This window comes from Phycisphaerae bacterium (assembly GCA_018003015.1).
In the GTDB taxonomy this organism is placed as follows: Bacteria; Planctomycetota; Phycisphaerae; order UBA1845; family PWPN01; genus JAGNEZ01.
In genome coordinates this window covers 55,468-106,742 of the sequence record JAGNEZ010000018.1, presented here as the reverse complement: position 1 = coordinate 106,742, position 51,275 = coordinate 55,468, and the positions used below count along the sequence as shown (strand labels likewise).

The following is a 51,275-nucleotide window of genomic DNA, read 5'->3' as shown; positions in this document are numbered from 1 at the left end:
CCTTCATCGTCTGGCGCGAGAGCGTCGAGGCCTTGCTCGTCGTCGGCATTCTCTATTCCTGGCTGAGCCAGTCTGATGCCGGCCGCCGCGGCCTGCCCTGGCTTTGGGGTGGCGTTGCGGGCGGGCGTGTGGGTTTTTGGGCATACGTAAATTCTTTTATATCAATTAGTTAGAACAGTGTTTGGCAGGTGGAAAGCGAGGCCTGGCGGGTCGCCCGAAAAAAGCCCCCAAATCTCAAAAAAACTCTTGCAGCGAAAGGCGGTAGAGATACAATGAAGGTGTTAAGTCGCCTCAATCCCGGCGGAAGCGGCTCCTGTCTTGGAACGTACGGCCGCGAGTGCCGGACTGGGTAGAGCGAGGGCGTTGGGTTGTTGGGGTGACGAGCGGGTAGAGGAGTGAGAGAGACCGCGGGTCTACGGGTATAGAGGGGCCCAGCGGAGCGAGGAGAGGAGGCATGTTGATTCGCCTCCCGCCTGCAGGAATAATGAAATAGCGTCGTAACGGTCCCTGTGTACGTTGCCTACGAGCCGTTCGTGGCCGGCAGTCGATGAGCCGGTGTCGGTTTCTATGGGGGAAATCGGCGTGTGGCGTGCGATGGGGGCATGTCCCAATACTCTTTTTCAAGAGGAGGTCGGAATGAGAACTCTGATCACAGTAGCGGCGGCTCTGGCGGTGCTCGTCGGCAGCCAGGCCTACGGCGCCATCTCCATCGACTACAAGCTGGAGCTTGGCGGAAAGAACTTCGCGACGCAGTACCACACCAATGGTACGTTCCCGGCGTATGAGCGAGGTTCGGATGCCGACGGGAAGACTTTCGACAACGCCGCAAATCCAGATGGTGCGGTGGCCGACTGGGCGGTGGTCGTCGCGATGCCGGGTCTGGACGACGTCACTGGCACGTATGCTGCTGGTGCGGCCAACCTGGTGTTCGACCTGGAGCTGCATGAAGGCACCGCGGATGGTCCGCTGGTCGCGATCGGCCACGGTGGCCCGACGACGGCCGGCTTCTTCAGCACGATCAATGATGGCACGACTGATCCGCCGGATCGCGTCAACCCGGTTCAGGATGCCGCCTTCCCGTCAGTTTTCGACGTTGACGGTGCGGGTGCCAGCGGTGGTCGTCTGTTCGACGTGGCCGCCAGCGGTGGTCCTGGGATGACCTTCAAGACCTATCCGTCGGATGCCGGCCACCCGGCCGCTTCGACTGCTCCCCAGGGCATGCTGGTTGGCATGGGTGCCGGTTATGAGGAATTGGATCCGGTCGCGGGTCTGGGTGTTGCTGGCGTGGCGATTCCCGAGGGTGATCCGGGTGCGGGCTTCTGCACCGCTCTGGGTGTCAAGGCCCTGTTCGAAGGCCAGATCAACCTCAAGGGTCTGAATGGCACCTACGTGCTCGTTCTGAAGGCTGGGGTGGGCAACAACGTGGCCCGCACCTCGAGCACCGAGTTCCCGATTTGCGACAGTGAGATCGAAGGCAGCTTCGCGGTTGCCGCCCCCACGGTCAATGAAGACACCATTACCTTCAGCGTGACGGGTGGTGGCGAGCCGTGCCAGGCTCCGGTGATGACCGCTGCGGAGAGCGTCAAGACCCACACCGGGATCGGCGACTTTGTGGTCAGCCTGTTCCCGACCAAGCAGAACGAGTGCCGTCGGAATGGCCCGACGAAGGTTGTTGTGACGTTTGATCGTGACATCAAGCTGGTGACCGGGACTGCCGCCGACGTGGCCGTCAGCTCGGGTGCTGTGAGTGCGGTGGCCGCTGCCGGCAATCAGCTGACCGTGACCATGAGTGGTGCGGATAATGCTAAGTTGCTGACCATGACCTTCCCCGGCGTGGCTGATGGGACGGCGTGCATTGGCTCGGCGGTGAGTGCGAGCTCGCTGTGCGTTGGCGTCCAGGAAGGTGATGTTGGCAACAACGGCACCGTGAACACGCTGGACATGACCGTGGTTCGCAACAACACGGGTGCGGACATGAATCTGCCCACGACCAATTTCCGGGCGGACATCAACAGCGATGGCAAGATCAACACGCTGGACATGACCCGCGTCCGCAACAACATCGGCAACCCGGGCACCAAGTGCCCGTGATGTGGGTGGACTGGTTTTTAGGGTAGCCCCGCTGGGGCCGGGGTCAGAATCCACCCCAGCGGGCGTGACAAGTGAATAGAGTGTGCGTATAATGAGGTGTCTGGGTGTGTTCCCAGGGCCTCTGGACTAGAAATTGTTAATACCGAAGGCCAAAGGCCGACCGGGGAGAGAAGAGGGTGTTCCACTTCCAATGTCCCGGGAGGCGAGAGAGGAGGAATCAGACATGAAGTGGATGTTGGCAGCGATTCTTAGTGTGGCGCTGGTGACGCCGGCGTTGGCATCCGTCGACATTACGTTGACGGCGGCCGATGATAGTGACGCCGTGTTGATCCAGCTGGCGCCCGGCGCAACGACCGGGACTTTTGAGCTGAAGAGCGGCCTGTCAAGGGCCACCGGCGGCGCGGCGATGTTCGGGTATGATGCCGCGCTAAAGATGGAGTCGAGTGCTGGGGCGACTGGCGTGTTCACGATCACCGGCCGCGTGGCTGGCCCGATCGTCGCCGCCACCTCAGCGGCACCGAACGCGGTTATCCTGAACGCCGTGCTCGGCCCGGCTCCGACCAAGGATATCGGGTACTTTGCCAACGCCGGTCAGCTGGATGATGCCAATCTTCCCGCGGTGTTCGATGTTCTGACGATCAGCGCGACTGATCTGAAGGTTGGCGATGTGTACACGATTTCGGTCACCGCGATGTCGGATGGCAGCCTTGGCGCCAGCGACCCGAACGGCGACCTGATCGAGGCCGGCAAGCTCGGTGCTGTGACTGTGACGGTCACCCCCGAACCGGCCAGCTTGCTGCTCTTGGCTCTCGGTGGTCTGTTCCTCCGTCGTCGTCATGCCTGATCAGGGCGTGATGCGTCGCTGACCGATGGACAACACCGGTCGATGAGGTAAGCACAATGAAGGCGGGGTTGGTCTATCACCAGCCCCGCCTCTCTATGCGCATGAGGCATTCGCGAAACGCCCGGGGCGGTGATAGCTTGTGCGGTATCCCAGGCAGTGGGCGCGGGGTGGGCGGACAATTGGGTCAAGTGGGTGGTCTGGGATAGGTGGTCAGGGAATGCGGTTCCTAGGTGTCGATTGGGGTGGCAAGCGAATCGGGCTCGCGCTGGGTGAGTCTGAGTCCGGAGTAGCGTCTCCGCTTTGTACGATCGATGCTCGGGCGGACGTTGCCGGGGATGTCGGAGCCATTCTGGCGGTGGCCGAGGAATACGCGGCGGATGCGATTGTTCTGGGGCTGCCGCTGAACATGGACGACACGGAAGGGCCTCAGGCCAAGCTGTCGCGGGAGGTGGCGGCCGCGCTCGGGCGGACCGGGTCACTGCCGGTCCATCTGCACGACGAACGGCTGACCTCGCATGCGGCCGATGAGCGGCTGGTTGGGCGTGAGCTGACCCGCAAGGGGAAGAAGGCCCGGCAGGATGCGGTGGCGGCGCAGGTCTTGCTGGAGTCGTTCATGGCGAGAATGGGAGCTGATCGACCGGGGGTCACGGGGCAGCCTTCGGGGGATTGAGGAGGACCTGGGCTGCCTTGCATCTGGCGGGCGAGCACGCAGTGAGAGGGTGCCTGACGACGCGGGTTGGGGCCCATGATCAGAAAATGCTGGCGACGCCGTAGAACAGAGCTACGATGGCCATGATGAAGGCGTCCAGGACGCCGGAGACGATCTGGATGATGATTTCCCCGATGATCTGCCTGAACTCGTCGCCTTTGAGATAGCCTGGAATCTGGTCCAGGCTGGCTTCCATCAACGGCGGGATGAAGATCGCGGCCGGAAGGGTGAAGCTGTAGAGTCTGTTCTGCAGGAATCGCATGATCGCAGCTCCTTTGTGATGGTTGCCCATCGTGCGGCCATTATATCAGGTGCCGGTCGTGTGTACAGGAGTACCCGGACGGTCACACGCCGTTGAGGCGGCTCCGGTAGTATGCCAGTCGTTCCTGGGGGGTCATCCGCTTGAAGTCCGGTCCGGGCTTGGCTGTGGGTGTCGGCTCGGTGGGTCTGTGGGGGGTGTGGTCGGCCTGGGTGGCCTGCTTGGGCGTGTCCGGTCGAGCGGTGGCTCGGGCGGGTGGGGGTGTGCCGATCGAGGGGGGGACGGTGAGCTGGGTGGTGGTGCCGTAGCTCATGACCTGGGTGGTGAGCTTCATGTCGTCGTCGAGGGGTCGGAGGGGCTTGATTCCGAGTCCCTGGAGCACGCCGTGGTAGGCGCGGACGGCCTCCTCCGGGCTGATCTGAAGGTCGACGATTCTGCGGAGCATTTCGATGAAGGCGAGCTGGTGCTCGGCGTTGTTGATTTTGCGGCCGTAGAGGGCGACTTTGGCTCCGTGCTTCTGGGCCTCGGCGATGAGTTTGAAGGCATCGTAGGTTGTTCCTGAGGATCCGCCGAGGATGCCGACCACGAGGTTTGGATCGTAGCGGGCCAACTCCTCGGTATACTTAGGACCATGGTAGACCATTTTCAGGAACAGAGGCCGGCCGCGGTCGGGGACGCCGGCGAGAATGCGCACGATCATGTCGTTGATGAAGCCGCCCAGTTTGTCGGAAGGGATGGCGTTGACTGGGGCGTTGGGGTCGAAGACCTCGAGGAAATGGCGGAAGCCTTTCTGTTCGGCCTCGATCCGGAAGGCCTTGTAGGCCTCGATGGTCTGGTGATCAAGTTCGGTATCGTTGTTGAAGGTGACGCTGTAGAGGCCGAGGTTGGCGCCGTGGATGCGCTCGGCCTCGGTGCACTCGACCTTGCCGCACTGGATCTGGTCGATGGTTGCGGTGCGGAATGGGCGTGAGGGCTGGTGGATGAAGATTCCCTCGCGCATGACGTGGATATCGGTGGTGTCGTTGGCCCGGGCGGCGGGGGTGACGTGCGAATGGTCGAACAACCGTTCCTGGATGGTCAGGATGCCGCTGGTGTGAGCGGACATGAGCATGATATCGACGAGTCCCTGGCGAACGACGTCGCGGATGCACTGGCGGAACTCGGCCAGGGTGCGGAATTTGCCTTCCTGGGCATAGTGTTCGGGTGATTGGCCGGGAGCGGCGATGCCCCAGGCCATATCGGCGTCCTTGGCGTCCGCGATGATGAATTCGCGGCATGAGGGGTTGGCCTTGATCTTGGCGAGTTTGACGTCGAGGCTTTTCTGGGTCATGGCTAGCGTGGTCCGTGATGGGTTATTGGCTTGCGGTTCGTGACTATCGGATGTCGAGGCATCATTCCGGTTTTCTCGTTTTCGGGACGAGAGCCGGCCCGCCGTCCAGGGAGATACCATACAGATGGCTGGGGCCGGTGGTCTTGAATTCCCAGGGTCCCTCCATCCAGCGGGCCCGATCGCCGTAGCGGGCGCTCATGTTGCGGACCTCTACCCAGGCGGAGACGTCGCCGTCTTTCTCGATTGAGTAGATGTGGATGGTGCCGTCGAGTCCGATGAACGGCTGTCGGGCGGGCGACCAGGCGGTTGAGGCGATGAACCGGCCGTTCTCCGGGGTGACCTTGAACTTGCCTGTCTTGAGTGGCTGGTCAAGGACGATCACGAAGGTACGGAACCACTCGTCGTTGTACTCCTTGGGGTCGTCGTGCACGCGTGAGCCGACGAACATGACCTGGCTGCCGCCGGATCGGACCTGGAGGGGCTCGGCGGGTCCGGATCGGTTCAGGCCGATCCGTTCCTGGCCGGTGATTGGGGGCATGTCGACCTGCACGTCGTGAACCACGCGGAATTCCCACCAGTCGTTGGGGTCCTGGCATCCGGTGGTCAGGAGGGCGGTGGTGACCAGGGCTCCGGCGGCCATGCCGGCCAGGCACCGGGAGCAGGTTCTCCTGCTTCGATCAGGGGCCGTTCTCGATTCTCTGGTGTGCATGGTGTATCTCCTCGACGGTTACCGGAGGATGGCTTTCACTTTGCGGCGGCCATGATCCGATCGGTGATCTCCTGGACGATCTTTTCCATATCTGCATCGGACCAAGGGCCGGAGGCGGCCGCTTCCATCGTGGCGTCGGGTGGTTTTGAGCAGCAGCTCGCCTGGCCGTAACCTCGCCCGAAGTCGGTGTTCACGCACAGGTCGGCGTTTTGCAGCCGACGGGGATCGACGCCGATGCCGAACCGTTCTTTGAGGTCGAGGAGTTCTTCGACCTTGGGTTCGCTGATTCGCTCGACCCGGCCGATCTGTTTGGCCAGGAGGAGGATTCTGCAGTAGGCGTCGAGGATTTCGGTCCACCAGTAGGCCCGGTCGACGGTCTCGCCCCAGGATACCGTGCCGTGGTTCTTGAGGACAGCGATCTTGGATTTGGTGACGAAGGGGAGGATGGTGTTGGCGAAGTCTTGGGCCCCGGGTGTTTCGTAGGCGGTGGTCGGGATGGTGCCCAAGAAGACCTCGACTTCCGGGAGGATGCATGAAGGAATGGTCTCGCCGGCCACCGAGAAGGCGGTTGCGTGGGGGGGGTGGCAGTGGACGACGGCGTTGACCTCGGGGGCCTGCTTATAGATTTCCAGGTGCAGGAGTACCTCGCTGGTTCGCTTCTTGCGTCCGGCGATCTGTTTGCCGTCCATCTGGACGGTGCAGATATCATCCGGCTTGAGGAAGCCCTTGGAGACCATCGTCGGCGTGCACAGGACGGTGTTCTTATCGATTCGGCAGGAGATGTTGCCGTCGTTGGCCGCGGCGAAGCCCTTGGTGTAGATCTTGCGTCCGACCTCGCAGATTTCCTGTTTCAGTTTGAACTCGTTGACCATGATTGAAACCTCGAATAAGCGATCAGATCAGCTGTCGGCTTTGAGCCAGTACCGTCCGGGCGTGCTTGCCCGGGGGGGACCGAATTCTGTTTTACTGCTCCGTTTTCAACTCTGGTTTCCCTCGTACGTGATTTCGTCCAGCAGGCACGCCAAGTAGGCGTCGATGGCCACGGGATCGGGGTGGAACGGCATGGCTGCCTCGCGGCCCTCGCTGAAGCCGACCTTCTGTCCCAGGCCGGCGCCGAGCTGATCGTAGACGACCACGGGCTCGGCTCTGCTGGGTGCCCCGGTGGCGAGCACGTCGGGATCGTAGGGCTCGACGATCAGCAGTCGGCCGCCGATCAACTTCTTGTCGGCCACGCAGAGGGTGACCTTGCCGATGACCTCACCAATCCGCACGGCCGCCTCCTTGTTCAAGGTCGGAGATGATGGCGTCGATTTCCGCCTGGGCGGTCGTTGGGCCGGCCAGGAACCGTTCGATCATCTGCCGCATCTGGTAGGGGGTCTGGGCCGGGTATTCGAGTACCAGCACGTTGATTCCCAGTTCGCGGCAGGCCTCCTCGACCATCGGCACGTTGACGCCGAGGGCGGCGCGGATGCCGGTGTGTTTGTTGGCCACGCACACGGGTACGGCCCCGTCCTGGGCAAGGACGACGCCCTTGGCCACCTGCTGGCGGGAGACCATGGCGCACAATCGTCGCGTGGCGGCACTCAGTCCGCCGCGTCCGGCCGCCGGTTCGATGATCTCGGACAGGCCGCCGGCGCGATCGAGCATGGTTCGGACGGTCCGCATTTCGGGCAGCTTGGGCTCCATGACCACGCCCAGGCGGTGTTTTTCGTCTGGACGCTCGGTCCAGGTCACTGGGACGGGGTGGTCCTTGAGCCAGTCTCTGGCTGCCGGGGTGAGAAGCGACTCTCTCTGCAGCGTGATCGCTTTTCCCTCTTTAAGAAGGTCGGTAAGCATTGTTGCGGTGACCACCGGCCGTCGCATGTATTAGCCCTTCTTGCCCGCCAAGGTCAACACCTCGTTGGGACGGTCGCAGATGCACATGATCCACCAGCGAGCGGGCGAGGTCGGGTCGTTGACCATTTCCCGGCCATAGATGCCATCGCTGCTCAGCACGACGACGTCGCCTGCCCGGGCGCCCAGGGCATCCATGGCCAGCACCGGATCGGGTGAAGCCGCTCCCAGCGGATCGGCCACGAGCAGGCGGGTGCCATGAAGCGATTTGTGCTTCACGGTTGAGACGGCTTTGCCGACGACGCGAGCGAGAATCATGGTTTCGCTCCGATGTGTGGAAGTGAGAAGTGAGAGGTGAGAAGTGAGACCGAAGGAGTCATACCGCTCGTTCTCTCAGCTTTCTGGGTCACGGTCAGTATGTCCGCGATTTCGCCCCACGCACCTTTCAGAGGCAGTAATCGCTTCGCGGCCCAGAGGTCATTCCGCTCGATTCGTCTCATCCGGTACAAGGTCTCCCGAGCCTCCCGCAAGGATATGCTCACCTTGTGGGTGTAGCCGGTTTGGATCATCACAGTCTGAGCCTCCTTCAAGTTGGCTCCAACGCCTGCGGCACTGCGGATTACCTGATGGCCAGTCTCTCGTCCGGCCATGTTGCCTGGCGGGGCCAAGGCCATCTGAATCGTCCGGTCTCCCGCTGCCTCAATCCGCCGCCGCCGTTCGCACCACGCCGCTCCTACGGGACTCTGTCTCTCCGTTGACGTCACGCTATGGTTTCACTTCTCACTTCGCCCTTCTCAGTTCGCATCAGACGATGCGCAGGTTCTCGACCATGACGCACCGGCGTTGACGGGTGTATGTCAAGGGGCTGGTGATGCCTTCGCCGGTGGGGGAAGCGATGCTGTAGCTGCCGTAGCCTTCGCCGCCGGAACCCAATCCGGTCATGCAATGCCCGTTCTTGATGAAGATCGTGGTGTTGACCGCCTTGCCCATTCTGGTCATGTGGTCGACGTTCTTGGACCAGATCAGGGCGGTGTGGCCGAAGCCGTGCTCGAACTTAACCGCCAGGGCGATGGCCTCGTCCACGTTTCGGCAGCGGGTGACGGGCAGGAATGGCATCATCTGTTCGCAGGGCAGCCACGGGCTGCTGACGTCGACCTCTCCATACAGGGCCTGGGTACCAGTGGGCACGGACAGGCCGATCGCCTGGGCGAGCACCTGGGGGTCCTTGCCCACGAAGTCTTTTCTGGCGAGCCAGTGACCGCTCTTCCTGTCCTGGTGTAGGGCCGCTCTGGTCAGGGCGTCGATCTGCTGGCTGTTGAGGCGGTATCCGCCGTGTCGGCTGAAGGCTTCGAGCAGCTTGTCGGCCACGGGATCGACCACGAACACTTCCTTTTCGCCGATGCAGAGCACGTTGTTGTCGAACGCGCAGCCGTAGATGATGCCTGCGGCGGCCTTATCGATGTCGGCGGTTTCGTCGACGACGACGGGTGGGTTGCCCGGTCCGGCGACGATGGCTTTCTTGGAGCTAGCCATGGCTGCGGCCACGACGCCCGGGCCGCCGGTTACGCACAGGACCTTGACGTCGGGATGTTTGAAGATGTCGTTGGCGGTTTCGAGGGTGGGATGCTCGATGACGCAGATCAGGTTTTCGAGACCGGTTCGTTCCTTGATCAGCCGGTTGAATCGCTGGGTGCCGAGCACGGCTGACTTGGTGCCGGACGGGTGGGGGTTGACCACGAGGGTGTTTCCGGCGGCGATCATCATGATGGCGTTGCATGCCAGGGTGGGGATGGAGTGGGTTACCGGGGTGATCACGCCGAGCACGCCGTAGGGAGCATGTTCGACGAGGGTGATTCCGTAGTCGCCGCTGTAGGCGTCGGTCTCGAGCATCTCGATGCCTGGGACGCTCTTGCCCACGCCGATGAGTTTCGCGATTTTGTGGTCGAGTCGGCCGATTCCGGTTTCCTGCAGCTCGAACCTGGCGAGTTCCTCGGCCTGGCTGATGCAGATTTCGCGAATGCACTTAATGGCCTCGGCACGTGCGGCGATCTTGGCGGCGGAGAGTCGCTCGAATGCGGCCTTGGCGGCGGCAGTGGCGCTGTTCACGCACTGGAAGATTCCGTCCGTTCCGCCGGTGCGGCCGGTTGGTGCTGTGGTGGTTCCCGATCCGTTCGCTTGGAGGCGGCTCAGGACTTCGCTGACCACGTCACGAATCAGTGTTTCGTTGATTGCGGTGCTCATCGCTTACCGGTCCTTCTTGTAGAGTTCGTGTGATCCGACCTGGATGGCGTCGATGATTCCAACCACGACCGCGTCGGTTGGAACGCTCTTGGTTTCGTCGGTCAGCCGGGCGGAGCTGCCCTGGGTTACCAGGACCAGTTCGCCCTCGCCGGCCCCGAGCGTATCGATGGTTACGGCCACGCGTCCGGTTGGGGTCAGCTCGCCCGGCGATCCCTTGACGTTCATCGCCTCGACCAGCAGGAGCTTCTTTCCGGTCACGCTGGCGATCTTCTGGGTTGATACGACGCTTCCGGTCACCTTGCCGATGAACATGCCTGTCTCTCCGTTGGCCCGAGGGCGGTTCTTGGGACGCTGGGTCGCGTTTGCCGAGTGTCCTGGCTGATGGGGCGCCCGGTTTCACCGCCCGGGCTCCAGCCCTGGTGTCGGACCGGCTGTTGGCCGATCGTGCTTGGGGGCTGGGGCAGCCGCTCAGGTCTTGGGCAATACCTTTTCCACCTCGCCGTGTGGTCGGGCGATGACATCGACGCTGACGACCTCGCCGATCTTGGCGGCGGCGGCGGCCCCGGCATCGACGGCGGCCTTGACCGCGGCCACATCGCCGGTCAGGATCACGGTCACCAGGCCGGAACCGACCTGCTTCCAGCCCTTGTAGGCCACGTTGGCGGCCTTGAGGGCTGCGTCCGTCGCCTCGACCAGTGCGACCATGCCTCGCGTTTCGATCAATCCCAATGCTTCCTGGGCCATTGTTGTTGCTCCTGTGTACAAGTCGTTTCCATGGGTACCGGTGTCTGGCCGGTGTTCATTTCCGGCCGCCGGCGAGACGCCGGTGCCACGCTATTGGTATCACCCTGTTGATGCCCCACGGCTGGTGTTGCCGCCCTGGGCTCGCATCTTATGTTCTACTGTTTGCTCAACACCTCGCACGTCTGCCGGGCGACGATCAGTTCCTCGTTGGTTGGGATGGTCATGATGCGCACCCGCGAATCATCGGTGGAGACTGTCGTTTCCTGGCCTTGGGCCTTGTTTCGTTCGTTGTCCAGCTTGATGCCGGCGTAGTCCATTCGGTTGCAGACCATGGACCGGAACGTGGAGCCGTTCTCGCCGATGCCGCCGGTGAAGACCAGCACATCTGCCCCGTTGAGTACTGCGAGGTACGCTCCGATGTAGTGCCGAACCGCCTCGACGAGCACCTGGGTGGCGAGGGCGGCGCGGGGATTGCCTTCGGCGGCGGCCTTGTCGATGTCGCGCAGATCGTTGCTGACTCCGCTGATTCCGAGGAGGCCGCCGTTCCTGGCCATTTCGCCGAGGGCCTGGTCGAAGGTCAGTCCGAATCTGGGCAGGACTTTAGGCAGGGCGTACGGATCGAAGTCGCCGACGCGGTTGTTATGCGGGAGCCCGGACTGAGGGGTTGTGCCGAAGCTGTTGGCCACGCTGGAGCCGTGGTCGATGGCACAGACCGAGCTGCTTCCGCCGATGTGGCAGGAGATGATCCGCAGGTCATCGCGTTTGAGGAGTTCGGCGGTACGGACGGCGATGTACTTGTGGCTTGCGCCGTGGTAGCCGTAGCGTCGCACGCCGGCCTGGGTCCAGGGCCACGGAATGCCGTAGGTGGTCCGTGATGCGGGGATGGTTGTGTGGAAAGCGGTCTCGAACGCGGCGACCTGGGGCACGTCCGGCAGCCTGGCGGCGAAGGCTTTCATCGCGGCGACGTAGGGTGGGTTGTGGGCTGGGGCGATGTCGGCGAAGTCGGCCATGGTCTGGATGACCATGGGGTCGACCCGGACGGCGCCGGAGATCGGCCCGCCCAGTACCGCCTTGAAGCCGATGGCGTCGGGTCTGACATCCGGATCCGGCAGCATTTTCAGGCAGCGGTCGATGGCTTCGCCGTGATCGGCCACCCGGCCGGTCCAGGATTGCGGACCGACCTTGACCGAGGCATTGTCGCTCCCGATGCGTTCGACGCCTCCGCGGGCGAGCTCTCGCTCGCCGGTCATGTCGAACAAGCGGAACTTGAACGACGTGCTGCCGATATTGGCCACCAACACGAACATGCGATCAGGTCCTCGTCTGCTTCATCCTCTGACGGTGCCGTGGGGCACGGGTGTCTGGTCTGTGTTGTGTGGATGCCACACCGTTTTGGTCTGCAGCCAAGCTGGCGATCAGAAGAACACGCCGGCCAGGCCTTCGTGGGGCCGGGCGATCACGTGGGCGCTGACCAGTTCGCCGACGCGGTTGGCGGCCTCGGCGCCGGAGTCGACGGCGGCCTTCACGCTGCCGACGTCACCGCGCACGATGGTTGTGACCATGCCGCCGCCGATCTGGACGCTCTTGACCAGTTCGACGTTTGCCGCCTTGCACATGGCATCCGTCGCCTCGACCAAGCCGGTGAAGCCCATGGTTTCCACAAATCCCAATGCATCGCTCATTGCATTACTCCAAACTCATCCCGCCGAACCCGCGGGGCCGCAACGGGCCGCCGTGGCCGGCGAATGTCACCTGGTTTCGACTCCCGCCGTGTTTTGGCGGAAGGCTGTTACTTACCCACCTTCTTGCCGGCGCCGCCGGGCAGCATGTTGGCGAGGTCGTCGTGCGGCCGTGGAATCACGTGCACGCTGATGACCTCGCCGACCTTACTGGCGGCCGCCGAACCGGCGTCGGTGGCCTGCTTGACGGCGGCCACATCGCCCTTCACGTAGGCGGTCACATAGCCGCGGCCGACCTTCTCGTACCCGATGAGCCGGACGTTTGCCGACTTCAGCATCGCATCGGACGCCTCGATCAGCGTGACCAGGCCCTTGGTCTCGATCATTCCCAACGCCTCAAGTGTTGCCATCGATCGGCACTCCTGAAAAGAAGAAGCTATCAGCGATCCGCCACTCTTCTCGTCCTTGTGTTGAGGAGAGGCGAGTGGGCTGTCTCATTCGGCACTCTCAGCTCAGTGTTGTCCTGGTCGCTCGTCACTTGACAAGTTCCACCCGCTTCGCGCCCGTCAGATTGCAGGCGTTGCCCTCGTCGGTATCCAGATGGACTTCGAGCTTGAGTCCCTTGGCGATACGGGCGATCACGCCCTCAATAGTCATGCCGCAGTCGCCTTCGACGTGGAGCTTCATCATGTCGCCGTCCCTGACGTTGTAGTAAGCGGCCTCGTCCGGGTTCAGATGCACATGCCGCATTGCCCGGATCACACCTTCCTTCATCTCGATATAGCCTTTGGGGCCGAGCACGATGCAGCCTGGCGTATCCTTGACATTGCCGCTCATTCTCACCGGCAGGTCGATGCCCATGGCCACGCCGTCGGTGAAGGCGAGCTCGATCTGGTTTTCCGGCCGGCAGGGGCCGAGGATTCGCAGGTTGGTGATGGTTCGGTGCCGGGGTCCAATGATGGTGACCATCTGTTCGCTGGCGAAATAGCCGTCCTGGTACAGGGGGCGGAAGACGGTGAGCCTGGCCCCGGGCCCGAAGAGTGTCTCCAGGTCGTGCTGGGTAATATGCATGTGTCGTGCGGATATGTTGACCCGCAATTCCGGCCTGGCACCGGCGGGGGCTCTGCTGAGCGATGCGGCCGGGCCGAGTCTGCCCAATCGCTGCCGCACGACTTCTCGCACCACTTGCTCGACCGCGGCACGATCCATGCCGCGAGCCTGGGTGATCAGACTCATCCCTTACCTCCCGGTGTCGCTGCCACGGGGGCCACGATCAGTTCCACGTCGAAGCCCTTCACTCGGTCGCACCATGCGGGGTCGAGGCCGTCGTCGGTTACCAGCCGGTCTACCATATCCCAGCCGCCCAACCTGGCCAATGCCCGCCGGCCGAACTTGTCATGGTCCACGGTCACGATGACCTCGTCGGCGGACTGTACCATCTGTTGTTCGGCCTCGGCCATGAGTACGTTGGCGTTGTAGAGTCCTTCCTCGGTTACGCCCGCGAGTCCGACGATTGCCTTGCCCACGTTGAGCGAAGCCAGCGCCTGGCGGGTGAGAGGTCCGAGGGCGACGCCCGTTCGCGGGTAAATATAACCGCCCACGAGAATCAGCTCGATGTTGGTCGCGCTGCTCAGCAGGTTCGCAATGGGCAGGGAATTCGTAACCACTTGCAGTGACCGGGTCAACAGATGGCGAGCGACCTGGAAGGTGGTTGTTCCCCCGTCGAGGAGGATGGTTTCGTCGTCTTCGATGAGTGCGGCGGTCGCCCGCCCGATGGCAACCTTCTCGGCCACGGCCGCCGACTCGCGGGCGGCGTAATTCAAGGCGCTGAACCGATCGCTGACGAACACGGCGCCGCCGTGCGTTCGGCGGACGAGTCCCTCGTCTTCCAGCTGGGTGAGGTCGCGTCGCACGGTGGATTCGGACACGTCCAGTTCGGTTGCCAGCTGCGACAGATCGGCGAATCCGCGACGGGCGAGTACCTCCGATAACTGTTGTCGTCGCTCATCCGCGGTCATGTTTGCATCCTTTGCTGCCAGGATCTAACCGTATTATCGCCATATTCTGATCGAATGCAATCAAAATCTTCCAACTCGAGATTGAAGAAGGGGAGGCCGGCGGGCACTCACAGGGTCTTCCAATGACACTAAGATTATGATGTACAACAACTTATGATGGAATCGGTTTTCTTCTGGGCCTGTCAGTTATCCACAATCGAGTTGTGAGATTTCGTGAACAAACCGGTTGCTCACAGTTGGCGGTGTGGTTGAGGGAGGGGATGCTGGATGTTTGCGAGCTGCGATGATCAGGGCGAAGCGTGTTGCCTGCGAGAGAATATGGCCAGTGTAGCTTGAGACGACGCGATGGTGGGAGTAGGATAGAGTGGTGTCCTGTGGTGCAAGAGTGGGCGTGCGGGTCGCGTGAGCGCCGCAGGCATTCAGGATGGTCGAGCTGCCCTTCTTGGGTGGTTGTTCCTTTCTGTTGGGTTTTGGGTGGGGATTGGGCTGGTCGTGGGTGTGGGCCGTCAGTGGCCGGTGGATGGGAGGTTCCGCGGCCGAGGGGAAATCGAGCCTGACGGGATAGTGGCAGGGGGGCGGTTAGGTCGCCATGTGTCCCGGTGATCATTGCCGGGTTCGTCGAGTTGGGTAAGTGGCTGGGGGAGTCCATGTGGGGCGGAGTGAGGCGAGCCCGACGCCGCTGAGCAGGGCGATGGGCCATCTGGTCGGGTGGAAAGATGTCATCCGGGCCCTTTCCGGCATCGGACGCGAGTCATTTCTTTTCATCGTCCACACGTCCCTAGGTTGCTGGTCGTCGATGGGCGAATGGAGAAAGGAGCTCCCATGTCGCTTTTTACCTCTCGTATCACGGGCGTCCTTGTGGTGGCCGTGATGGCTCTTCTGACTCTGGTGGCGCGGCCGGCAGTTGGGCTGCACCCGAGGGTGGAGTTTGCCGAGCTTGCGCACAGCGCCGACCTCATCTTCATGGGTACGGTTCAGGGTGTGTCGTCCCGGGTCGTTGGGGATGGCCGGATGGTGATGACCGACGTTCATTTTGGGGATGTGCAGGTCATCCACAGGAAGGATCACGTGCCGGCGGATCTCTCTGGAGGGATCACGCTTGCCTTTGCGGGTGGTGAAGCGGGCGGTATGTCTGTCAGTGTGAGTGAAGTGCCGAGGTTTGCGGTGGGTGACCGGGTGGTTCTTTTTTCGCGGATGGACGGGACGGTATACGCGAACCCACTGGTGGCCGGGGTCCAAGGGCTTTTTCGGGTGAAGCGTGACACGGTCACGGGAGTCGAGTACCCGTTCACCAACGGCAGCGCGGTGGTGGCCTCGGTGGAAGGGGGGCGAATGACTTTGCTTCAGCGGGTTGAGCGCATGGAGAGCGGTCAGCCGGTTCGCCGTCCGGGTGTTATGCGGAAGGCGTGGTCGGTGCAGCCGATGGACGCGGCTCACTCGGTGAAGGCGAGTCAGATGGTGGAGCCCGCTGGGGTTTTAACGCTTTCGGAGTTCATCGTAGGGATTCGGGCGGTGCTGGCGGGGCCGGTGCCCGTTCGTCCTCGACTGACTCTCGCTACCGGAGGGGTAGCCTCGCTGGGGCGTCAGCCGCCGTCGCCCGGCATGCGTACGGCTGTGTCCGGCGGTGGCATACCCTTCGCACCGCCGGGGCTGGCTTCACTCGGCAGGAGCAAGCGGTCGGCTGCCGCGACGAGTCCGGGTATTGCCCGGACGGCCGCCGCGAGTGGGGTGGTGGAACTGTGTCATTGCGGCCACAAGAATTTGTTTGCGGACATGGAGATGGTGCCGACGTCCTTCTGGTGCTGGGCGCACGACAACTACGCGTTGTGGACGTACAACCAGTTCATGGACATCTACCGATGTTCCACCAGCGACGGGACTGTCTACCTGAACGGCTACAGTGAGTTCTGCGGTTTCCTTGACGATGACACGGTGCACACGGCCTACTGCTTTCATTGGGGTAGTTACGTCGGGATGTGTGTGTCCACGGGGGCGCCCTGTTTGGCCATTATCGAGTCGGACATCATGTTCAATCCGGCGTATTCGTGGTGGGAAGATGCGAGCGACACGATTGGCCACAGCGACCGCGTGCTCTATCGCCCCAACGTCATGCACGAGCTGGGTCACAGTTGGGGTCTGGAGCGCGGGAGCTGTGACGAGACGTATCTCTATCCTGACCCCAGTGTCATGCACGCGTACTACGACGACATTGTCGAGGACGGCTGGGGGATTCATCCCTATGACTCCGCCGCCATCCGCGACATCTACGACGATCAGACTTCCGTCATCGCGATCACGGATGTGGGGGTCGAGTCGTACTATGCGGCTGCTGACGGAAGTCTGACCAACTCGACCACGGACAAAACGGACTACCTGATCGGCGACCCGATCACCATCAGCGACTTTTCGGTGGAGAACATGTCGAGTGCGGACACCTCGGGGGTGCGGCTGCGGTTCTTCTTGTCCGAGGACACCAACATCACGGAGTCGGACTACGCCCTGGGAAGCTACGTGTCGTGGTGGAGCTTTGACAAGGAGAGCTACACGGTCAACGATTACGGTATGTGGATTCCCACGGTTCCTACGGGGACCTACTACATCGGCGCGATCGTGACCATCAACGGTGCCGACTATGACTTCGACGACTACAGCTATAACAATCGCACTTATCTTTACAGCACGATCAACGTGACCTGCCCGGAGCCGGGTGATCCGAGCGGTGTGACCGCGGGCGACGGAACCTCGACCCATCACGTGTACCTGGACTGGATCGGATCTGCGAATACCACCCGGTATGAAGTTTACCGAGGGACCACGTCGGATCCGGCGGCGGCGACGTGCCTGGCTTCCTCGGTGACCGACACATCCTATTATGATACGAGTGCCGATCTCGGCACGCGGTACTACTACTGGATCGTAGCCTGGAACGACGACTGTGGCAGTTGCACCGCCCGCTGCGGAGGAGCTTCGGGGTTCCGGGGTACTCCTGCTCCGACGGACGTGGTCGCCACCGACGGGACGCGAGCGACGGATATCCGCGTCACCTGGGCGGCGGTGGAGGGTGTGACCCACTATCGGGTCTTCCGGGCCACCTCGTCGACTGGCACTCCGACGCCGATCAGTTCGTGGCAGACGGGCACCAGTTACTACGACACCGCCGCAGTGCCGGGTAGCGACTATTACTACTGGGCTCGGGCGGCGATGAGTGCCAGTGGCGGTTATGAGAGTGCCTACAGCGCCCTGGACAAGGGGTGGCGGGTCATTCTGCCGCCGGAGGATCTTGACGCCACCAGCAGAACCTACACGGACTACATCCGGATCACATGGGACAGGTCACTGGGGGCGACCCACTACCGGCTGTTCCGCAGCGACGCGAGCGACGTTTCGACCGCGGTGCCGGTGACTGACTGGATTGAGGGCTGGAGCTTCGAGGACGCTGAGCCGGTGCCCGATGAGGCTTACTACTACTGGGTGAAGGCGGCGGCTTCCGCCACCGGCTATCACGCCAGTGCGTACAGCGACTCGGATGTCGGGCGCCGGTCGCTGGACTGCAATGCCAACCACGTGCCCGATGGGGTCGACATCTCGGGCGGTACCAGCGGCGACTGCAACAGGAATGCCATACCTGACGAATGCGAGGTGGCCGACGGAAGCCAGCCCGACTGCAACCACAACAACGTACCTGATTCCTGCGATCTGGTCATGCACTTCGGGATGGGTTTGGGCGGGCTGTATTCGGCCGAGGCCTCGCCGATCAGCATGGCCGTCGGGGATTTCAACAGCGACGGCAAGCATGATCTGGTCACGACCAACGATCCCGCGAACAGCCTGACGATTCTGAGGGGTTCGGGAGACGGGACTTTTGCCTCGAGCACGAGCTTCTCGTTCGACTCGTCTCTCGCGACCGTTGTCACCGGTGATCTGAACGGCGATCACAGGGTTGATGTGGCTGTCGCCGCCACCAGTTCCAATACGGTCCGGGTCCTGATCAACAACGGCACGGGGGCCTTTGCTGCTCCGGTGTCGTATGCGATCAGTTCGGGTCCTTACGGTCTGGCGATTGGCAAGCTGGACGCCGACGGCGACTCTGACCTGGTGGTGACCAAGACCACGAGCAACCAGGTCACGGTGCTCTCGAACAACGGATCCGGAGTATTCAGTGTCACGGGCACTTACACGGTAGGCAGCTACCCGGTTGCAGTGGTGGCTGCTTCCCTGGACGGGGCGGCCGGTGTGGACCTGGCGGTGGCCAATTCGATATCTGCGAACGTTACCATTCTGCAGAATCTTGGCGATGGGACGTTCGTGACGTCGGGCACATGGGCTGCGGGGTTGCAGCCGCGTGCCATCCGGGCGGCCGATTTTGATGCCGACGGGGACATCGACCTGGTCGTGGCCAACCCTTCGGTGGGTGGCATTTCCGTGTTGATCAATGACGGCGCTGGTGGTTTCGGGACTCGGCGGCCGGTCGGCGTCGCGGCCTCGCCTCAGGACGTGGCCGTCGCCGACTTTGACAAGGACGGTGACGTGGACGTCGCGACCGCGAGCCAGGGTGCCGACAGTGTTACGCTGGTGCTGAACAACGGGAGTGGGGTTCTTGCTCCCGTCGCCGACTACGCGACCGGGGGTGGGCCGCGGGCGCTGGTTGCCCGTGATTTCAATGCGGATGGTGTGCCCGATCTCGCGGTGGGGCAGTCCAATCCCAACGGTGTGCAGATGGTTCTGAACACGACGATCTTCCCGGTCAGTCCGGACTGCAACGCGAACGGGGTGCCCGATATCTGCGAGCCGGACTGCAACGCGAACGGGGTGGCCGACGGTTGCGACATTACGGCTGGCACGAGCACCGACTGCGATGCCAACGGCGTGCCCGACGAATGCCAGCCGGACTGCAACGGCAACGGCATCGCGGATACGTGTGACATTGCCGAGGGTACCAGCCAGGACTGCACGGGCAACGGTGTTCCCGACGAATGCGAGGATGACTGCAACGGCAACGGCATGGCCGACGCCTGTGACGTCGCCCCGACGTTGGCTTTCGCGGATGTGGTCGATTATGCGGTTGGGAAGGGTGCTTGCGACGTGGTGGCCGGCGATGTGGACGGGGATCTTGATGCTGATCTCGTCTCTGCTGATTCCAGCGACGACACGGTCACGGTGCGGAAGGGGCTCGGCAACGGCAAGTTTGGAGCGGGGGCTTCCTACGCGGCCGGGCTCGGGCCATCGGCGGTCCTGCTCGTCAGTCTCGGCGGCGGCACGCTGCCCGATCTGGTGGTCACGAGTTTCGCCAAGGATTGCGTTTCGATCCTGAAGAACAACGGCAGTGGCGTTTTTGCGATGAAGGCTCAGTATGCCGTTGGCCCGGGGGGGGCCAGCCACGGCCCGTCGGACGTGACGGCCGCGGATCTGGACGGGGACAAGGATGAGGATCTCATTGTAGCCAACGCCTCGTCGGATTCGGTGGCTCTCCTTCAGAATCTGGGATCAAGTGGTTTCGGGACTGCGGTACTCAAACCGGTTGGTGACGAGCCGGTGGCGGTGGTGGCCGCGGACCTGAACGGTGACAGGAGGGTGGACATCGCGGTCGCCAACTCCAAGAGCGGCACGGTTTCGGTTCTGCTCAGTAGCGGCCTCGGGCTTGCCCCGCCGGTCGACTATCTGGTGGGAACGAATCCGAGTGCCCTGGCGGTTGTCGACGTGAACCGCGATCGCGGGCTGGACCTGATGGTGACCTGCACCGGATCGTCGAGGATCGTGGTTCTACTGAACAACGGTGACGGCACGTTCGGCGGGCGTGTGAAGTTGACCGCTCCGGGCACTCCGAAGGGGCTCGTCGCGGTCGATCTAGATCGCGACGGCGATGTTGACGTGGCCACTGTTGCCACTTCGATCGGCAAGCTCCTGGTGATGCGCAACAACGATGACGGCACCTTCATGCCTGCGATGACATTTACCGCGGGCAGTCTGGCCAGGGGTTTAGCCGCGGCCTACATGAATACCGATTCCCATCCGGATGTAGCGGTGGTGCGAGGCAGCGTCCTGGGTGGCGCGGTGTCGGTGTTGCTCAACGCTTCCGGTCCGCCGCTGAGTCGCGACTGCAACGCCGACGGCGTTCCGGACGAATGTGAGCTTGCCCTGGACGGCGATGGTGACGGCTGGCTGGACATGTGCGACAACTGTCCGGCGTCGTCCAACCCTGATCAAGCGGACAGCGATTTGGATGATGTGGGTAGTGTTTGCGATGACTGTCCGAACACGATTCCGGGCATAGCGGTGGATCAGCATGGCTGCCCGCCGCTGATCCCGGGCGATTACGACCGCGACGGCGACGTAGATGGCGCCGACTTCGCGGTTTTCGGGAGTTGTTGGCTGGGTCCGGTTATTCCGCGGGCGAGTGGGTGTGGCGGTTCCGACTTCGACCATGACGATGATGTTGACCAATCGGACTTTGGCATCTTCCAGCGGTGCTACAGTGGGCAGAACAAGCCTGGCGACGCGGGGTGCGCGGGTTGAGTTGTGGATTTCCTACTGGTGGGGGAAGCGTCGGGGGGAAGCGTCGGTCGGCCGACATGGCGTGGCGGGTTTTGGCTGAGGGGATCGAGCGGGGGCGTGGCGGCTCAGGGGATGTTGCCCGCCGCCGTGTTCCTGGGCCGGTTGTGAGTCGCATCCCGGCCCGCGACCGATGAACTTGCGGATCGGAGGCTGGTGTCAAGCCGGGCGGCAGGATCCGTTTAGTACTGAATGAGCACTTTGATGGGCTGATCTCCGCCGGGGATGAGGATTCTCTCCCGGACGGGGTCGAAGTTCGTCCAGGGTCGCCCGTCGATCTGGACGTTCTTGATCCTTGCCCCGTCGGGCAGGCGGGCAAACAGCCAGAGGTTTCTGGGTCGTGCTTTTGTTGGCGGGGTCACATTCGCGACCACGGTGTTCACCTGGTCACCGGCGCTGAGGGCAAACGACACTGGGCCGAAGCAGGAGTTGATGCGCTCGACCTGGATGCCCTGCTTGGAGGCCAGCCATCGTCGGGGGGCTCCGCTCGCCAGCCAGAGGTCCTCTCCGCACTCGAGGACCAGAGAATCCCGCACCCGGTTGACGAAGCGAGCCTCGTCTGGGCTCTTGTAGAACGGGCCGCTGGCGTGGCTCCACATGCGATACTCTTCGGTGAATGCATGGACTTCCGGGTAAAGGCAGGAGGTCATGCCGTTGTACAGCCCGCGGATCGCGGCTGGGACTTCCTGGCGCATCAGATAGACCAGGATGGGGTTCTGGAGATTCGACTGGAAGACCATGCCGCCCTGGCTGAACCAGTACTTGTCGTCGGTGAAGCCGTGGACGTTGAAGCCGCCCGAGCTGGACAGGGTGAGGTTGTCCTCCCAATCGTCGAGGATCCAGTCGGCGATCGGCTCGTGTGGGCCGAAGATGCCGAGGTTGAGCAGGATCATTGGTCCGTAGAGCACCTCGCGGGTGGCGGAGAGGCGGTAGCAGGGCAAGTCGGGTTTGCGATAGCGGCTATAGTACTGCACCCGCAGCGGACCGAAGCCGCGGAACCGCTGGTACAGCTTGGTGGGCACGTAGGGCGAGTAGGTCCCGTCGCGCATCCGGGTCACGGGTGCAAGCTCGGTTGCCCTGAGGACGGCTGTGCGCAAGTCGTTGAGGTACTCGTTGGCTTGGCGATTCACCTGGTCAGCCTGGGGGTGTCCGACGGCCCTCATGGCGGCGGCCATCTCGGTCATGCCGGCGGCGCAGTACGCGTTGACCGCGAACCAGTACCCCCAATCGCTGTTGTCCTCGAGGTGGCCGGCGGGCAGTAGGCCGTACTCGAGGGCTTTTTCGCCTTGGGCGTTTTTCAGGCGGGTGGTTGCCCGCTGACGTTCGATCCAGTCGACGGCCCGCATCATGCTTGGCAAGGTGGTGTCGAGCCAGCGGGTGTCGCGGGTGAAGAAGAAGTGCCGGGCGAGGGTCCAGAGTACGGTTCCGTGGTCGAGGCCGTAGCTGCTGGCGGTGTAGTCGTATTCCCGGCTGACCCAGGCCCCGTGGTATACGGCGTCGTAGGGTTTGGCGTAGTTGCCGGGGAACGGCCGGGTGCCCTGGAGTTGGGTGAGTGTTCGCAGGTACTGGGTTGCCCGTTCGGTGTCGCCCAGGGCGTCGAGCAGGAGGGCCTGGAAGCAGGCTTCATTCGCGAAGACCTGGTAGTGGTAGCTAGCCGCCGGGACCATGAACAGGCCGCTCTTGGGGTCCTTGGTGGTGCTGATATGGATGTGGGGGATAACGGAGCGGGCCATGAGGTTGAATTCGGGCTCCGGAGTGGTGAAGCGGGTGGTGCGGTCGATGATCGTTCGCCAGTAGGTGGCCACGCGTTCGCGTTCGCGGGTGTAGTCGATGGTCGCGAGTCGATCGATTTCCTGGGTGGGGATGTCGGACACGAACGGGATTCGGAGGTGGAGCTGCTCGGTCTTGCCGGGTGCGACGTCGAACTGGGCGAGGATGCTGTTCTGCCCGGTGTCGAGGTTATCCGGGCTGGCGACCCGGATGCGGGCGGCGGGGGCCTGGAGGGGCGGGATCACGGCGCGCAGCCTGTGGGGCTGGTAGGACTTGTCGTTCGTACCGGTCGCGAGCATGCCCGCCTGGTGGATCGAGAAGTGCTCCTCGGGAGTGAGGGTGAGCCAGACGGTTGCCTTTTTCGGTTGTGAGCCGGGGTTGGTGACCAGGAGCCGCACCATGCAGATGGCCGGTGTCTGTTCGCTGCGGGCAACATCGTTCGGGTCCAGTGGTCCTGAAAGCAAGGTGGCGAAAGCCTCCTGCTCAAACTGAAGTCCCTGGTGTTCCCAGCGGTTGATGATGATTGGCAGGCAGTTTTCGGCGATTGAGACCTGGGCTTTGTGGTCATCGCGGAAGTAGGGTTTCTCGCCTGTACCGATTCGGTAACGGAGTCGATCCGTGTCCCACTGTAGTCGCTTGAGCTCGGCTCCCTTGGCCTTGGTTCCGTTCTTGCTGATGAAGATTTCTCCGCCGTATTCGACCGCGAATTTCTGCCAGCTGGCGTCGGCAGCGACCGGCAGGTAGACCCGATCGCCGCCCTGGCGGTGCCAGGGGTCGAGGGGGGGGATTTCCCGGCTGGCTCGATCGCGGCTTTGTTCGGGTTCACGGGGGATACGATCGCGGATTCTGCCCTCGCCGCCAGGGCGGGTGGCTGCGGAGGTGGTCGTGTCGCTCGCCTGGGCGACGTAGGCGTGCATGGCGGGCACGTGGATGGGGCCCTGCTCAAGATTGAGGGTGCTGAACGAGAAGGTTCGGGGCGTGTCCCCATCGCTCGTTTTGGCCGTTGTCCGCACGGTGACGACGGTGATGTCGTTCGAGCCGGGAGGGGCGGGTACCGTGGCCAGGATGTTTGCGATGATGCCTTTGGGTGAACCGGTGCGGAGGTTCTTCCACGAGCCGGGGGCTTGGAAGGCGTCGTCCTCGCCGAACTGCGAGGGTGCGGCGGACAAGAGTTGCCCGTTGTAGATCTCCAGCCGCCCGCTCAGCGAGGCTGGGTGCTTGTCGCCGCAACCCAGCTCGATTCTGACCGACATCGGTTTGAGGGCAGACGGCGAGAAGACCCGGAGGGACTCGATTCTCGGGGCCTTTTCCGGCAGGACGAGTCGGATCTTGAGTGTTCGCCGGTAGGTCACATCGGGCAGGTTTTCTGCCTTGTCGTTGGCGTCTTCCGCCAGCGGCTTGAAGGTCCAGGTGACTGCTCCGTGGGTTACGGCCTGGACGGCGGCGGCTGTCAGCCATTTGCCCTGCCAGGGATCGTCGAGGGGGTCCTCGATGGTGGGCATGTGCGGCGGCTCCGGCGGCCAGGAGCGGTTCCAGTACTGGACCTTGGCGTCGACGGCCGTCGCCGATTCTTTCGGCTGGAGTTGGAGCTCACAGACATCGCGTTCCTCGTCCCAGACCACACCGATCCATCGGCTTGCCGCGGGCAAGGCGGCGATCGACTCGACGGGTGTACCTTGTGCGGCGCGTTCATCGGGCCAAGCGGTCAGCTGGCCGTATTCGGCGAGGTTGAGCCGGGGGCGATCTTGGGCGAGTGCGCTCGAGGCGGCGCCGGCGAGAAGGAGGGCGGCGTACTCAGCGAGATGGAGACGATGGCGACTGGGCATCTGAGCACCTCAGGTGCGAACGGAAGAATGAAGGATCGAGCGAACAGGTCAGCCCTTAACCATTACTTGCACAGCGCGGTTTTGTCCAGTAGCTTGCGGGGAGAACGCAGACTGCGCAAGTCAGTGTAACCGGATCCGGAGGGGTCAGAGAGGGCAGATCCTGATGGTAGTCGAATCTTGCCTGAATGATCGGTCATTGAACACACTTTTCCATTGCCGGTTGAGTGTTCCTTGCTTGGGCCGTGTGGGTATCCAGGGAGTCGGCCTGGTCGTCGGCCGCAGTATGCGCTGCAGCTTTCGCAGCGACGAAGCGTTGGTGCTTTCAGACTCCAGCGGCGCCGTCATTCGTTGGACTTGTCTGGGGGGGGGTAGGCGCTGCCGAGGAGCACAGTAGAATGGCCTAGTGCCATCGGATCAGGCCCTGGTAGCTGGTAGGCTGGCCGCATCGGCCGGTGGCCGTAGCGCGGGGCGACCGCGTCCGGCGGTCCTCATTTGAAGGGATGCGATTCGTCATGAACACCAATCGTCGGGACTTTCTCAGAGTGTCGGCCGCAGCGGGCATGGCCATGGTCGCCGGTCCGGCTCTTCGGGCGGCCGAGCCGGGCAAAAAGTACACGCTTGCCTTGATTGGCAGTGGCTGGTGGGGGGGCAACATTCTCCGCGAGGCCCTGGCGTCCGGCGAGTGCAAGCTTGTAGCCATCTGCGACTGCGACACGAACCAGATGGACAGGACTCGCAGAAAGATCGAGCAGCTCACAGCCGACACGCCGAAGCCGTACGTGGACTTCCGGGAGTTGCTGGCCCGGGAGAAACCGGAGATTGTCATCAATGCCACGCCCGACCACTGGCACGCCTTGATCACGATTGAGGCTCTCAAGGCCGGCGCCCACGTCTATGTGGAGAAGCCGATCAGTCACACGATCAAGGAAGGCCGGGCGATGGTCAACGCCGCTCGGGCGGCCGATCGCGTGGTTCAAGTTGGCACCCATCGTCGGATGTCGCCGCACAACATTGCCGGTCGCGAGTTCATCCAGAGCGGCAAGGCCGGCAAGATCGGCATGATCCGCTCGTTCGTGTTCTATGGTGGGGGGCCGGAGAAGCCCGAGCCGAACGCCGAACCGCCCAAAGGGATGAACTGGGATCTCTACTGCGGTCCGGCGCCGTTGCGGCCGTTCAACCCCCTCATGCACCCCCGCGGTTTCCGTAGCTTCCTCGACTTCGCCAACGGTCAGTTGGGTGACTGGGGCATTCACTGGCTGGATCAGGTTCTGTGGGTCATGGATCGTCAGTATCCCAGGCGGGTGTTCAGTGCGGGCGGACGGCCGATCAAGGGCCCGGTGGTCAACACGCCCGAGGCTCAGACCAGCGATGCTCCGGATCACCAGGTTTCCACTTTTGACTTCGGTGATTTGACCCTCGTCTGGGAGCACCGCCAGTTTGCCGGCAACCACGCGGAGAAAACGCATCCCGGTCAGCCGGTGGGGTGTTTTTTCTACGGAACGGAAGGTACTTTCCACATGGGCTGGCTGGACGGCTGGACGTTTTACCCGGCCGACATACGCAAGCCGACCCTCCACCAGGATGCCCAGCTTCACGAGCCAGATCAGCAGAATATCAAGGAGCTGTGGGCGAATTTCCTGGCCTGCATCAAGGGCGGCAAGCGACCGGTGTGTGACATCGAGATCGGTCACCGGTCGACGACCATGGCTCTCCTGGGCATGCTGTCGTTGAAGCACGGCAAGAGTATTCAGTGGGATGGTGAGAAGGAGATCATCGTCGGCGACGAAGCGGCCAACGAGCTCCTTTTCCGTCCATACCGTTCGCCGTGGGTTTATCCGGGAACGTGAGCACGGCCGGTTTCTTGAAAGGGAGCGATGGGGGCGGGTGGGGGGAGATTCCGCCGGCAGTCAACCATGCAGTTTCTCAAGCGCGCGGGCTCGGTTCTCGCCGGATTGTGCCGCCGAGGCCAGACGGCCGTCGTCCTTCAATGTGCCGTTGGGATAGCCGATGACTGAGGTGGCCGGTATAATCAGCGGCAGCCTGCTAAGAAGGAGACCCGGATGGAGTTCAAGATTCACGGACGCAACCTGGAGATCACCGAGGCCCTTGCCTCGCACGTCGAGGATCGGTTTTACGCTGCGTTGAGCCAGCACGACCAGCGGGTTGGTGAGATTGCCGTGACGCTGTCGGACGAAAACGGCCCCAAGGGCGGGGTGGACATGCGATGCCACGCTGTTGTACACCTCAAGCCGCGTGGTACACTGATTGTTGAAGAATTACAGGATGACATGTACGCGGCGGTGAGTTTAGCTGCTGATCGGGCGAAACATGCCGTGAGCCGCGAACTGGAGCGTCGGCGGGAGAAGTAGGCTCTCGCGATTCGGATCCTCGCGTAGGTTCCATTCTGATGTTGGAAGGCGGGGGTGGCGGCCCCACCTGCAACCTCGTCTCGTGGGGTTGATTTGTGCGCCGGCAGGGTGTGGCGGGCGGCTGAAGGTGTCCCTGTGGTCAGTGGCGAGATACGACTTCTGATTCTGGACGTGGACGGTGTTCTCACCGATGGCACGATCCTGTTTGGCGACGCCGGGGGGCAGTACCGTCGTTTTCACATACGGGATGGGCTCGGGATTGCGATGTGGCGGGCGGTTGGGCGGACGGTGGCCATCCTGACCTCGAAGCGGTCTGAGGCGGTCTTGGCCCGGGCGAAGATGCTCGGCATCGACCTCGTAGAGCAAGGGGCAGAGGACAAGCTACCGGCTTTGGAACGTATTCTTGGAGTGACGGGGGTGCCTGCTTCAGATACGGCGTACATGGGCGATGACCTGTTGGACTTGGCCGTCATGAGAGGGGTTGAGTATCCCATCACTGTGGCGGATGGCGCGGAGGCGGTCAAGGCGGTGGCCCGTCACGTCACCCAGCGATCGGGGGGGCAGGGGGCGGTTCGCGAGGCGATCGAGCACCTGCTTTGCCGCGAGGGGCTTTGGGAGGCTGCGTTGAGGGCTATCGGCGCGGATCGCGGTGCCGGGTAGAATGCTGCCCGGAGAGATAACTGGTGTTCAGGAAGACCATTCTCGCTGTTGCCTCGTTTGCCCTGGTCTGTGTTGCCTTCCTCATCTATCAATCAAGGGATGAGGACCGGTTTGCGGCCACTCAGCCGGAGGTTCCTCGTCCGCCGGTTCGAGCGGCGGTGACCCAGCCGGGGGCGGCTCAACCGTTGATTGGAGATCAGAAGGGTGCCTTGATCGGCGGGTGGCAGAACGTGCTGCCGGGGGGGGGTTCGAAGATCCACGTCTACGACCGGGGCGGAGAGGCCAAGTACATCTTCGAAGCTGCCCAGTGGGAGCCGGTGAGCGACACGGAATACCACATGACCAAGCCGTCGGCTCGTGTTCTGCTGCCGGACGGCCAGCTCGCGTACGTTCAGGCGGACGAGGGTCAGGTGAAGGTTCGCCAGGCGGAGCGGCAGAAGATCGACCCGACCAGCGGCTGGTTCAAGGGCAATGTTCGAATCATCGTTGACCGGACGAAGCCTGACTGGCGGCGTGACAATCCGGACAAGGTAGCCCCTGAGACTCACCCGGAGACGATTGACCGGATCTTTCTGGATGATGCCCGGTTTGACCTGGACCTGGCCCGGCTGGAGACAGACGGTCCCATTCGGGTGGAGAGCCAGCGGGGCTCGCTGGAGGGTCTGGGTTTTGAGATGGTGTGGAATGAGGTGACCCGGCGGGTCAAACTTGCGAAGATCAAGCGGGGTGGCAGAGCCACGGTTCGCGGGCAGGAGCTGGCCCAGTTTGGCGATCTTTCCGGAGATGGGGGATTGGTGGAGGCGGAGTCCGGCTCGGGTGCGACCGATCAGGCGGGTGGCGCCGCAGCCACACAGGAGGCTTTCCCGGACGCGGTGGTGGATGAAGGAGCCGAGGAAGATGACGAGAATCGGGAGATCAGCTTCCTTGACCCGGACGGTGTTGCCAGGCAGGTGAGGAAGGACCGGATTGACACCTACCAGGTTGTTTTCCGGGACAACATCGTTGCGACGCAGCGACAGGGCGACAAGGTGACTGGTGGTTTGAAGGGGGCCCAGACGGTGACGTTGATCACCGACCTGGGTCGCGAGGAGCGGGCAGCGGTTGAGTTCACGTCGAAGGGCAAGAAAGTCGGGGGCCAGCGAGGTCAGCCGGGTGCGAAGAGCCAGCCGGCGAGCCGGCCTGCGGACTCGGGGCTCGCCGGATCCGAGCCGGTCGCGACGCAGCCTGGGCTCCCCGAGTCCACGCTGGAGCTGGTCTGGACGGGTGAGGTCACGCTGATGCCGATGGAGAGCTCGGAAACGCAGCCCTCCCGTGGCCCGGCGACGGCCAGTGCCCCTGCTGCTCAGAAGCGGACTCACCTCATCGTTGAAGGTGAGCGGATGGAGCTTCAGGACTCGAAGCAAGGCACGATCATCTGCCGCAAGCTGGAGGTTCATAACGAGACGAAGCGGATCTGGCTCACGGGCTCGAAGGAATGTCCTGCGGTCATGAGTATCGGGGCGGGCAGTCGGATCCTGGTCTACGACACCCTTTTCGTCGATCGTCAGGCGGGAACGGCCCGAATCACCGGACCGGGTATGATGATCCGGCGTGAGGCGCCGCCCAGTGTCTCGGCCACCCGCCCGGCCGGCCTGAGGCTCGTTGCAGGTGGGCCCGAGGAGCCTGCGGTCGAGTTCGAGCTGGCATGGCAGAAGGGTGGGCAGATCGACTTTGACCGGGCGGCGGTGGAGGCGGCCCATCCCACGGCGGGGGAACCGCCGATCACGAAGCAGGTCGTGTACCTCAGGCATGCCGCGTTTCAGGGTGCGGTCGACACCGGTCTATCCAATCAGCGTGTTGCCGCGGACGAGATCGACGTGGTGTTCGCTCCTCCGGAGGCGAAGCTGGAGCTCCGTCAGAAGGCCAGGCAATCTCGGGCGGACAAGGGTGAATCCAGCAGCCCGATCGACACGACTCAGGCTCTCCAGGTGGTCGCGACGGGCAACGTCCGCATGAGTCAGCGATCCGATCACACTGCCGCTCGTCAGGGAGGCGAGCGGACCACGGACCTGGTGACCTGCAAGCGGCTCGAGATCGAGATGGGCGTGGACGATACCGGCCGCAACGTTCCGCGGATAGCCAAGGCGTTCGGGAAGGTTTCTGCCGAGCAGACCTCACAGCCCTTTGTCGGCCCGATTCCGGTCGGAGTTCCGCAGGTGCGGGATATCCGGGCCGACGACCAGATCGTCATTGAACTGGCCTCTGTTCCCAAGCCGATTGCTGACGCCCAGCGCCAGCAGTTTGAGGCTTATGCCCGTGAGCAGGGGTACACGGAGGAATCGCCGGAATGGCGGCGGTGGGAGCAGAAGATCAAGAATCGCCGGCAGATTATGTTGAAGAGAATGATGGCTCGCGGCAACGTGACCGCGCGAGACGATAAGCAGGACTTGAACGATCTGGCAGGCGATTCGGTCGAGTTCATTTTTGACGCCGCGGGCAAGATCAGCACCGCCCTGGTGGTGGGCCGATCGGACGAGCCTGCGCGGATCGATCACAACACGTTTTACATTCGCGGCCAGCAGATCAGCCTGAACATGGAGTTGCAGTCGGTGGAGGTTCCGGGGACCGGGTTGCTGCGGTTTTACAGTGACCAGGATCTCGACGGGCGTCCCCTGGAGAAGCGCATCCCCATCGAGGTGACCTGGAACAACCAGATGTGGCTGCGTGGGAAGGAGAACGCCGGCACTTTCACCGGTCGTGTTCGGGGCTGGTCCGAGAACAGCGTTCTGGAAAGCAGCGAGCTGCGTCTGCGATTTGCGGATGCGCCCAAGGAGCCGGCGAGTGTTCGATCGTCCGCGACCGTTGCCCGGGGGCTAGGGGCCGCCCTGTGGCCGAGGCAGCAGAAGCGGCCCCGGAACGGGCTTGCGGAGCGGGTCAAGAAGAAGCTAGTGCGGGTTGACGCAACCGGGGATGCGGTGGTTTTGTCTTCGGCTTATGAAGAGGCCAGGAGCGGGAATGAGACTCGCGTGGCGGCGGCTATCAAGGGCATGCTCCCAGAGGTCTTGAGGGTTCCGGCCAGCCGCCCGTCGCGTGCGTCTGACCGGCGCCTGCTCAGCCGGGTTCGGGCGGCGGGTCCGCAGATACGTATTGACCTGGAGGAACAGCGATTTCTGATTGAAGGGCAAGGCAACCTGCTGGTGGAGGACTATCGGCTGCCGAAGGCGGGTCGTGGGGCGGGTCGCGAAGGGCCTCGGGAGCGGAGCACGGTGCTCGCGCCGTCCTCGCTGCCTGGGGCTGAGAGTGTAGGACCCAGCCAGACGCTGTTTACGTGGGCCAACTCCTTCACCTTCCTCAACCGCAAGTTCATCGCCGTGCTTGACAATCAGGTGGTGATGCGTCATGCGGCCGGCGCGCAGATGGCTTTGGCGGACCGGATCGAATCGGCGCTGAAGCTGGATGAGGAGACCCGCAAGCGGATTACGAGCCGGGCAGCGACCCTGACGTGCGGCAATCTGGTAGTCCAATTCCAGCGGGACCAGGACGGTAAGACCAGGTCGCCCGGGGGCTCGTTGTCCGGGGCGACGGCACTCAAGGGTTTTCAGGCTCGCGGGAATGTCTTCTTCACGAGTTCTGAGGCTGATTTGCGGCGGTCGGCATCCGGCTTGGCGATCCTGTATGACGCGGTCACAGGTCTGGCGGAGATCAACGGGACTGCGCTCCAGGAGGCGGTGATTGAGGAAGCCGAGGTTAAGACAGGGAGGTCAACCGGCTACTGGCATGGCCTCACTGTGAAGTGGAACCTGAAGACCCGCCAGATTGAGGCGGAAGGCAGCAAGGTGAATGCACCTCGGGGGCGGCAGGATCAGACGCCTCCGACGGGCTTACGTCAGCTCAGATAGGAACGTTTTTGGCCTGAAAGGGCTTGCCTTCGCACGGGGGGAGCCAATAATAGAGTGGGCGGCGAATGCTGCTAGGCGTATAGTATGCTCATAGTCCCATTGACGGCGGTCTCGTCCTCTCCCCCCGCTGTCCAGGGCTCTTCAGATGTCGTGATTTTCTAGTCCGGCCAAGCGAAGCACTCGGGCGGTATGCCTGACAGGAAGGCACGTCCCGGTACCGCTTTCCGGGTGGGGGATGGTGGTGTCGGAGCTTTCCGGCAGGGGAAAGCCGCGTCTTGTACGATGACCGTCGTGGCGAGCCATGGAGGGGGAAGCGCCAGCGACGGGCGTGTCGACCGCGCCGCCCCTCCCTGGTGTCCGCCGCCGGGGAGGGCGCGGTCACCGTTGGGTGGTGGTGCGTCCGCGAGGGGGGGCGTGGACGGGCTGGGGAAGAGGCGGCTTTCAGTCTTGGCCGGGCTCAAGTATCGTTGGCCGAGGCCTGGGGCTGGGTTGATTCGTTCCGGTGATTTCATTCTCGGGTTCTATCGGCAAGCCTATCTCTGGATGATCCCGTACAGCGAGTCTCGTTCTGTCGGGATTCCTCCCGCCTCGTAGATGAACCGTCGGATCTGCTCGACGGTGAGTTCTTGGTGGTTTGCGGCACTGCGGGCAGCCTGTTTGGTGATATCGTAGTGGACTACGGTGCCGTCGAAGTCGTCTACCCCCCAGTTGAGGCTAACTTGGGCAATTTTGGGGGTCTGCATAATCCAGAATGCCTTGACGTGGGGGAAGTTGTCGAGCATGAGACGGCATACCGCCAGGGTGCGAAGGTCGTCGAGGCCTGTGGGGCCGGCCAGGTGGTGGAGTTCTGTGTTGTGGGGGATGAACGAGAGGGGCACGATGCAGTTGAAATGGGCCGCTCGGCCGGCGAGCGAGTCATCCTGGTGGCTGCGTAGCTTGACCAGGTGCTGCACGCGTTCCTCGATGGTCTCGATGTGGCCGTAAAGCATGGTCGCATTGCTGAACAGGCCCAGTTCGTGAGCTGTTCGGTGGACATCGAACCAGCCTTCTTGGCCGACCTTGGTCTTGAATGCCTCGGTGTGCACGCGATCGTCGAAGATTTCGGCGCCGCCGCCGGGCAGGCTACCGAGTCCCGCCTCGCGGAGTTGTATGAGGACCTCTCGGATCGACAGGTGGGGTTTTGTGATCCGGCTGAAGTGGATGATCTCGATGGCGGTGAACGCCTTGATATGCAGTTGGGGCGCCGCCTCGCGTACTCGTCGGCACATCTCGAGGTAGTACGAGAAGGGGAGTCTGGGGTGCAGGCCGCCGACGATGTGGACCTCGGTCGCTCCGGTTTCGGCTGCCAGGGTCGCTCGTTGGACGATCTCGTCGACGGAGAGCTCATATCCGCCCGATGTGTCGCAGGCGGGGTTTGGCGGGTTCGGCGTTGCTGCTTTTCCTGTGGGGTACGGCCGGTAGAAGGAGCAGAATCGGCAGCGGAGCGTGCAGTAGTTGGTGTAATTGATGTGGCGATTGATGTTGTAGAATGTTTTTCTCCCGTGGAATCGCTCCCGGGTGATGTTGGCCAGCTCGCCGAGGGTATGGATATCCGGCGAGCGGTAGAGTCGCACGCCATCCTCGACACCGAGTCGCTGACCCGCATGGACCTTCGCGGCGATATCCTGCAAGTCGGCTGATTGCATGGTTACAGACTAGCCCAGTTTTCTGAGGTAGGCCACTGCGTCGGCGGGGGAGGCGGTCGTCCCGCTGTCGCGGTTCTCGCAGGGATCGAGCACGAACCAGCCGCGGTAGCGGCACTTTGCCGCCTGGTGGATGATTCGCTGCAGGTTCACCTTGCCTTGGCCGAGAGGGACGGGTCGCTGGCCGATGCGGTCGGAGACGCGAATGCAGCCCACGAGGTCGGCGAATTCCCCGAGGGCGTCGCGTGGGTTCACGGCCGAGGCATGGAATGCGCCGATGTCGAGGGCGAGTCGCAGGCGTGGGTGCCGGATGTCGGCGAAGAGGCGCCGAAGATCCTCGATCTGCTCGATGGTGGTATCGCGGGCGTTCAAGACATGGACATCGAGACCATGGTCGTTGGCCGCGGGCAGGATTTCCTGAATGCCTTCTGACAGGATCGTCCAGGGTTGGCCCCGGCGCTCGCCGGTGCCCAGGCAGATGTTGGTGCTGCCCACGGCTCTGGCCCATTCCATCCGCGTTTGGATTCGCGTGATGGTCGCCGTCACGTCCGCCTTGGCGGCGGCGTCGAAAGTGCCGACGTCCACGCCGGACAGGTGCAGGTTGGCGGATTGGAGCCAGGGCAGGATCTCGCTTGGTTCAAGGCGGGACCAGGCCAGATGGACTGCGTCGCAGCCGGCGTCTCGGTAGGGTGCCAGGCTGGCGGGTGACGGTGTCGCTGTCGGCGGCTTGACTGCGCAGCTAATCAACATTTGAGCTTGTTGCTCCGTTCTCCGGCGGGCGCTGTGGCGGTGCGACCAGTTCGAAAGTTTTGTCTGCCCAACTCATGGGGGTCGCGTCCGACGGCCACGCTCGCACGGGGACATCATAGCGCGCGAACCGTTCGGGCGGTAGGGTCCCGGGGTCAGGGAATTCTGGTGTTTGCCATGCTCGGATCAAGACGTCACAGGTGACGGGTTTCTCGATCGGTTCTTTCGGGGGAAGCAGGCGGATGCTCCAGGAGAACACATTCATGGGCGGGCAGACGTACGGTGCGGGTTCGACGAGCATGCCGAGCACGCGTCCTCCTTCGCGCTGATGTCGCTGGAGTTCCTCGGCGGCCACGAACCGAGAGGTTTTTTCCCTGCAATCTCGGACGAAGGCGCGCAGGTAGTCGGCGCCGGGCAGAGCCGCGCCGAGGATCATCGCCGCCGCGAAAGCGCCGCGCGCGGTGCGGTATTTGGCCAGGCGGTTGAACGCAGGGCCGGCCGCGACGGCGAGGCACACGTCGGGGAAGACTGCGAAGCGGCCGTACTCGCCCGGCATATCCTCGGCTGCCAGGGCGAACTGGACCAGGGAGATGGCCGCGGGTACCACCAGAAGCCAGCCAACGCCAGGATTGGGCATATTCTGGAGTTGGCAAGTGGGTTCGCTTTTGCGCTGGTTCACCGGAATGTGCCGCCACAGGAATCCGATCGTGGCGATGCAGCCAACGATGGCCACGATGGTGGAAGCACCTTCCCGCACCAGTTGTGCCGCGTTGAGGAGGCCCATTCCGCTCAGTGTCACCTTGAACATTGCGGCGGTATTGCCGAGATTCGAGCGAAGGACCTCGCGATCGTAGATGAGGTTGATGCCCACGTAGGGGTTGGTGATGAGGAACACGAGGATGGTGATTGCCAGCCCGGCCCACTTGAGGCCGAGGGCGGATCGCCAGTTGTTCCACCGAAGCCAGGCCATGAGGGGGGGGATCGCGAGGATCGGCCAAGCGGTCAGGACCATGCCGAGGGCGGTTCCGCAGAGTACGGTGCTGGCGAGCCACCAGCGCCGCCGGCCGGTGTCGGCGTATTGCATCGCTGCGAGGATGGATGCCAGCATGAGCACGGCGCCCGGAAGATGGGGCTTGGCTTCATGGGCCGTGTTCACGACCACCGGCAGGAAGATGTAACACAGGGTTGCCAGGGTGGCCGCGGCGGGGCGTCCCCCGCTCAATCGGCGAGCCAATTCGAAGACGACGGCCGCCCCGACCAGGGCCCAGAACACGGTATAGAGGCGGGTGACCACGTAGAAGCGGGCGAACTGCTCGGGGTGGTCGAGGTAGTGGGTCACGTCGGATTTGACGGTGACGAAACCAGCGAGTGAAGCCGCCTGGAGGCAAGCCCCGACGGGGTAGACCCACAGGCCGCCGTATTGGTACAGGTGGGGATCGAGCTTGCCCTCGCCGGGGCGCATCGAGGCCAGGGCCCGGAAGGTGACCATCTCGTCGGGCTGGTAGCTGTACAGGCGGTATCGGCGTACGATGGCTGCTCTCTGGGCGTCGGTCTCGTTCAGGACGATCGACTGCCGGCGGTCGCGAATGGCATCGGGATCGACGTCCGCGCCGCGTCCGCCGTCGGTCTCCCATCCGCCGGCCAGGGCGATGATTTCCTGACCGGTCCAGGGTGTTCGGTCGCCAAAGAGGAACGGATCCGCCGCTCTGGAGGGCAGACCCCAATGGATGCCGGTGCAGAAGACTGCCGCGCCGAGCAGGAGGAGGCAGCAGAGGATTCCCCAGGGGGTCTTACCCGGACCGCCGCCTGGTGGTTGTCGCAATACCGAGTTCTCTGTCACCCGATGTCCTCTGGTCGTCCGTCTGTGCGGTTATCGTTCCGTGAATGCATGCCGTTCATCGTAGCCGTTGCTCGGCGAGGAGTCCAAGCGTGCTGCCAGGGTTGCCGTATGGACGCCAATGGCCGGCGGCGACATAATGCTTGCATCACTGTTATCACGAGGAGTGCGCGATGGTTCGTCTGGCGATCGCCGGTGTGGCTGGCAGGATGGGATCGAGGATTCTGGCCCTGGCCGCGGGCGACAAGACGTTTGACGTGGTCAGTGTTCTGGAGAAGACCGGGAACCCGAACGTCGGCCGTGACGCGGGCGAACTGGCGGGGCTAGGCGGGATCGGGCTGCCGGTGCAGGATCGATCCGAGACCGAGTTCGATGTGCTCATCGACTTCACCCTGCCGGCCGGCACGATGCATTGGCTGGACTACTGCCTGACCTGCAAGCGAGGCATCGTCATCGGCACCACCGGCCATGCTCCCGAGCAGCTCAAGGTCATCGAGAAGGCCGCGGCCACGATTCCGGTTCTCAAGGCGACCAACATGAGCGTTGGCGTGAACCTCATGTTTCAGCTGGTGGCCCAGATGGCCGCCGCGTTGGGCGACGACTACGACATCGAGATCGTCGAGGTCCACCACCGCTTCAAGGCTGATGCCCCCAGTGGCACGGCGGTTTCACTCCGCGACGCGATCGTGGAGGCCACCGGCCGGGACAGCGAGAAGGACGTCATCTACGGCCGTCGCGGGCAGACCGGCCAGCGTCCGCGGCGTCAGATTGGCATGCACGCCGTGCGGGTCGGCGATACGGTTGGGGAGCACGAGGTCTACTTTGGGACGCTGGGCGAGACGCTGGTTCTCAAGCACAGCGCCCACAGCCGGGACACTTTTGCCAAAGGGGCCCTCCGGGCGGCTTCGTGGCTGGCGGGCAGACCCGCCGGCCGGTACGACATGGCCGACGTGCTGGGCATGAAGAAGAGGTAGCCATGGCCCTGGCGTTCGCCAGTTTGACGCCCGCACATCTACCGCGACTGCAGGGTCTCTGCGAAGCCTGTTTTCCGGAGGACCCGTTCAACGAGGATCTGCTTTGCAGGCACATCTTTGGCGATCCGCGATTCGAGCCGGCGCTGGCCGTGGTTGTCGAGCGCGACGGGTGCCTGGCGGCCGTGGCGGTGAGTGTGATCCGCACGGTGCCCGAGGACGGGCGGCACGGCTGGCTGAAGCTGCTGGCGGTCGATCCCGGCTACCGTGGTCGGGGGCTGGCCAAAGCGATGATCGATGAGTTGGAGAATCGCTTTCGTGTCCGGCAAGCCGTCGAGTTGACGACTCTGGGTGCCCCTTACTACTTCTGGCCGGGCGTCGAGGTCCGCCGCACGCCGGCCTGCTGCCTGTTTGAGCGGCTTGGTTTCAAGGAGGAGCGGTACACCGTCAACATGACCGTCGATCTGGCGGGGCAGACGTTCGATACGGCTGCCGACGAGCGGCGGCTGGCACGGGAGGGTTTCGCCTTCCATCGCTCTGACGCCGCGAGTCTGCCGGCCGTCAACGCCTTCGTCGGCCGTCACTGGCGGCCGTGGTGTGATGAGACTGTCCTGACCTTGGCCAACGACCCGGTGTCCATGTTCCACGCCCTCCGCGACGGGGAGGTTGTGGCCTTCGCGGCCTACGATGCGGTCATGTTCCGCGGCACGTTTGGGCCGATGGGGACGGATCCCTCGCTCCGCGGCAAAGGTATCGGCGACGTGTTGTTGAAGAAGTGCTTTCGCGACATGAAGGACTTCAGCTATCCGCGTGCGGAGATTGCCTGGGTTGGTCCGGTGGGTTTCTACGCCAAGCGGATTGGGGCGGTGATTCACCGGGTGTTCCGGGTGTATGGGAAGGGGCTGGGATAGCAGCATTCAGATCGGCTTCACTCGTATCTCAGGGCTTCGACCGGGTCGAGTCGCGACGCCTTGTAGGCCGGGTAGAGGCCGCTGAAGACGCCTGTCAGGATGGCCATGATGAGGGCATAGACGATGACGCGTGGCGCGGTATAGGTTTCTATGACTCGGGTGACATTCTCGAGGGTGGTGGTCATCAGGTAGCCGACCAGGACGCCGAAGGCGCCGCCGAGCAGGCTGATGATGCCGGCCTCGATGAGGAACTGGCGGAGGATATCCCAGCGTTGGGCGCCAACGGCCATGCGTACGCCGATCTCGCGGGTGCGTTCGGTGACGGAGACCAGCATGATGTTCATGATACCGATGCCGCCCACGAAGAGGCTGATTCCCGCGATGCTGTAGAGTACGACGGAGAAGATCTTGGTGACATCGCTGATCTGTCTTCGGGCCTCTTCCTGGCTGAAGATCTGGAAGTCGTCCTTCTTGCCACCACGGATGTTGATGTTGTGTCGTCGGCGGAGCTCGCGTTTGATTTCGGCGGTGGCGTCGAGCACCTTGTCTGAAGCGATGGCCTGCACGGAGATGGCGTGCACGTACTTGCTGCCGAACAGGCGGTTCATAGCGGTGGTTACGGGGATCATGACCTGGGAGTCGACGTTACGAAAGCCGATGTTGCCTTTTTTTTCCATGATGCCGACGACTCGGAAAGGCACGGACATGATCTTGATGGGTCGGTTGATGGCCGGCGCGTTTCCGAAGAGCTCCTGGGCGATTTTGTGGCCGAGCACGGCGACCTTCTGTTCGCTGGCGACGTCCTCGCGGAGGAGGAAGCGGCCCTCGACCACGCGGTAGTTGAACATGTCGGCATAGGCCTGGCTGGTGCCCAGGATGGTTGCCTCCTTGTTTCGGCTGAGGTTCTTGACCTGGGCCATGCTGGAGATTTCGGCGGCGGCGGCGTTGATGCTGGGGCAACTGGACTTGTCGCCGAGGGCATCGGCGTCCTCGACGGTGAGGGTCTGGTATACGCCCATGGATCGGCCCTCGCTCCTGGCGGTGGCGGGGTAGACGGTAATGGTCTCGCTGCCCATGGACTCGAAGCGTTGGACGATATCGCGTTGCGAACCTTCGAGGATGGACATGGCGGAGATGACGGCCCCGACGCCGATGATGACACCCAAGGTGGCCAGCAACGAGCGGAGCAGGTTGGCTCGCAACCCGCGGATGGCCATCATGAAGATCTGGAGGAAGAACATCGGCCGGACCCTTTCGTTCACGCCTGGATGCGCAGGGCGAGCAGCTCCTTGCGGTAAGCGTCGTCCACTTTGCGGTCTTCAACGATTTTGCCGTCCATCATTCGCACCACGCGCTGGGCACGAGCGGCGATGGCCATCTCGTGGGTGACCAGGACGATGGTCACGGCCTGGCGGTGCAGTTCATGGAACAGCTCCAGGATCTGCTCGCCGGTATGGGAATCGAGGTTGCCGGTGGGTTCGTCGGCCAGGATGAGCGGCGGGTTGTTGACCAGGGCTCTGGCGATAGCGACCCGTTGGCGTTCGCCGCCGGAGAGTTCGTTGGGCCGGTGATGGGCGCGGTGGGCCAGGCCGACGCGTTCGAGGGCGGTGAGGGCCTTTGCCCGGGCCCCGCGTTGGCGGGCATAGATGAGCGGCACGGCCACGTTGTCCAGGGCGCTGGTGCGGTTGATGAGGTTGAACGTCTGGAAGACGAAGCCGATGCTGGTGTTTCGGATTCTGGCCAGTTTGCGGTCGCTGAGCCTGTCGACCTGCTGGTTATCGAGGTAGTAGTGGCCGCTGGTCGGGCGATCGAGGCAGCCGATGAGGTGCATCATGGTGCTTTTGCCGCTGCCGGAAGCGCCGGTGAGGCTGACGAACTCGCCCTTACCGATTTGGAGGTCGACGCCGGCCAGGGCATGGACATCGGAGTCGCCCATGCGGTAGTGCTTGGTGAGTTGTTCGATGCGGATCATGCTCAATCGCCGCTCTCGCCCTCGGCTTCCTTTTCCTTGCGTGTCTGTTGCGGCAGCACGGTGTACACTTTGACGCCGGGCTCGAGTCCCTCGATGACCTCGGCGTCGATTCCGTTGTCCATGCCGAAGCGGCACTTGCGGAACTCGGCTTTGGGTTTTCCGGTTGCGGGGTCGGTGACCTGGAGATACACGCCGAAGTGCTCGCCATTGGGGTCTTTCATGATGGCGTCATAGCTGACCAGCACGGCGTTTCGGACCGAGTTGACCTTGAAGTGGGCCTCGGCCTGGGTGTTGAGCAGGCCGATGAGTCTGTCGCGATTTGCGCTGGTGATCCGGATTCGGACCTTGAAGGTGGCGATAGCCTGGACGAGTTGAGACTGGGGAGCGATGCGTTCGATCACGCCGTAGAATTTCTCGTCGCGGAAGGTCTCGACGGTGACCTCGACCTTCTGGCCGAGTTCGATCGTGCCTTCGGGCAGTGTGGCCAAGGGGCCGTCCGGCCGGGAGGTCGATGGGTCGCCCGCCGGCGGAGGCGTCTGGGTGCTCATGGGGCCCGGTCGTGCGGAGGCGGGGGCCAGCTCGCGGACCTGGCCGATGTCGGCCTCGTCGACGTTGACCACGGCGTAGATTTCGTCGACGTCGGCGAGTTCCATGAGCACGGTGCCGCCGGTGAGCGACGTTTTGCCGCTCTGGACGACTTCGCCGATCTGGACATGGCGTGTGAGGACCATGCCGTCGATGGGTGACAGGACGGTGGTTTCCCGGAGGCGTTCTTCGGAATCCTCGAGGGCTTTTTTGGCGGTGTCCATGGCTTCCCTGGCGGCTCTGATCTCGAGCCTGGCGTTGTCGAGTCCGATCTTGGCCTGGTCGACTTCGGACTCAGCAGCGCGCACGGCCGCCTTCTGCACTTCCCAGCGGGCCTTGGCGTCGTCGTACTCACGAGGTGATGCGGCGTCGAAGCCTGCTCCCGCGCCGCTCAGCTGGCGGAGTTTCTCCTGGTTTTTGAACTCGTTCAGGGCCAGGGCCTCCTGGGCCTTGGCCTGGACCAGTTTAGCCTCGGCCAGGGGCACGCCGACCGCCTCGCGTTCGCGGGCTGCCAGTTCCGCCTTGTCGACGGCGATCTTGGCCCGGTTGTACTCTGACTGGGCACGGAAGACGTTGCGTTCTTCATCCTGGGGGTCGAGCTTCAGAATGACGTCGCCTTTTTTGACCATGGCGCCGTCCTTGAAAGGCGTCTCGATCACTTCGCCGCTGGCCTCGCCCTTGATTTGGACGACCTTGGCCGGCTCGATCTTGCCGCTGGCGGTGATGGGCACGACCAGGTCGCCGCGATGGCTTTCGGCCGTCTTTCCTTCGAGGAAGCCGATTGACACCCGGGCGTGCTGGAGGGCGTAGTAGCCAGCCACCAGTGCGGCGGCGACAACGATCGCAAAGATGAGCTTCTTCATGTGCTGGAGCTTTCAAAGGCCCGGGACGGTTCCGGGCTCGATGGTCATCCTGTTCCGGTCAGTTTTGCCGGGTGGCAGGTCATACCGAATGCCTCAGCCACGGCTGGGTGAGTCACTTCGCCGTCCTGGACGTTGATGCCGGCGGCGAGCTCTGGATCGGCGGCGGCCTTCCTGTAGGCGAGATCGGCCGGTCGCAGGGCATACGGCGGCGAAGCGTTGCCCGAGGCGGAGGTGCTGGTTCGGCCGACCGCTCCCGGCATGTTCGTGACGCAGTAATGCAGGACGTCCGGTTTGGGCTCCCGAGGGACGCCGATGATCACGACCCAGAACTCCTTTCCGCGTTGATTCGTACCTGGCGGGCGACGACAATGCCAACGCGCATGAAATCGGCCGTTACTATAGCCTGCACGCGGGAAAGCCACAACCGACGGCCGAATGGCGTCGACGCGTCCTGCCGGGTATTCGTTGGTCGCAACGCTCGTCTCCATCTGGCTTTGGCGGCACTGCTGACTGCCGGTTGTAGTTGGGGCTGCACGAGTGCCCCGTCGGGTCCGGAGCTGATACCCACCTGGGAACTGGTCCATGCTCCGCCGGTCGAGCACCTTTCGCTGGGACGGGCCCGGCTCAGTTACGACCGGCCCCTGCCAGCGCGGCTTGTTCAAGAACTGTCCCCGGAGTTCTCGCTGCTGACCATTCGTACGAGTCGCGATTGGGAGGAGGTTCGCCGGCGTTTGGATCTTCCGGCCGCGCCTCCCGCTGTCGACTTCTCCAAGGGCATCGTTGTTGGCATTGTGGCCCACGTAGGGGAGAGTGTGGATGCATCCTGGCCCATTCCTATCCGCCAGATCCGCGGTCGTGCGGGTCAGGGTTGCCTGGAGGCGTCTTTCGCAGCCGGGTTGTACTATCCGCTGCTGTGTCCCAGCTATGTGGAGCTCGCCTACGCCCCTGGGGTGCAGGTTATCACCCGCGTTCAGGTGAGCCACCGGAAGTTTGTCATTCCGCTGTCCGCGCGGACTAGGTGACGGATTAGCGTCGATCGGCTTGATTGCGTGCGGTTTTCGCCACATCCGTGTTGACGGGAGTCAACATGGATGTGTTTTTGTGACGATAGACGGATAGGATGTCTGTGGTCTGTTCTCAATGATGCACTGAGGCATCACGGGTGGGACATGGGCGACTCGTTGTCTTCTGACCGGTCAGTCAAGGACGTCCGGCTCTTGTCGGCGGACGTCTTTACGGACATCAGTCGTCGCGTGTTTCAGTCCTTATCGTTGGGGCTGGTGGTCTTCGATCCTCAGCTTCGGATTGTCTGGCACAATCCGGCGGCTGCGTTTCTGGTTGAAGGTCACGAGTCGATCAGTACGGCGTTGACGGACGGGACGGTGGATGCTTCGTATCAGGACTGGACTCGGGTTCTGCGTGAAGTGATTGACGCGGGGCGGCAGCGGCGGTTCGACCAGGTGGTATGCCACAGTCGGCGGAGTGGGGCGTCTGGCGAGATGCTCCTGAACCTGCAGTTTATTCCGCTGACTGAGGGTGGTGACGTGCCGATCACCGGCGGCACGCTGGTGATTGAGGATGTGACGGCGGCGGTGAGCATGGAGAAGCGGCTGGCGGTTTCGGAGCGGATGGCCGCCGTGGGCAAGCTGGCGGCTCGGGTGGCTCACGAGTTGAACAATCCCCTGGACGGGATCATGCGTTATCTGAATCTGGTGAAGCGGGCGGCGGCGACCGGTGCCGGGGACAAGCTGAACGACTACCTGGATCGAGCTCGAGGCGGTCTGATTCGGATGACGGACATTGTCCGGGACCTGGTGGAGTTTTCCCGAAGCGCGTATACCGCCTTCAATGATGCGGGCATCAACACCATTGTTGAGGAAGCGGTGAAGGTCATGTCGGACAAGGCGATCCAGAGCGGGGTGTCGATCGTCTGCCAGCTCGAGGAGGGTTTGCCAGCGATTCACGGCACGAGCCTCTTTCAGGTCTTCTGCAACATGATCAAGAACGCAGTGGACGCGATGCCGGAGGGTGGCACGCTCACCGTGGCGACCCGGACGGTCGATCGCCACGTGATCATCCGGTTCGAGGACACCGGGATCGGGCTGCCTGAAGAGATGGGCAGAATATTTGAGCCCTTTTTCACCACCAAGGAGCCCGGCAAGGGTACGGGCCTGGGGCTCGCGATCTGTAAGGACATCATCGAGAAATACAACGGTCGGATCGTTCCTGAAAGGCGGGAGGGGGCGGGGACGGTGTTCACCATCCAGATCCCCCTGGAGAGCTGTTCGCCGCAGCGTTCGTCGAGCCCGCTGGCGGTTCCGCCGGGCGGCGAGCAGGTCACGCTTGGCGGGGTGGGCGGCCAGAAGTCGGCGCCGCGTGACGCAGACCCGGGCCGATCCACGGGAAGGCAGGATGAATGAGCCAGGACAAGAAACGGATTCTGATTGTCGATGACGACAGGATCATCACCGAGTCGCTCTGCGAGCTGCTCGAGCTGGAGGGGTACGAGGCGGTCGGTGTTGCCGGCTTTGCCCAGGCGGTGACTGCCCTTGAGCGCCAGCGGTTCAACCTGGTGCTCAGCGACATCAACATGCCGGACGCCAACGGCTTCGAGCTGCTGCGGCTCATCAAGCAGCGTTTTCCGGACATTGTGGTGATCATGATCACCGGGTACGGTACGATCGAGAGTGCCGTCGAAGCGATCAAGATGGGGGCCTACGACTATCTGACCAAGCCCATCATTGACGAGGAGATTCAGCTCACGATCCAGCGGGCTCTACAGCAGCAGTCGTTGATCCGCGAGAACCAGACGTTGCGGGAGGCTCTGGATCTTCGTTACAGCCTGGATAACATTGTCGGCCACGACTACAAGATGCTTCGGATCTTTGACCTGATTGAGACGGTCGCCGAATCGCCGACCACGGTGCTGATCCAGGGCGAATCTGGAACGGGCAAGACGCTGATTGCCCGGGCGATCCATCATCGCAGTGATCGACGTGATCGTGCGTTCGTCGAGGTGAGCTGCGGGGCGTTGCCTGAATCGCTGCTGGAGAGCGAGCTGTTTGGTCACGTGAAGGGTTCGTTCACCGGTGCGGTGAGCGACAAGGAGGGCAAGTTCAAGGTCGCCGACGGCGGCACGATCTTTCTTGACGAGATTTCTTCGGCGACGCCGGCTCTGCAAGTCAAGTTGCTTCGCGTGTTGCAGGAGCGGCAGTTCGAGGCCGTTGGTTCGAACAAGACGCAGAAAGTCGACGTGCGGGTCATATTGGCCAGCAACGAAGACCTGGCCAAGGTAGTGCAGGCGGGCCGTTTTCGCCAGGACCTGTTTTACCGGGTCAACGTGGTCACCATCCAGTTGCCGCCGTTGCGGTCGAGGATGGCGGACATTCCGTTGCTGGCCGGGCATTTCCTGAAGCGGTATTGCGGGGAGCTTCGCAAGGACATCGCGGGTTTCACTGACAGCTGCCTGCAGCTTCTGCAGCGTTACCCGTGGCCGGGCAACGTCCGCGAGTTGGAGAACGTCGTGCAGCGGGCGGTGGTTTTGGGCAAGCGGCGACACGTAGAGGTGGATGATCTGCCGGAACACGTCGTCGAGCAGGCTGAGGTGCTATCCTCCGGAGGCGACATCTATCGCCCGCAGTCGCTCAAGAAAGCCCTGGAGGAGCCGGAGAAGCGGATCATCGAGCAGGCCCTGAAGGCCAACAACTGGAACCGGCAGGTTACCGCCCAGGTTCTGGAGATCAACCGGACCACGCTCTACAAGAAGATGAAGCGTTACGGACTGGAGTCCGAGCCGGCCCCGTGAGCCGTGGGCATTGGGTTACACCGGTCGGTTGGAGGGCAGTCATTCTGTCGATCCGGTGAGGGGATGGAAGTCCGCCTTGGGTGTCGGATAGAGATAGGCTCTCACTTGGGGGTGGCCGAGCTGATGGCCGAGCGGACCGCCTCGAGTAGCTCGTTGACCTTGAAGGGCTTGTAGAGGACGGCGGCCAGGCCCTCGGGGGTGGCCCGGATGATCGAATGGCTTGGGTCGTAGCCGAAGCCGGTCATGAACATGACCGGGCAGTGGGGCTTGTTTTCCTTGACCAGCCTGAAAATCTCGTAGCCACTCGCGTTCGGCATGCGGATGTCGCTGATCACCAGGTCGTAGAACCGCTGGTTGATCATGGCCATCGCCTCTTTGCCCTCGGCGGCCAGCTCGACGTCGCAGCCACTGCGGGCGAGCACGTCGCGGACCGTAGTGCGGATGATTTCCTCGTCGTCGATGACCAGGATGGTCTTGCCGGCCAGGACTGGGTCCTTCTCCGGCGGGGTGCCTTTGGCCTCGAGGATGCTTTGGACCGGCTTGGTCACCTGCTTGATGCATTCGCGGATGCGGGCCACGTTGTCGATGATGCCCTGCAGGCGATGGCGGAGGTCATCGTGTCCGATGTAGTCTTCGGTCAGGGTGGTCGCATCCGCGAGAATATCGCCGAGCGGGCCGGCGATCTCGGCTGACACGTTGTCGGCCAGCCGGCCGGTGGTTGCGAAGCGCTCGACGACGAGCAGGTCGAGGATGTGCAGGGCGATAGCGATGTATCGGGCGAAGATCTCGGTGAACTGGCGGTCTTCCTCGCTGAAGGCGGCCACCCGGTCGCTCTCGATGTTGAAGACCCCGATGACCTTGTCGTGCAGCTTGAGCGGCACGGTGAGTGATGAGTGGGCGTTGTTGATGCCCGGGAGATAGCGGGCGTCCTGGCCGACGTCGGGGCAGATGTAGCTGCGGCCGGTCGAGGCCACGTAGCCGCTGATGCCGCTGCCTTCCGGGGACACGTAGAGGTCGACGGTCTGGGCTTCGGTGGGCAGTCCGGCGCTGAGTGCGAGTTCGAGGCGGTTGTTGCGTTTGTCCACCAGGCGAATCGCGAAGTTGTCGAAATGCAGGAGTTCTCGGGTGTAGCGGATGATCTTTCGCTCCAGCAACTGGAGTCGGTCGCCGGCGTTCATTCCTGCGAGTTGCTCGGCGTCCACCTGGACGATTTCGCGTCCGGCGTTGTCGATCGCGTCCATTTTCTTCTGTAGCCGGCGTGGGCGGGTCACATCGGAAATGGACACCACCAGGCGGGTGAGGCCGTGCTGATCGAGAATGGGGGTAATCCTGGCTTCGAAGTACTGTTCGCCGTCGGTGATGAGGCTGAGCGAGCGGGAGCGGCCGAGGATGGAGCGGCCCTCCTGGCGGCTGTAACCGTCGCGGCAGTGGCGTTGGATGCGATCGCGAACCTCCCAGGGCAGTTCTCGGACGCGGGCGTTTGACCAGAGGGTGTGTCCCTGGATATCCAGCAGGCACACGCCTTGGCCGATGGTATCCAGCACGCTGCTCAGCTGGAAGCCGAGGCCATTCTGTTCGGCGGCCAGGATTTCGCCGGCCGGGGACACGAAGAGGCTCTTGGTGTCCCTCTGGAGGGCGATGAGCGCGGCTTCCATGGTGGGTTCGGTTCGCACCTGCCCGATTTGAGCCAGGATCTCGCGCAGTTCGGGGATCTCGGCCGCCGCCGATTCCAGCAACAAGAACTTCTTGCAGGACGTACCAATGTCACCCATGCGGGCTCCCATCCGCCGATCTGGAAGCCACCTTCCTGACCGGCAACCCTTCCCTATTGTTAGGTTTCCGGTTGGTCCATTCCACCGGAAGGGGTGAAAACCCCCTGGTCTGCGGATTCTCGGTCTTCGCCGGCCGCCGGGGTGCCGGCTGGCGGCGGGTACGAGACCGGGTGGGCCGATTACCCCTGTCTTGTTGGAGGACCATGGTCATTGGGTGCTTTCACGGTCTGCGGCGTACCGGGTGGGCGCCTCTGCCTGAGAGTTGATCAACGGGGCGAGCCATTCGGCCACGAAGCTCCGGCCGGCCCATCCGAAATGGGTTCCGGTGTTGCCGCTTTCTGCCATCTTGGGGGTGTACCTCTGCTGATGGAGGCGCTCGCCATACAACTGTCGGTCTTCTCGGCTCAGGCCCCACGGGATCGAGAACCCAACCGCTCCGGCGGCCTGGGTCATGCGCCCGTCGATTGTCCCGGCGACGCTGGTTCCGAGTTTCAGGAAGCCAACGTCGTAGGGTGAATAGAAGTTCCAGATTCCCTCGTGCGTTTTCTTGAGAGCCCGGCGAAGGTCGTAGTCCGGTGAGATCGCCGGGGCCAGCAGCACGGCACTGGTGATCTCATGCTTAGGCGGCAGGGCTTCCAGGACATAGACGGCCACGCCGCCGCCGCCCGAGTGTCCGATGACGTGCACGGGTCGACCGGGGTACTTGTTCTGGTAGGCGACGATGTTAGCGGCCACCCTCCGAGCCTCGCTGAGGTTATGGGACTGGGCCCGCAGGTTGACGACACCCGCGAGGAAGGTCGGAGCTAAGTTCCAGTCGTGGATGGTAATTGCCGCGGGTACGCCACCTTCAGCCAAGCCTTTGGCGATGCTGGAGTTGAGTGGGCTTCTGCCTTCGATGCCCGGAAGGATGATGATGAGGCCCTTGTCCATGCGTGTCGGGGTGCGGAGTTCGGAGAGTCCGCATCCGCTGGTGAAAAGGGTAGCCAGCACGGCCGCGGTCCCGAGCATGAGCTCGTGGGTGACGCGGGCGGGCGGCCGGCGGGCAGGCTTCTGGTCCTGAGCTGGCTCAGCGGGGGGCTGCTTCGAATACCGGGGCATGGTCTCTATCCTTGTCGGCGGCCGGGCACGCGGTGAAACGGCCTCGAAACGCGTTATGATACCTCGGATCAGCGGCGGCGGCAACCTGGTTGACACGCGGGTGGGCGTTGCTAGACTGCGACGCATGGTCGCCCCATGGAGTCAACGTGTTACCCTCGAGCGCGGCGACATTACTCGGAAAGCCACTGATGCCATTGTCAACGCGGCCAATACCTCCCTGCTTGGTGGTGGAGGCGTCGATGGCGCGATTCACCGGGCGGCGGGTCCGGACCTTCTGGCCGAATGCCGCACCTTGGGCGGATGTCCCACTGGTTCCGCCAAGCTGACCCATGGCCATCGACTGCCTGCCAGGTATATCATCCACGCCGTTGGCCCGGTCTATCGAGACGGCCGTTCTGGCGAGCCGGAGCTGCTGGCCGGCTGCTATCGAACCGCGTTTCGGCTGGCCGCCGAGCACGGTATTCGGTCGATTGCTTTTCCGGCCATCAGCTGCGGCGTGTACGGCTATCCTCTGGTCGAGGCCGCACGTATCGCCATCGGCGAAACGTCCGAAAATCTGCAGAAAAATGACCTCCCTGAGCGAGTGGTGTTTGTGCTGTTTGATGCGGCCGCCTACGCGGCTTACCTTCGTATTTACAACGAGTTAGCTTCGGATCATCCTATTCGGAACGAGGCCGATCGTCAAACCTGAAAGGGGCGCCCGAACGTGAAACTGACCTGGCATCGCCGTTCGCTCCGGCTTCGGCATCCGTTCAACATCGCTCGCCGGGAGCAAGAGGACAAAGTCGACAAGGAGATCCTCCTCATCCAGATCGAGCATGACGGGCTGGTTGGCTGGGGTGAAGCGGCACCGACGTCCTACTACCACCAGAGTCTGGAGTCAGCCGAGGCTGCTCTGGCTCGGATCGCGGGCATGCTGGGCCAGGATCCTCTGGCGTTCGATGCGGTGCTGGATCCGCTTTGGGTGCAGTTTGGGGATGAGACCGCCACCATCGCAGCGATCGACGGGGCGATGCACGATCTAGCGGGCAAGCTGTTGGGCGTGCCTTTGTGGAGGTTTCTGGGCCTGGACCGTGCCCGGATGCCCCTGACCTCGTTCACGATTGGCATTGACAATCTGGAGGTCATTCGGCTGAAGACGCGCGAAGCGGCGGAGTATCCGATTCTCAAGGTCAAGGTTGGCACGCCGCAGGACGACGACATTCTGTCGGTGATTCGAGAAGAGGCTCCGAACAAGGTTGTCCGAGTCGACGCCAATTGCGGGTGGAACTCGGCCAACGTCCTAGAACGGTGCCGGACGTTGTCGAAGAAACACTGCATTGAGTTTATCGAGCAGCCGACAGCGGCGGGAGTGCATGATGCTCTGCCCGGGGTTCGAGCGGCCGGTCTCTGTCCGATCGTGGCCGACGAGAGTTGTGTCGGTGTGCAGGGCGTGCTCGCGTGTGCCGGTGTTTTTGACGGGATCAACATCAAGCTGAGCAAGTGCGGCGGCATACGTCGAGCGATCCAGATGATTCACACCGCGCGTTCGGCGGGCCTGAAGATCATGCTTGGTTGCATGATTGAATCTTCAGTGGGGATTGCCGCTGCTGCTCACCTTGGGCCATTGGTCGACTGGGTCGATCTGGATGGGCACCTTTTGCTGGCCAATGATCCGTTCGAGGGCATCGGCGGGCGAGGCGGGCGGCTGACGCTCAATGATCGTCCGGGTCTAGGGCTGGTGGAACGATAGGAGGAAGGCTCACGGCCGACGAGGTCGGGCGTTCGAGCGCAGGGTTCTACAGATTGTTCTTGTACCATTCGATGGCTCGGCGAAGGCCCTGCTCGAAGGCAACCACGGGCCTGTAGCCGAGGATCTTTTCCGCCAGAGTGATGTCTGCCAGCGAGTGTTTGACATCTCCCGGCCGGGTGTCGACGTAGTCCGGCTTGATGCTGTGGCCGAGGAGGCTGTTGATCTGGGCGATGATCTGGTTCACCGTGACGCGTTCGCCACAGGCGACGTTGACGACCTGACCTTCGGTTTTGGCTGCGTGGGCGGCCAGCAGATTGGCGTGGACCACATTGTCGATGTAGGTGAAATCTCGGCTCTGTTCGCCGTCGCCATAGATCGTTGGCGGCTGGTTCTTAAGGATGGCGGAGACGAATGCCGGAATGGCGGCGGCGTACTGGCTCTTAGGATCCTGTCTAGGTCCGAAGACGTTGAAGTAGCGGAGCGAGATGGTTTCGAGGCCGTAGCAGCAGTAGAAGGTTCGCAGGTAGTGCTCGCCCACGAGCTTGTTGACGGCGTAGGGGCTCAGCGGTGATGGGCAGGCGGACTCGCGTTTGGGGAGATCGGGCAGATCGCCGTAGGCGCTGCTGCTGGCGGCGTAGATGACGCGCCGGCACTTGGCGTCGCGAGCGGCCATGAGCAGGTTGAAGGTTCCGTCGATGTTGGCCTCGTGCGAGGTCCGCGGATCGGTGACGGATTTGGGGACCGAGGGTACTGCCGCCTCGTGGAAGATGACATCGATGCCCTTGCAGGCGGTGGCACAGTCATCGGGTTTGCGGATGTCGCCTTGGATGACCTCGATCCTGGCGGAGAAGGGCGCGAGGTTCTGGCGTTTGCCCGACGAGAAATTGTCCAGCACGCGCACGGTCTCGCCATCCTTGACCAGTCGCTCGACCAGATGGGAACCGATGAATCCTGCTCCACCCGTCACGAGATACGTTGCCATTCAGCCTTCTCCACAAACCTGACATGCCCGAGGATGGTGTCTGGGCTCATTCATGTTCAGCACGGCTCCGGTTCAACCGGATATTGTGGCGTCCTGCCGGCAAGAACCGCTATCACATCATCGACCACATCGTTCATCGCCGCGAGTCCTTCCCGGCTCCGTGCCCCCACGTGGGGTGTCAGCAGGCAATTGGGGGCGGACAGGAGTGGGTGGTCGGGCGGAGGCGGCTCGGGGTCGAAGACATCGATAGCCGCTCCGCCGAGGCGGTTTTCCGTCAAGGCGGAAGCCAAATCGGCGGCGTTGACGACTGGTCCTCGGGAGGTGTTGATGAGATAGGCGCCGGGCTTGAAATGGTGGAGGGCTGCGGCGTTGACCATGTTTCTCGTCTTGGTCGTCAGGGGCACGTGGAAGGTGACGACGTCGCAGGCGGCATAGACCTCCTCAGCGCTGTTGGCTCGTGTGGTCGCAAATGGGAGGTAGCCGATCTCGCGGATGTCGTAGTACATCACGCGCATGCCCATCCCGTTACGCATCCGGTATCCCACCGCCCGGCCGATTCTGCCCATACCGATGATGCCCAGTGTCTGGTGTTGGAGTTCTGTGGTTGGTGCCGGACCGGCTCGCAGGGAAGCGAACTCGCCCTGGCGCATGCGGGCGTCGAAGGTGGCGATGTGCCGCTGGACGGCCACGATGAGTCCGACCACCAGTTCGGTTACGGCGCAGGTTGAAGCCGCGGGGGTGTTGACGACCTGGATGCCTGCCTGGAGAGCTGCGGCGACGTCGATGTTATCCACGCCGACACCGGCTCG

The 51,275-nt window shown here is 63.0% G+C and carries 42 protein-coding genes (1 of these 42 running past the window's edge); 14 read left to right on the top strand and 28 right to left on the bottom strand.

Annotation, left to right across the window (positions count from 1 at the left end):
• Positions 1-636 precede the first annotated feature (636 nt).
• The 3 genes from KA354_10520 to ruvX all read left to right on the top strand — a co-directional run bounded on the left by KA354_10520 (position 637) and on the right by ruvX (position 3,605).
• Entirely contained in the window at positions 637-2,091 is a 1,455-nt protein-coding gene (locus KA354_10520) for a hypothetical protein (GenBank protein MBP7935068.1), read from the top strand.
• Between the two features lie 223 nt (positions 2,092-2,314).
• Positions 2,315-2,935, top strand: a complete 621-nt coding sequence (locus KA354_10515; protein MBP7935067.1) for a PEP-CTERM sorting domain-containing protein — start codon at positions 2,315-2,317, stop codon at positions 2,933-2,935.
• Between the two features lie 217 nt (positions 2,936-3,152).
• Positions 3,153-3,605: a Holliday junction resolvase RuvX gene (gene ruvX, locus KA354_10510; protein MBP7935066.1), complete on the top strand. Its 453-nt coding sequence runs from the start codon at positions 3,153-3,155 to the stop codon at positions 3,603-3,605.
• A gap of 79 nt (positions 3,606-3,684) precedes the next feature.
• On the opposite strand, the gene KA354_10505 is transcribed toward ruvX, so the two are convergent.
• From KA354_10505 to KA354_10430, 16 genes are all read right to left on the bottom strand, one after another.
• Positions 3,685-3,906: a hypothetical protein gene (locus KA354_10505; GenBank protein ID MBP7935065.1), complete on the bottom strand. Its 222-nt coding sequence runs from the start codon at positions 3,904-3,906 to the stop codon at positions 3,685-3,687.
• Between the two features lie 82 nt (positions 3,907-3,988).
• On the bottom strand, positions 3,989-5,233 hold the full coding sequence (locus tag KA354_10500; GenBank protein ID MBP7935064.1) for a hypothetical protein: 1,245 nt from the start codon (positions 5,231-5,233) through the stop codon (positions 3,989-3,991).
• A gap of 61 nt (positions 5,234-5,294) precedes the next feature.
• Positions 5,295-5,942, bottom strand: a complete 648-nt coding sequence (locus KA354_10495; GenBank protein MBP7935063.1) for a hypothetical protein — start codon at positions 5,940-5,942, stop codon at positions 5,295-5,297.
• A 35-nt stretch (positions 5,943-5,977) separates the two neighbouring features.
• Entirely contained in the window at positions 5,978-6,814 is an 837-nt protein-coding gene (locus tag KA354_10490) for a class II aldolase/adducin family protein (protein MBP7935062.1), read from the bottom strand.
• A gap of 105 nt (positions 6,815-6,919) precedes the next feature.
• Entirely contained in the window at positions 6,920-7,213 is a 294-nt protein-coding gene (locus KA354_10485; protein ID MBP7935061.1) for a EutN/CcmL family microcompartment protein, read from the bottom strand.
• A complete protein-coding gene (locus tag KA354_10480) occupies positions 7,200-7,805 on the bottom strand; it encodes an RpiB/LacA/LacB family sugar-phosphate isomerase (protein MBP7935060.1) in 606 nt (201 codons plus the stop codon). The genes KA354_10485 and KA354_10480 overlap by 14 nt, the downstream gene beginning before the upstream one ends.
• Positions 7,806-7,808: 3 nt before the next feature.
• Complete coding sequence (locus tag KA354_10475) at positions 7,809-8,093, bottom strand: EutN/CcmL family microcompartment protein (protein MBP7935059.1); 285 nt, start codon at positions 8,091-8,093, stop codon at positions 7,809-7,811.
• Positions 8,090-8,539 carry a four helix bundle protein gene (locus KA354_10470; GenBank protein MBP7935058.1) on the bottom strand — a complete coding sequence of 150 codons (450 nt, stop codon included), beginning with the start codon at positions 8,537-8,539 and terminating at the stop codon, positions 8,090-8,092. The genes KA354_10475 and KA354_10470 overlap by 4 nt, the downstream gene beginning before the upstream one ends.
• A gap of 40 nt (positions 8,540-8,579) precedes the next feature.
• Entirely contained in the window at positions 8,580-10,016 is a 1,437-nt protein-coding gene (locus tag KA354_10465) for an aldehyde dehydrogenase EutE (protein ID MBP7935057.1), read from the bottom strand.
• Positions 10,017-10,019: 3 nt separating this feature from the next.
• Positions 10,020-10,328 carry a EutN/CcmL family microcompartment protein gene (locus KA354_10460; GenBank protein MBP7935056.1) on the bottom strand — a complete coding sequence of 103 codons (309 nt, stop codon included), beginning with the start codon at positions 10,326-10,328 and terminating at the stop codon, positions 10,020-10,022.
• Between the two features lie 156 nt (positions 10,329-10,484).
• Positions 10,485-10,760: a BMC domain-containing protein gene (locus tag KA354_10455; protein ID MBP7935055.1), complete on the bottom strand. Its 276-nt coding sequence runs from the start codon at positions 10,758-10,760 to the stop codon at positions 10,485-10,487.
• A gap of 155 nt (positions 10,761-10,915) precedes the next feature.
• Complete coding sequence (locus KA354_10450; protein ID MBP7935054.1) at positions 10,916-12,067, bottom strand: acetate/propionate family kinase; 1,152 nt, start codon at positions 12,065-12,067, stop codon at positions 10,916-10,918.
• 108 nt (positions 12,068-12,175) lie between these two features.
• Positions 12,176-12,442, bottom strand: coding sequence for a BMC domain-containing protein (locus tag KA354_10445; protein ID MBP7935053.1), 267 nt, complete (start codon positions 12,440-12,442; stop codon positions 12,176-12,178).
• A gap of 107 nt (positions 12,443-12,549) precedes the next feature.
• On the bottom strand, positions 12,550-12,849 hold the full coding sequence (locus KA354_10440) for a BMC domain-containing protein (GenBank protein MBP7935052.1): 300 nt from the start codon (positions 12,847-12,849) through the stop codon (positions 12,550-12,552).
• 124 nt (positions 12,850-12,973) lie between these two features.
• Positions 12,974-13,675 (bottom strand): phosphate propanoyltransferase, encoded by a 702-nt coding sequence (pduL, locus tag KA354_10435; protein MBP7935051.1) that lies wholly within the window; start codon positions 13,673-13,675, stop codon positions 12,974-12,976.
• The gene (locus tag KA354_10430; protein ID MBP7935050.1) at positions 13,672-14,457 is read right to left on the bottom strand and encodes a DeoR/GlpR transcriptional regulator; all 786 of its coding nucleotides are present in this window, start codon (positions 14,455-14,457) and stop codon (positions 13,672-13,674) included. The genes pduL and KA354_10430 overlap by 4 nt, the downstream gene beginning before the upstream one ends.
• Before the next feature lie 822 nt (positions 14,458-15,279).
• On the opposite strand from KA354_10430, the gene KA354_10425 reads away from it, so the two are divergent.
• Positions 15,280-20,970 (top strand): VCBS repeat-containing protein, encoded by a 5,691-nt coding sequence (locus tag KA354_10425; GenBank protein MBP7935049.1) that lies wholly within the window; start codon positions 15,280-15,282, stop codon positions 20,968-20,970.
• Between the two features lie 218 nt (positions 20,971-21,188).
• Here KA354_10425 and KA354_10420 read toward each other — a convergent pair whose 3' ends face one another.
• On the bottom strand, positions 21,189-24,602 hold the full coding sequence (locus KA354_10420) for a hypothetical protein (protein ID MBP7935048.1): 3,414 nt from the start codon (positions 24,600-24,602) through the stop codon (positions 21,189-21,191).
• Positions 24,603-25,114: 512 nt separating this feature from the next.
• Here KA354_10420 and KA354_10415 point away from each other — a divergent pair.
• The 4 genes from KA354_10415 to KA354_10400 all read left to right on the top strand — a co-directional run bounded on the left by KA354_10415 (position 25,115) and on the right by KA354_10400 (position 31,509).
• On the top strand, positions 25,115-26,449 hold the full coding sequence (locus KA354_10415) for a Gfo/Idh/MocA family oxidoreductase (protein ID MBP7935047.1): 1,335 nt from the start codon (positions 25,115-25,117) through the stop codon (positions 26,447-26,449).
• A 213-nt stretch (positions 26,450-26,662) separates the two neighbouring features.
• The gene (gene raiA, locus KA354_10410) at positions 26,663-26,971 is read left to right on the top strand and encodes a ribosome-associated translation inhibitor RaiA (GenBank protein ID MBP7935046.1); all 309 of its coding nucleotides are present in this window, start codon (positions 26,663-26,665) and stop codon (positions 26,969-26,971) included.
• Between the two features lie 135 nt (positions 26,972-27,106).
• Complete coding sequence (locus tag KA354_10405; GenBank protein ID MBP7935045.1) at positions 27,107-27,631, top strand: HAD hydrolase family protein; 525 nt, start codon at positions 27,107-27,109, stop codon at positions 27,629-27,631.
• Positions 27,632-27,654: 23 nt separating this feature from the next.
• Positions 27,655-31,509, top strand: coding sequence for a hypothetical protein (locus KA354_10400; protein MBP7935044.1), 3,855 nt, complete (start codon positions 27,655-27,657; stop codon positions 31,507-31,509).
• 533 nt (positions 31,510-32,042) lie between these two features.
• On the opposite strand, the gene KA354_10395 is transcribed toward KA354_10400, so the two are convergent.
• The 3 genes from KA354_10395 to KA354_10385 are packed head-to-tail and all read right to left on the bottom strand — an operon-like array spanning position 32,043 to position 35,760.
• Positions 32,043-33,194, bottom strand: coding sequence for a CofH family radical SAM protein (locus KA354_10395; GenBank protein MBP7935043.1), 1,152 nt, complete (start codon positions 33,192-33,194; stop codon positions 32,043-32,045).
• A gap of 9 nt (positions 33,195-33,203) precedes the next feature.
• A complete protein-coding gene (locus KA354_10390) occupies positions 33,204-33,941 on the bottom strand; it encodes a TIM barrel protein (protein ID MBP7935042.1) in 738 nt (245 codons plus the stop codon).
• On the bottom strand, positions 33,931-35,760 hold the full coding sequence (locus KA354_10385) for a glycosyltransferase family 39 protein (protein ID MBP7935041.1): 1,830 nt from the start codon (positions 35,758-35,760) through the stop codon (positions 33,931-33,933). Before KA354_10385 ends, KA354_10390 begins: the two co-directional genes overlap by 11 nt.
• 188 nt (positions 35,761-35,948) lie before the next feature.
• Between KA354_10385 and KA354_10380 the strand changes: the two genes are divergently transcribed.
• Both KA354_10380 and KA354_10375 read left to right on the top strand, forming a co-directional pair.
• Positions 35,949-36,749 (top strand): 4-hydroxy-tetrahydrodipicolinate reductase, encoded by an 801-nt coding sequence (locus KA354_10380; protein ID MBP7935040.1) that lies wholly within the window; start codon positions 35,949-35,951, stop codon positions 36,747-36,749.
• Positions 36,750-36,751: 2 nt separating this feature from the next.
• Positions 36,752-37,657, top strand: coding sequence for a GNAT family N-acetyltransferase (locus tag KA354_10375; GenBank protein ID MBP7935039.1), 906 nt, complete (start codon positions 36,752-36,754; stop codon positions 37,655-37,657).
• A gap of 17 nt (positions 37,658-37,674) precedes the next feature.
• Here KA354_10375 and KA354_10370 read toward each other — a convergent pair whose 3' ends face one another.
• Genes KA354_10370 through KA354_10355 form a run of 4 tightly spaced genes read right to left on the bottom strand, consistent with a single transcriptional unit; the run spans position 37,675 to position 42,144 of the window.
• Positions 37,675-38,898 carry an ABC transporter permease gene (locus KA354_10370; protein ID MBP7935038.1) on the bottom strand — a complete coding sequence of 408 codons (1,224 nt, stop codon included), beginning with the start codon at positions 38,896-38,898 and terminating at the stop codon, positions 37,675-37,677.
• 17 nt (positions 38,899-38,915) lie between these two features.
• Complete coding sequence (locus tag KA354_10365) at positions 38,916-39,629, bottom strand: ABC transporter ATP-binding protein (GenBank protein ID MBP7935037.1); 714 nt, start codon at positions 39,627-39,629, stop codon at positions 38,916-38,918.
• Positions 39,630-39,631: 2 nt separating this feature from the next.
• Positions 39,632-41,077 carry an efflux RND transporter periplasmic adaptor subunit gene (locus tag KA354_10360; GenBank protein ID MBP7935036.1) on the bottom strand — a complete coding sequence of 482 codons (1,446 nt, stop codon included), beginning with the start codon at positions 41,075-41,077 and terminating at the stop codon, positions 39,632-39,634.
• Positions 41,078-41,121: 44 nt separating this feature from the next.
• Positions 41,122-42,144, bottom strand: coding sequence for a hypothetical protein (locus KA354_10355; GenBank protein MBP7935035.1), 1,023 nt, complete (start codon positions 42,142-42,144; stop codon positions 41,122-41,124).
• 102 nt (positions 42,145-42,246) lie between these two features.
• Between KA354_10355 and KA354_10350 the strand changes: the two genes are divergently transcribed.
• Together KA354_10350 and KA354_10345 are read left to right on the top strand one after the other, a co-directional pair.
• A complete protein-coding gene (locus tag KA354_10350; protein MBP7935034.1) occupies positions 42,247-43,497 on the top strand; it encodes a GHKL domain-containing protein in 1,251 nt (416 codons plus the stop codon).
• The gene (locus tag KA354_10345; GenBank protein MBP7935033.1) at positions 43,494-44,882 is read left to right on the top strand and encodes a sigma-54-dependent Fis family transcriptional regulator; all 1,389 of its coding nucleotides are present in this window, start codon (positions 43,494-43,496) and stop codon (positions 44,880-44,882) included. Before KA354_10350 ends, KA354_10345 begins: the two co-directional genes overlap by 4 nt.
• A 101-nt stretch (positions 44,883-44,983) precedes the next feature.
• Here the strand turns inward: KA354_10345 and KA354_10340 are convergent, their stop codons facing one another.
• Positions 44,984-46,654 (bottom strand): response regulator, encoded by a 1,671-nt coding sequence (locus tag KA354_10340; GenBank protein ID MBP7935032.1) that lies wholly within the window; start codon positions 46,652-46,654, stop codon positions 44,984-44,986.
• Between the two features lie 207 nt (positions 46,655-46,861).
• On the bottom strand, positions 46,862-47,752 hold the full coding sequence (locus KA354_10335; protein ID MBP7935031.1) for an alpha/beta fold hydrolase: 891 nt from the start codon (positions 47,750-47,752) through the stop codon (positions 46,862-46,864).
• A gap of 124 nt (positions 47,753-47,876) precedes the next feature.
• Here KA354_10335 and KA354_10330 point away from each other — a divergent pair, with 124 nt between their 5' ends.
• The gene (locus KA354_10330; GenBank protein ID MBP7935030.1) at positions 47,877-48,443 is read left to right on the top strand and encodes an O-acetyl-ADP-ribose deacetylase; all 567 of its coding nucleotides are present in this window, start codon (positions 47,877-47,879) and stop codon (positions 48,441-48,443) included.
• A gap of 15 nt (positions 48,444-48,458) precedes the next feature.
• Complete coding sequence (locus KA354_10325) at positions 48,459-49,484, top strand: dipeptide epimerase (GenBank protein ID MBP7935029.1); 1,026 nt, start codon at positions 48,459-48,461, stop codon at positions 49,482-49,484.
• A gap of 46 nt (positions 49,485-49,530) precedes the next feature.
• Here the strand turns inward: KA354_10325 and KA354_10320 are convergent, their stop codons facing one another.
• On the bottom strand, positions 49,531-50,466 hold the full coding sequence (locus KA354_10320) for an SDR family oxidoreductase (protein MBP7935028.1): 936 nt from the start codon (positions 50,464-50,466) through the stop codon (positions 49,531-49,533).
• Between the two features lie 56 nt (positions 50,467-50,522).
• On the bottom strand, positions 50,523-51,275 hold the 3' portion of the coding sequence (locus tag KA354_10315; protein ID MBP7935027.1) for a hypothetical protein. The gene runs 228 nt beyond the window's last position; the window shows 753 of its 981 coding nt (coding positions 229-981); its start codon lies off the right edge, out of view — the gene reads right to left on this strand; the stop codon is at positions 50,523-50,525.

Bases quoted from the DNA above. Each gene is read 5' to 3' on its own strand.
- raiA (MBP7935046.1), top strand. From the start codon at position 26,663: ATGGAGTTCAAGATTCACGGACGCAACCTGGAGATCACCGAGGCCCTT.
- KA354_10380 (MBP7935040.1), top strand. From the start codon at position 35,949: ATGGTTCGTCTGGCGATCGCCGGTGTGGCTGGCAGGATGGGATCGAGG.
- KA354_10460 (MBP7935056.1), bottom strand. From the start codon at position 10,328: ATGTTCATCGGCAAGGTGACCGGAAGCGTCGTATCAACCCAGAAGATC.
- KA354_10375 (MBP7935039.1), top strand. From the start codon at position 36,752: ATGGCCCTGGCGTTCGCCAGTTTGACGCCCGCACATCTACCGCGACTG.
- KA354_10370 (MBP7935038.1), bottom strand. From the start codon at position 38,898: ATGTTCTTCCTCCAGATCTTCATGATGGCCATCCGCGGGTTGCGAGCC.
- KA354_10330 (MBP7935030.1), top strand. From the start codon at position 47,877: ATGGTCGCCCCATGGAGTCAACGTGTTACCCTCGAGCGCGGCGACATT.
- KA354_10390 (MBP7935042.1), bottom strand. From the start codon at position 33,941: ATGTTGATTAGCTGCGCAGTCAAGCCGCCGACAGCGACACCGTCACCC.
- pduL (MBP7935051.1), bottom strand. From the start codon at position 13,675: ATGAGTCTGATCACCCAGGCTCGCGGCATGGATCGTGCCGCGGTCGAG.
- KA354_10340 (MBP7935032.1), bottom strand. From the start codon at position 46,654: ATGGGTGACATTGGTACGTCCTGCAAGAAGTTCTTGTTGCTGGAATCG.
- KA354_10335 (MBP7935031.1), bottom strand. From the start codon at position 47,752: ATGCCCCGGTATTCGAAGCAGCCCCCCGCTGAGCCAGCTCAGGACCAG.
- KA354_10455 (MBP7935055.1), bottom strand. From the start codon at position 10,760: ATGGCCCAGGAAGCATTGGGATTGATCGAAACGCGAGGCATGGTCGCA.
- KA354_10465 (MBP7935057.1), bottom strand. From the start codon at position 10,016: ATGAGCACCGCAATCAACGAAACACTGATTCGTGACGTGGTCAGCGAA.
- KA354_10440 (MBP7935052.1), bottom strand. From the start codon at position 12,849: ATGGCAACACTTGAGGCGTTGGGAATGATCGAGACCAAGGGCCTGGTC.
- KA354_10500 (MBP7935064.1), bottom strand. From the start codon at position 5,233: ATGACCCAGAAAAGCCTCGACGTCAAACTCGCCAAGATCAAGGCCAAC.
- KA354_10360 (MBP7935036.1), bottom strand. From the start codon at position 41,077: ATGAAGAAGCTCATCTTTGCGATCGTTGTCGCCGCCGCACTGGTGGCT.
- KA354_10320 (MBP7935028.1), bottom strand. From the start codon at position 50,466: ATGGCAACGTATCTCGTGACGGGTGGAGCAGGATTCATCGGTTCCCAT.
- KA354_10495 (MBP7935063.1), bottom strand. From the start codon at position 5,942: ATGCACACCAGAGAATCGAGAACGGCCCCTGATCGAAGCAGGAGAACC.
- ruvX (MBP7935066.1), top strand. From the start codon at position 3,153: ATGCGGTTCCTAGGTGTCGATTGGGGTGGCAAGCGAATCGGGCTCGCG.
- KA354_10445 (MBP7935053.1), bottom strand. From the start codon at position 12,442: ATGAGCGATGCATTGGGATTTGTGGAAACCATGGGCTTCACCGGCTTG.
- KA354_10425 (MBP7935049.1), top strand. From the start codon at position 15,280: ATGTCGCTTTTTACCTCTCGTATCACGGGCGTCCTTGTGGTGGCCGTG.
- KA354_10365 (MBP7935037.1), bottom strand. From the start codon at position 39,629: ATGATCCGCATCGAACAACTCACCAAGCACTACCGCATGGGCGACTCC.
- KA354_10520 (MBP7935068.1), top strand. From the start codon at position 637: ATGAGAACTCTGATCACAGTAGCGGCGGCTCTGGCGGTGCTCGTCGGC.
- KA354_10480 (MBP7935060.1), bottom strand. From the start codon at position 7,805: ATGCGACGGCCGGTGGTCACCGCAACAATGCTTACCGACCTTCTTAAA.
- KA354_10415 (MBP7935047.1), top strand. From the start codon at position 25,115: ATGAACACCAATCGTCGGGACTTTCTCAGAGTGTCGGCCGCAGCGGGC.
- KA354_10450 (MBP7935054.1), bottom strand. From the start codon at position 12,067: ATGTTCGTGTTGGTGGCCAATATCGGCAGCACGTCGTTCAAGTTCCGC.
- KA354_10395 (MBP7935043.1), bottom strand. From the start codon at position 33,194: ATGCAATCAGCCGACTTGCAGGATATCGCCGCGAAGGTCCATGCGGGT.
- KA354_10355 (MBP7935035.1), bottom strand. From the start codon at position 42,144: ATGTGGCGAAAACCGCACGCAATCAAGCCGATCGACGCTAATCCGTCA.
- KA354_10515 (MBP7935067.1), top strand. From the start codon at position 2,315: ATGAAGTGGATGTTGGCAGCGATTCTTAGTGTGGCGCTGGTGACGCCG.
- KA354_10345 (MBP7935033.1), top strand. From the start codon at position 43,494: ATGAGCCAGGACAAGAAACGGATTCTGATTGTCGATGACGACAGGATC.
- KA354_10475 (MBP7935059.1), bottom strand. From the start codon at position 8,093: ATGATTCTCGCTCGCGTCGTCGGCAAAGCCGTCTCAACCGTGAAGCAC.
- KA354_10505 (MBP7935065.1), bottom strand. From the start codon at position 3,906: ATGCGATTCCTGCAGAACAGACTCTACAGCTTCACCCTTCCGGCCGCG.
- KA354_10490 (MBP7935062.1), bottom strand. From the start codon at position 6,814: ATGGTCAACGAGTTCAAACTGAAACAGGAAATCTGCGAGGTCGGACGC.
- KA354_10350 (MBP7935034.1), top strand. From the start codon at position 42,247: ATGGGCGACTCGTTGTCTTCTGACCGGTCAGTCAAGGACGTCCGGCTC.
- KA354_10430 (MBP7935050.1), bottom strand. From the start codon at position 14,457: ATGACCGCGGATGAGCGACGACAACAGTTATCGGAGGTACTCGCCCGT.
- KA354_10420 (MBP7935048.1), bottom strand. From the start codon at position 24,602: ATGCCCAGTCGCCATCGTCTCCATCTCGCTGAGTACGCCGCCCTCCTT.